At 37.2% G+C, this 57671-nt stretch carries 48 protein-coding genes (1 of these 48 running past the window's edge); 39 read left to right on the top strand and 9 right to left on the bottom strand.

Annotated elements, in window-relative coordinates; all coding sequences use genetic code 11:
- Positions 1 to 407: 407 nt before the first annotated feature.
- The 3 genes from HF876_RS03745 (at position 408) to HF876_RS03755 (ending at position 3262) form a co-directional block, all read left to right on the top strand.
- Complete coding sequence (locus HF876_RS03745) at positions 408 to 1358, top strand: dipeptidase (protein ID WP_169358722.1); 951 nt, start codon at positions 408 to 410, stop codon at positions 1356 to 1358.
- A 72-nt stretch (positions 1359 to 1430) separates the two neighbouring features.
- Positions 1431 to 2156 carry a gamma-glutamyl-gamma-aminobutyrate hydrolase family protein gene (locus tag HF876_RS03750; RefSeq protein WP_169358723.1) on the top strand — a complete coding sequence of 242 codons (726 nt, stop codon included), beginning with the start codon at positions 1431 to 1433 and terminating at the stop codon, positions 2154 to 2156.
- Positions 2157 to 2254: 98 nt separating this feature from the next.
- Entirely contained in the window at positions 2255 to 3262 is a 1008-nt protein-coding gene (locus HF876_RS03755) for a M23 family metallopeptidase (RefSeq protein WP_169358724.1), read from the top strand.
- 13 nt (positions 3263 to 3275) lie between these two features.
- On the opposite strand, the gene HF876_RS03760 is transcribed toward HF876_RS03755, so the two are convergent.
- Positions 3276 to 3614: a DUF5658 family protein gene (locus HF876_RS03760; protein WP_169358725.1), complete on the bottom strand. Its 339-nt coding sequence runs from the start codon at positions 3612 to 3614 to the stop codon at positions 3276 to 3278.
- A gap of 366 nt (positions 3615 to 3980) precedes the next feature.
- Here HF876_RS03760 and HF876_RS03765 point away from each other — a divergent pair, with 366 nt between their 5' ends.
- Both HF876_RS03765 and HF876_RS03770 read left to right on the top strand, forming a co-directional pair.
- The gene (locus tag HF876_RS03765; protein ID WP_169358726.1) at positions 3981 to 6080 is read left to right on the top strand and encodes a hypothetical protein; all 2100 of its coding nucleotides are present in this window, start codon (positions 3981 to 3983) and stop codon (positions 6078 to 6080) included.
- A gap of 216 nt (positions 6081 to 6296) precedes the next feature.
- Positions 6297 to 6764 carry a divergent PAP2 family protein gene (locus HF876_RS03770; protein ID WP_169358727.1) on the top strand — a complete coding sequence of 156 codons (468 nt, stop codon included), beginning with the start codon at positions 6297 to 6299 and terminating at the stop codon, positions 6762 to 6764.
- A gap of 144 nt (positions 6765 to 6908) precedes the next feature.
- Here the strand turns inward: HF876_RS03770 and HF876_RS03775 are convergent, their stop codons facing one another.
- Positions 6909 to 7391 carry a YusW family protein gene (locus HF876_RS03775; protein ID WP_169358728.1) on the bottom strand — a complete coding sequence of 161 codons (483 nt, stop codon included), beginning with the start codon at positions 7389 to 7391 and terminating at the stop codon, positions 6909 to 6911.
- Between the two features lie 245 nt (positions 7392 to 7636).
- On the opposite strand from HF876_RS03775, the gene ytxJ reads away from it, so the two are divergent.
- From ytxJ to HF876_RS03890, 23 genes are all read left to right on the top strand, one after another.
- Positions 7637 to 7969, top strand: a complete 333-nt coding sequence (gene ytxJ / locus HF876_RS03780) for a bacillithiol system redox-active protein YtxJ (RefSeq protein WP_169358729.1) — start codon at positions 7637 to 7639, stop codon at positions 7967 to 7969.
- A gap of 15 nt (positions 7970 to 7984) precedes the next feature.
- Positions 7985 to 8815 carry an STAS domain-containing protein gene (locus tag HF876_RS03785; protein WP_169358730.1) on the top strand — a complete coding sequence of 277 codons (831 nt, stop codon included), beginning with the start codon at positions 7985 to 7987 and terminating at the stop codon, positions 8813 to 8815.
- Between the two features lie 368 nt (positions 8816 to 9183).
- Positions 9184 to 10965 carry a mechanosensitive ion channel gene (locus tag HF876_RS03790; protein ID WP_169358731.1) on the top strand — a complete coding sequence of 594 codons (1782 nt, stop codon included), beginning with the start codon at positions 9184 to 9186 and terminating at the stop codon, positions 10963 to 10965.
- A gap of 210 nt (positions 10966 to 11175) precedes the next feature.
- On the top strand, positions 11176 to 12330 hold the full coding sequence (locus tag HF876_RS03795; RefSeq protein ID WP_169358732.1) for an acyl-CoA dehydrogenase family protein: 1155 nt from the start codon (positions 11176 to 11178) through the stop codon (positions 12328 to 12330).
- Positions 12331 to 12351: 21 nt separating this feature from the next.
- Positions 12352 to 12936 carry a TetR/AcrR family transcriptional regulator gene (locus HF876_RS03800; protein ID WP_240949610.1) on the top strand — a complete coding sequence of 195 codons (585 nt, stop codon included), beginning with the start codon at positions 12352 to 12354 and terminating at the stop codon, positions 12934 to 12936.
- 31 nt (positions 12937 to 12967) lie between these two features.
- A complete protein-coding gene (locus HF876_RS03805) occupies positions 12968 to 14464 on the top strand; it encodes a class I adenylate-forming enzyme family protein (RefSeq protein ID WP_169358734.1) in 1497 nt (498 codons plus the stop codon).
- A 12-nt stretch (positions 14465 to 14476) separates the two neighbouring features.
- Entirely contained in the window at positions 14477 to 15661 is a 1185-nt protein-coding gene (locus tag HF876_RS03810) for an acetyl-CoA C-acetyltransferase (protein WP_169358735.1), read from the top strand.
- 322 nt (positions 15662 to 15983) lie between these two features.
- Positions 15984 to 16823: a 3-hydroxybutyryl-CoA dehydrogenase gene (locus HF876_RS03815; protein ID WP_205964004.1), complete on the top strand. Its 840-nt coding sequence runs from the start codon at positions 15984 to 15986 to the stop codon at positions 16821 to 16823.
- 802 nt (positions 16824 to 17625) lie between these two features.
- On the top strand, positions 17626 to 17919 hold the full coding sequence (locus tag HF876_RS03820; protein ID WP_169358737.1) for a WXG100 family type VII secretion target: 294 nt from the start codon (positions 17626 to 17628) through the stop codon (positions 17917 to 17919).
- Between the two features lie 116 nt (positions 17920 to 18035).
- The gene (gene yukD / locus HF876_RS03825; protein WP_169358738.1) at positions 18036 to 18275 is read left to right on the top strand and encodes an ESX secretion system protein YukD; all 240 of its coding nucleotides are present in this window, start codon (positions 18036 to 18038) and stop codon (positions 18273 to 18275) included.
- Between the two features lie 13 nt (positions 18276 to 18288).
- Positions 18289 to 19704: a type VII secretion protein EssB gene (gene essB, locus HF876_RS03830; RefSeq protein WP_169358739.1), complete on the top strand. Its 1416-nt coding sequence runs from the start codon at positions 18289 to 18291 to the stop codon at positions 19702 to 19704.
- Positions 19705 to 19774: 70 nt separating this feature from the next.
- The gene (gene essC / locus HF876_RS03835) at positions 19775 to 24253 is read left to right on the top strand and encodes a type VII secretion protein EssC (protein WP_169358740.1); all 4479 of its coding nucleotides are present in this window, start codon (positions 19775 to 19777) and stop codon (positions 24251 to 24253) included.
- A complete protein-coding gene (gene esaA / locus HF876_RS03840) occupies positions 24250 to 27096 on the top strand; it encodes a type VII secretion protein EsaA (RefSeq protein WP_169358741.1) in 2847 nt (948 codons plus the stop codon). Before essC ends, esaA begins: the two co-directional genes overlap by 4 nt.
- Positions 27086 to 27628 (top strand): type VII secretion EssA family protein, encoded by a 543-nt coding sequence (locus HF876_RS03845; protein WP_169358742.1) that lies wholly within the window; start codon positions 27086 to 27088, stop codon positions 27626 to 27628. Before esaA ends, HF876_RS03845 begins: the two co-directional genes overlap by 11 nt.
- Before the next feature lie 2 nt (positions 27629 to 27630).
- Positions 27631 to 27975, top strand: a complete 345-nt coding sequence (locus tag HF876_RS03850) for a YwqH-like family protein (RefSeq protein ID WP_240949620.1) — start codon at positions 27631 to 27633, stop codon at positions 27973 to 27975.
- An 18-nt stretch (positions 27976 to 27993) separates the two neighbouring features.
- Positions 27994 to 28293, top strand: a complete 300-nt coding sequence (locus HF876_RS03855; RefSeq protein WP_169358744.1) for a YwqI/YxiC family protein — start codon at positions 27994 to 27996, stop codon at positions 28291 to 28293.
- A gap of 234 nt (positions 28294 to 28527) precedes the next feature.
- The gene (locus HF876_RS03860; RefSeq protein ID WP_205963999.1) at positions 28528 to 28986 is read left to right on the top strand and encodes a DUF5085 family protein; all 459 of its coding nucleotides are present in this window, start codon (positions 28528 to 28530) and stop codon (positions 28984 to 28986) included.
- Positions 28983 to 29432 (top strand): DUF5085 family protein, encoded by a 450-nt coding sequence (locus HF876_RS03865; protein ID WP_169358745.1) that lies wholly within the window; start codon positions 28983 to 28985, stop codon positions 29430 to 29432. Before HF876_RS03860 ends, HF876_RS03865 begins: the two co-directional genes overlap by 4 nt.
- A gap of 125 nt (positions 29433 to 29557) precedes the next feature.
- Positions 29558 to 31123 carry a ribonuclease YeeF family protein gene (locus HF876_RS03870; protein WP_169358746.1) on the top strand — a complete coding sequence of 522 codons (1566 nt, stop codon included), beginning with the start codon at positions 29558 to 29560 and terminating at the stop codon, positions 31121 to 31123.
- Between the two features lie 153 nt (positions 31124 to 31276).
- Positions 31277 to 31936 carry a hypothetical protein gene (locus HF876_RS03875; RefSeq protein WP_240949612.1) on the top strand — a complete coding sequence of 220 codons (660 nt, stop codon included), beginning with the start codon at positions 31277 to 31279 and terminating at the stop codon, positions 31934 to 31936.
- A 29-nt stretch (positions 31937 to 31965) separates the two neighbouring features.
- Complete coding sequence (locus HF876_RS03880) at positions 31966 to 32763, top strand: hypothetical protein (protein WP_169358748.1); 798 nt, start codon at positions 31966 to 31968, stop codon at positions 32761 to 32763.
- Between the two features lie 27 nt (positions 32764 to 32790).
- Positions 32791 to 33612, top strand: coding sequence for an ABC transporter ATPase (locus HF876_RS03885; RefSeq protein ID WP_169358749.1), 822 nt, complete (start codon positions 32791 to 32793; stop codon positions 33610 to 33612).
- 7 nt (positions 33613 to 33619) lie between these two features.
- The gene (locus HF876_RS03890) at positions 33620 to 34429 is read left to right on the top strand and encodes a hypothetical protein (RefSeq protein ID WP_169358750.1); all 810 of its coding nucleotides are present in this window, start codon (positions 33620 to 33622) and stop codon (positions 34427 to 34429) included.
- Between the two features lie 165 nt (positions 34430 to 34594).
- On the opposite strand, the gene HF876_RS03895 is transcribed toward HF876_RS03890, so the two are convergent.
- A complete protein-coding gene (locus tag HF876_RS03895; RefSeq protein WP_169358751.1) occupies positions 34595 to 34795 on the bottom strand; it encodes a hypothetical protein in 201 nt (66 codons plus the stop codon).
- 187 nt (positions 34796 to 34982) lie between these two features.
- Between HF876_RS03895 and HF876_RS03900 the strand changes: the two genes are divergently transcribed.
- The gene (locus HF876_RS03900) at positions 34983 to 35408 is read left to right on the top strand and encodes a HEAT repeat domain-containing protein (RefSeq protein WP_169358752.1); all 426 of its coding nucleotides are present in this window, start codon (positions 34983 to 34985) and stop codon (positions 35406 to 35408) included.
- Positions 35409 to 35543: 135 nt separating this feature from the next.
- Positions 35544 to 37145 carry a M20/M25/M40 family metallo-hydrolase gene (locus tag HF876_RS03905; protein WP_169358753.1) on the top strand — a complete coding sequence of 534 codons (1602 nt, stop codon included), beginning with the start codon at positions 35544 to 35546 and terminating at the stop codon, positions 37143 to 37145.
- A gap of 114 nt (positions 37146 to 37259) precedes the next feature.
- On the opposite strand, the gene HF876_RS03910 is transcribed toward HF876_RS03905, so the two are convergent.
- A complete protein-coding gene (locus tag HF876_RS03910) occupies positions 37260 to 38972 on the bottom strand; it encodes a methyl-accepting chemotaxis protein (RefSeq protein WP_342567009.1) in 1713 nt (570 codons plus the stop codon).
- Positions 38973 to 39280: 308 nt separating this feature from the next.
- Here HF876_RS03910 and HF876_RS03915 point away from each other — a divergent pair, with 308 nt between their 5' ends.
- A complete protein-coding gene (locus HF876_RS03915) occupies positions 39281 to 39766 on the top strand; it encodes a C40 family peptidase (protein ID WP_240949614.1) in 486 nt (161 codons plus the stop codon).
- Between the two features lie 439 nt (positions 39767 to 40205).
- On the opposite strand, the gene HF876_RS03920 is transcribed toward HF876_RS03915, so the two are convergent.
- Entirely contained in the window at positions 40206 to 41309 is a 1104-nt protein-coding gene (locus HF876_RS03920) for a CdaR family transcriptional regulator (protein WP_169358754.1), read from the bottom strand.
- 126 nt (positions 41310 to 41435) lie between these two features.
- Between HF876_RS03920 and HF876_RS03925 the strand changes: the two genes are divergently transcribed.
- On the top strand, positions 41436 to 42572 hold the full coding sequence (locus HF876_RS03925) for a glycerate kinase (RefSeq protein ID WP_169358755.1): 1137 nt from the start codon (positions 41436 to 41438) through the stop codon (positions 42570 to 42572).
- A gap of 4 nt (positions 42573 to 42576) precedes the next feature.
- Positions 42577 to 43920 (top strand): GntP family permease, encoded by a 1344-nt coding sequence (locus tag HF876_RS03930; RefSeq protein ID WP_169358756.1) that lies wholly within the window; start codon positions 42577 to 42579, stop codon positions 43918 to 43920.
- Between the two features lie 126 nt (positions 43921 to 44046).
- Here HF876_RS03930 and HF876_RS03935 read toward each other — a convergent pair whose 3' ends face one another.
- The gene (locus HF876_RS03935) at positions 44047 to 45501 is read right to left on the bottom strand and encodes an S-layer homology domain-containing protein (protein WP_169358757.1); all 1455 of its coding nucleotides are present in this window, start codon (positions 45499 to 45501) and stop codon (positions 44047 to 44049) included.
- Between the two features lie 62 nt (positions 45502 to 45563).
- Positions 45564 to 47201 (bottom strand): hypothetical protein, encoded by a 1638-nt coding sequence (locus HF876_RS03940; protein WP_169358758.1) that lies wholly within the window; start codon positions 47199 to 47201, stop codon positions 45564 to 45566.
- A 248-nt stretch (positions 47202 to 47449) separates the two neighbouring features.
- Here HF876_RS03940 and HF876_RS03945 point away from each other — a divergent pair, with 248 nt between their 5' ends.
- Entirely contained in the window at positions 47450 to 48523 is a 1074-nt protein-coding gene (locus HF876_RS03945) for a branched-chain amino acid aminotransferase (protein WP_169358759.1), read from the top strand.
- A 185-nt stretch (positions 48524 to 48708) separates the two neighbouring features.
- On the opposite strand, the gene HF876_RS03950 is transcribed toward HF876_RS03945, so the two are convergent.
- Positions 48709 to 49308 carry a transposase gene (locus tag HF876_RS03950; RefSeq protein ID WP_169358760.1) on the bottom strand — a complete coding sequence of 200 codons (600 nt, stop codon included), beginning with the start codon at positions 49306 to 49308 and terminating at the stop codon, positions 48709 to 48711.
- Positions 49309 to 49578: 270 nt separating this feature from the next.
- Here HF876_RS03950 and HF876_RS03955 point away from each other — a divergent pair, with 270 nt between their 5' ends.
- From HF876_RS03955 to HF876_RS03970, 4 genes are all read left to right on the top strand, one after another.
- Positions 49579 to 50292 carry a response regulator transcription factor gene (locus HF876_RS03955; RefSeq protein ID WP_169358761.1) on the top strand — a complete coding sequence of 238 codons (714 nt, stop codon included), beginning with the start codon at positions 49579 to 49581 and terminating at the stop codon, positions 50290 to 50292.
- Positions 50282 to 51643 carry a sensor histidine kinase gene (locus HF876_RS03960; RefSeq protein WP_169358762.1) on the top strand — a complete coding sequence of 454 codons (1362 nt, stop codon included), beginning with the start codon at positions 50282 to 50284 and terminating at the stop codon, positions 51641 to 51643. The genes HF876_RS03955 and HF876_RS03960 overlap by 11 nt, the downstream gene beginning before the upstream one ends.
- A gap of 41 nt (positions 51644 to 51684) precedes the next feature.
- Positions 51685 to 52881 (top strand): PepSY domain-containing protein, encoded by a 1197-nt coding sequence (locus HF876_RS03965; RefSeq protein WP_169358763.1) that lies wholly within the window; start codon positions 51685 to 51687, stop codon positions 52879 to 52881.
- A gap of 373 nt (positions 52882 to 53254) precedes the next feature.
- Positions 53255 to 54223, top strand: coding sequence for a carbohydrate kinase family protein (locus HF876_RS03970; RefSeq protein WP_169358764.1), 969 nt, complete (start codon positions 53255 to 53257; stop codon positions 54221 to 54223).
- 438 nt (positions 54224 to 54661) lie between these two features.
- On the opposite strand, the gene HF876_RS03975 is transcribed toward HF876_RS03970, so the two are convergent.
- Entirely contained in the window at positions 54662 to 55633 is a 972-nt protein-coding gene (locus tag HF876_RS03975) for a proline dehydrogenase family protein (RefSeq protein WP_169358765.1), read from the bottom strand.
- 226 nt (positions 55634 to 55859) lie between these two features.
- Here HF876_RS03975 and HF876_RS03980 point away from each other — a divergent pair, with 226 nt between their 5' ends.
- A protein-coding gene (locus HF876_RS03980) for a 5'-nucleotidase C-terminal domain-containing protein (RefSeq protein WP_169358766.1) crosses the window boundary here: on the top strand, positions 55860 to 57671 show its 5' portion. 504 nt of this gene lie beyond the right edge of the window; only the first 1812 of its 2316 coding nucleotides appear in the window; its start codon is at positions 55860 to 55862; the stop codon falls past the right edge of the window.

Raw genomic sequence — 57671 nt, forward strand, 5'->3', positions numbered from 1 at the left:
GGTAACCGACCGATTATGTGGCAAAACCGACCGATAATTCAGGGCGACCGACCGATTATGTGGAAGAACCGACCGATAATTCGGGGTGACCGACCGATTATATGAAAGAACCGACCGATAATTCGGGGTGACCGACCGATTATATGGAAGAACCGACCGATTATTCGGGGTGACCGACCGATTATATGGCAAAACCGACCGATTATTCGGGGTAACCGACCGATTATGTGGCAAAACCGACCGATAATTCAGGGCGACCGACCGATTATGTGGAAGAACCGACCGATTATGGCACAAAACCGACCGATTAGCTAAATGAACCGACAATTGGGCCAAACACTAGCAAGGTTTATCTTCCCAATTAGAAACAGACCAACGTGATGACGATAAGAAGGAGTGAAAATTAATTGAAAATAGTAGATACGCATTGTGATGCGCTTTTGAAGCTACAGCTAGCTAAGCAAGGAAGAATATACAAGGTAAATCCTTTAAGCTTTGCTGATGCACCGGAGTTGGAAACGAATATGGTGCGGTTGATAGAGGGCGATGTTCTTGTGCAGTTTTTTGCAGTTTTTATATTTCCGAATGTGCCGGATGACCAGAAATGGTTATATGCCTTGGAGCAAATAGACTTGTTTTATACAGAGGTGTTGGGAAAAAATCCGAGAATGAAGCATATAAAGAAATGGGAGGATTTAAAAAGTTTAAAGGATGGAGAAATTGGAGCGATTTTAGCATTGGAGGGTGCTGATGCATTTGGAAATGATTTGATGAAGCTTCGTCAGCTTTACAGGTTAGGTGTGCTATCTATAGGGCTAACATGGAATAATGCTAATTTATGTGCAGACGGAGCAGGTGAGCCGAGAGGTGGAGGGCTTACGCTTTTTGGTAAGGAGGTAGTGCTTTTAAATAATGAGTATGGTGTTTTGACAGATGTCTCTCATTTAAGTGAGAAAGGATTTTGGGATGTGATGAATCTTGCTGAGTATCCTTTTGCTTCGCATTCCAATTCTGCTGCCATATGTGAGCACCCAAGAAATTTGAATGATGACCAAGTTAAAGCGATGTTTGCACGTGGTGGGCATATCCATGTAGTTTTTTATCCTCCTTTTATTAACGGGAACCAGACTGCTGAAATTCCAGAGCTTATTAAGCATATAGATCATCTGTGTTCTTTAGGCGGCGTAAAGCAAATTGGGCTTGGGTCTGATTTTGATGGAATGGACTTTTACACAAATGGCCTTCATAATTCCTCCGATTTTCCAGTCTTGATCAATGAGCTATTAAAAAGCTTTTCAGAGGATGAGGTGAAAGGGTTCGCTTACCAAAACTTCTTAAATATGCGAGCAATCCAATAAAATTAAAATTTCATATTATTTACTAAATTCAAAATTAATTGTATAATACAGGAAAATATTAAGGAGGTTTCTATGAAACCAATTATCGGTGTTTCATCTAATTTAACGGAGCTTGTACTTTCCGTCCCTACAGATAACATTCACGCGGTAACAAGATTTGGAGGTGTTCCAATCGTATTGCCGAATATGGAGACTGAATTGATAGATTCTATTGCAAACTTAATAGATGGTTTACTTTTAACAGGTGGAGGAGATATTGACCCGACACTTTTCGGCGAAGAACCACATAGAAGTCTCGGAAGTATTGTCCCAGAACGAGATGAATTTGAAATTGAGCTTATTAAAAAAATGCTGGAGCAAAATAAACCAATTTTAGGTCTATGCCGAGGTGCTCAGATTATGAGTATTGCAGCTGGTGGAGATATGTATCAGGATATTTATGGTCAAATCGAAACAACCTTACTTCAGCATGATCAAAAAGCTCCACGTACTCATGCTTCTCATTTTGTGCAACTCGGAGAAGGAACTGTGTTAAAGCATATTATTGGAAAGGACCGCATTAAAGTAAATAGCTTTCATCATCAGGCGGTGCGTAAAATTCCACAGGGCTATCAAATTTCGGGTATTGCAAGCGACGGAGTTATTGAAGCATTTGAAAGTCAACATCATTCCTTTGTTATTGGTATTCAATGGCATCCAGAATGCTTAGTCACAACTGGAGATGATTCATCCGAGGCGATATTTAAAGGATTTATTGAAGCATGTAAAAATTCAAGTAAACGACTGTCTTTTCAATAGGCGGTCGTTTTTATTTTGCTCAAAAGCTTAAATCTCATTCATGATTTTGATTCGTTTGGGAAAACTAATGAAAGAATTAAAAAGGAGGTAAAACATTCATGCGCTTGCTTATTAAAATAATGTCTGTCGGCTTTCTATGTCTATTTTTTGCCTCCGAGGCTTCGGCTGCCGAAGAGCTTACGCGCGAGCAAATTCTAGATAAGCGGATGGAATACTATATAAAGTACTCCACGGATACGTTACCATGGTATTATTTGGCTGCAGTGGACCAATATGAGCGGAATATACAGGAGGTAAGGAAAGATCTGCCTGAGCGAGATGGTGTTGTTGCCGTACAATTTACGGATGATTTTTGGGTAGGGCCGCTTAATCCGCTTGGAGACGACACTAATCTGACAACCATTTCTTATTTTGAGGGTCAAGGAAGAGATGGCGATAATGATGGAATTGCGGATCGCCAAAATGATGAGGATGTCATGTTCACGCTTGTCCAATATTTAAGCCCCCAAGTTCATTCAGAGAAGGATTTTGAAAAGGCTTTAAAGCGATATTATGACAAAGATCTAACGGTGAAACAAATATTGACAAATGCAAAGATTTATAAGACCTATGAGGTATTAAATCTGGATAAGCGGGCGTTTGTGCTTGCCATCAGCCACAATTATAGTTATCGCAGTACTTGGGGAGATAAGCGCGGCTGGGGTGGACGACGAATGCATGAGGGCACTGATCTTTTTGCCTATAGCGGTGTTCCAGTAAAATCGGCAACATACGGTATAGTGGAAACCAAGGGCTGGAATGACTACGGTGGCTGGCGAATTGGTATTAGAGACGTGAACAATACTTATCATTATTATGCTCATCTTTCAGGATTTGCTAAAGGAATCGAGGAAGGGAAAATTGTTGAACCTGGGACAGTCATTGGTTATGTAGGCAGCTCTGGATATGGAAAAAAAGGGACTGCTGGTAAGTTTGCTCCACATCTTCATTATGGAATGTATAAATACAATGGTCGCACAGAATGGGCATATGATCCTTTTCCTTTGTTACAAAAATGGGAAAGGGAAGAGAAAACTCGCTATAAGTTAAATCCAGCAGCTAGGTAGTTGCTGGATTTTTTTAAGCAATGAAGAGTACATATATCCAATAAATATGCTTGAACAAGACGAAGGCATATAGGAATAGTGCTCCCGCTATAAGTAACTGTAAAAAGGCATTTGGCTTTAATTTTGTAATTATCAATATGAATAAAATCGGTAAGATAATTTTAATCGAAAAAAAACCAAGGATGCTCGTTTCATACATATAACGCATCAGTGGATTGGCTTCTTCTATATATCCGTTGCTTAAACCAAAGTGGGTGATAAAGCTATCACAAATAGCTAACAATAAAAGAAGTATGGCTGTGTAATGCCATCTATTTTGTTCTGTAGCTTTACTTTTAATTTTTGTGTCCATAAGACCAGCTTCCTTTCTTTAGTTAACTGATATCAGTATGAGGACGTTCGAATCTTATTAACCCTTTTTATGGAATAAAATTTAAGAAATACAAATAATGTTAACTATTTTTAAAATTAAAAAATTAAAAATATGACTTATAAAATAATAATTTGTTATTTCTTGTAGAATTAGCAAATAAAATAGAAGGACTATAGAATCATAAACTGATATTCAATAAACTAAATTTTCTTGAAATTAAATAGACTGATAGATAGAATTGAAAATAATATGTATATCTTTGGAAAATATTGCGGCTGAATGAAATGGTTTAGCAGCAAAATATTTTAAAAAGATTTATATAAAAATAGGGGGAATCGGAAGCTTATGAAAAAATTAGTTGTGGCAATCGTGTTAGTAATATCACTTCTTTCGAATTCGTTTGTGGGGGCAGCTTATGCATCTCCACTTGAAACGGTTGAAAAGGCTCAGATCCAAATAGAAAATGCGAAAAAGACTTCTATTAAATCTCCTTTTTTAAGTTCAATCATTGATCAAACTGTTGCAAAATTATTTATGGCGATGCTTTATGTAGTGCCGCCCGCTTCAAAGGTGGAGGAAAGTGATGAAAAAGTGATCAAGGTGGTTCGTGCCACTTATGAAAAGCTAACAGCAAAACAGAAGAAGCTAGTAGATATAACTAGATTAGTGGATGCAGAGAATGCTTTAATGGCATTAAAAGCAGCTAAGGAAGATAAGAAAATCGCTGCAAAAGTTGTAGAGCTAATCGATCAAATTAATAAAGAGTCTAGTGCAAAACAGTATAAGCAAGCAGTTACCGTTGCACTAACTGAATATAATAAACTAACGGACAAGCAGAAGGCATTGGTTACTAATTCTGCTAAGCTGACGATAGAAGCAGCTGATTTAAAAGCTGCTGAACAAGAGGCTGCAAAAATTACACCGTCAGCAATTGGAGAACTAGTCGAAGGAGATATTTTAGTTAATAAAATTTCTGCTTTAATTGGCGAGGATTATACGGTGACTTTATTGTCTACACCTGAAGGAATGGTTGTAGATGGGAAAATTGTACAGCCTGAAATTGGGCAATCGGATAAGTCAGGGACAGTGGTAATGCTACTTACAAGAACAGACGGAACAAAGGTAGAGCATTCTATAGAGCTTACGGTTAAAGCTAAAGTCAATTTGGACAAAGGACTTTCACAAATTAGCTTATTCAAGGACAGTACCTCATCTAAGATTGACTTTACGACCATTTCGAATTTTGCTTTAAAAAATAAAGAAACGAACAAAATTTATAACGTAGGAACTACACCGAACAACCAAAAGAATGTGTATCAGATGAAGGATCTTCCGACAGGAACTTATACGATCGAGTTTAACGCACCAGACGTGTTCCAAGTCCATAGCATTCAACTTGGGGATTCATATAAGGAAACGATTTATGATCCTGCTAGTAATCCTCTAGTCATTACGAAGGATAAAACAACCTATGTGAAAATCATTTTAAAGTCGGAAATCACTTTACAGGAAATTAAACCGTTGGAAAATCTAACAGTACCTTACGATATTTCTTATGATGATTTTGTAGCTGCACTACCAAAGCAAGGTAAAATTGTAGATTCAAGAGGACAGGAGCACACCGTTCCATTGAAATGGGATGTGCGCCCATTCCAGTTTGAAAATTACACGAAGCCAGGAACTAGAACTTTATCTAGTGAATTCTTTAATTTACCTTTAGAGGTATCTAATAGTACGCCAGCACAACGTCTGGAAATGACTATTCAAGTCATATTTCCAGAGCCAGAAAAAAGCAACTCGCATATTAGCTTATACAAAGATAGTACATCCTCTATGAATAAAATTGATTTTACAAACATTAGTAATTTTAGCTTGAAAAACAAAAAGACAAATAAAGTGTATCAAGTAGGCACTACACCGAGTAATCAAAAACATGTGTATCAAATGAAGGATATTCCTGAAGGTTCTTATACTATTCATTTTGATACATCGGATTCGATGAGTGTAAGTCATATTGAGCTTGGGGAAGCCTATAAAGAAACAATTTACAACGCAGATACTAATCCATTGGTGATTACGAAAGGGAAAACTGCATATGTGAAAATTGTTGTATCGTCTGAGGTAACTCTCGAAACCATTAGTCCATTAGAGACTTTAACCGTTCCTGCAGATATTACGTATGATGATTTCCTAGCTCAATTGCCGAAGCAAACAACTATTATTGATTCGGATGGGGAAGTGCATACAGTAGCGATTACATGGGATGTGCGTCCATTCCAGTTCACTAGCTACAAAAAGCCTGGAACCGTTTCGTTAACTAGCCAGTTCTTTAAGCTGCCAATTGAAGTGTCTAACAGCACTCCAGCCCAACGCTTAGAGGTAGGCTTGCAAGTGGTTTTCGCGGCACCGGATGCACCTGACGCAGTAGAGGAAGAGGAACTATAATATAATTTGAATGAAAGAATCTCTTTAGGGCCACGTGGTCTTAAAGAGATTTTTTATTATTTGGAGGTAAAGGCACGATTTTATTAGAATAGGGAAGCTTCGTTAATGTAAGAAGTGTTGGTTACTTAAAGAAAGTAAGGTTATTATGCTAGTTATTGGGTATTTTAATAAGGTATATTTAATTGGACAAAATACATAGAACAATGGAGGTAGAAGATGGCGAAGATGAATAAAGGGATTATAACGGCGTTATCAGCAATTGGATTGGCTCAAGGATTAAAGGTGTTTACCCATAAAAAAATAACTGGCGAATGGGATTTAAAACAAGCATTTACAACTGGTGGAATGCCAAGCTCTCATTCAGCAGGTGTAGCAGCTCTAGCTTCATATGTAGCAGCAAACAGAGGCACACGCCACACGGAAACAGCATTAGCAGTTGTGTTTGGAGCAATTGTTATGTACGATGCACAAGGTATTAGACGCCATACTGGAGAAATCGCTCAGCTAGTGAACGATTTAGAAGAAAACGTTGTAGCTCTATCTGGTAATTTCCCTAGCTTTGAGGTTGTAAAAAGAGAAGAGGAACTAAAGGAATTACTAGGCCACCAACCAGTAGAAGTACTAGCTGGAGCAGCACTAGGTACAGTGTTTGGAATACTTTGCGCCAGACTTGAAGACCGATAACGTGGGACAAGTGTGGATGAGATGTTACTAATGTCTAAAATGTTAGTGGTGTCTGAAATGTTACAGGTGCCTGGCACCTGTAACATTTCAGAGGAAATAAAAAAGGCCATAGCGATTAGTTAAATCGCTTTGGCCTTTAGTGTTTTAGTTGACTGCGTAATTTTTTGTTTCACCATCATCATATTGGATGTCTAGGTTAAACGCAGTGAAGTCTTCTACTTCAAATGCTTTGGAAACCTCTTCTACTACATCCTCCGTATTCATTTCTTTCGTTAAATTTAGGTCTTTAAAGATAGGATCAAGTGTTTCAGCTGCTCCTTCACCTTCTGCGTTTACAGCAGTATGCATATTTTTATAAACTGCTGAAGATGAGTCCAATTTATACTCTACAATGACAGCATCTTCGTTGTCTGGAGTATCGATAATTAAAGTGAATTCCTGGAAGCCATAGTCTGTTTCAGGATTAGTAACAACTTGTGCAGAATCATCAACTGGGTTTGGCTCAACTACGTCGGATTTCAATACATTTTCATCATTCTCATCGTTGTTATCATTGCAAGCTCCTAATAAGAATGTAGTTGAAAGAATGGATGTAATTATTAACGCTCTTTTTTTATTTATCATCATGTTGCTCCTTCCTTGATGTTCTTGTACTTACTCTTTTAATATCCAAATATAATATACGTTAAACAAATATTTTCCTAAAAGTGGGATAATACTACTTTTAGTAGCTAGGATGGAACCAATAGATCATCATCATTATTACAGGTGCCAGGCACCTGTAATATGATAATAATGATGTTGATGTGTAATATTGGTTTAATGGGTAGCGTATAGGGTATGGAGAATGATGAAAGGGTAGGGTGATTTTTGTGAAGGGTTATAAGGAAATTACGAGTGTTGATGAATGGAAAGATGTATTAAAGCTTTCTGATGCCCAGAAGATTTTAGTTTTAAAACACAGTACTACTTGCCCAATTAGTGCGAGGGCTTTTCGAGAATTTGAATCATTTGACACGCCATTAGAGAAGTATTTAGTTAAGGTGAGGGAGAGCAGATCGGTTTCAAATGAAATGGAGAGTGACTTGGGCGTTAAGCATGAGTCACCACAGGTCTTTTTAGTCGGAGACGGGAAAGCTGTTTGGAATGCATCTCATCATCAGATCAATCGAACAGAGCTAGCAATCGCCACGAAATCTTCTTAAAAGGTGTGTAAATAAATGAATGAAATTTTAACTGTGAGTGAGTACCTTGTAAAAAATGCAGAAACAATTGGAGAAGAGCTAACCAAACGTGTTGTTGCGGAAGCACAAAGCATGGATGAAAATATAAATATTGAATCATATATAACAACGAAAAAAAGAAATCAAGAACTTATATCTATTTTAGGAGCAGCGCTTAATAAACCTAAAAATATCGCTGAAGAGGAATTAGCTCATTGGATCAATGAAGTACGAAGTGATGAAATCGCTAATTTTTCAAGCTTTTCTACCCATATCGCGACTACTGTTAAAAGTAGAACTATTTTTTTAGAATATCTGAATGAAATTTGTTTGTCGTTACATGTAACCTCAGAAAGCATTGTAAGCATCAACAGTCAAATTAGTTACTTGTTTGATGTATGGATGGTTAATAAAATGCATGTCTATGAGGACCATAGGGAGCAAATGATTATAGAGCATCAAAGAGCAATCAACGATTTGAGCGCTCCGATCGTACCAATTCAACATGGAGTAGCAGTTCTTCCTCTTGTTGGGTCTATAGATTATATTAGAGTACAGCATTTGTTGACCTATGTATTGCCTACCATTCCTGACATGGACATTGATTTTTTAATCATTGATTTTTCAGGTATTCTAACAATTGACGAGGAAATTGCTCAGCATATTTTCACCATTCATAATGTATTAGAGCTGCTTGGCATTCATGTGTTGTTCACCGGTATCCGACCTAATCTTTCCATGGTTATCGTCCAGGCAGGAATCGATTTTAGTTCCTTCCAAACCTTTGGTAGTGTAAAGCAAGCGATAGAAAGTATAAATAATAAGTAAGTCGCAATATAACTTTAGCTTCTTTCATAGAGCTGTGGTGGCATAGAGCTACTACAGTTTTTATTTATGCCAAAAATAGGATTGTAGAAAAAAGTACAAAGGAATTTCTCAAATAAAATAGCGCATAGCGAGCGAAATTGAATCTTCGCGAGCTTAATGATGATTAGAATAGCTATTTTTTCTTTTATTAGTAAAAGTGCAAGTGAAATTTCGTAAATCAAAGGGCCTAAAAATAGGAAGTATATAGGATATTTGATTTGCATGTGTCAGGCTGAATATTCCCCTTTTGATAAATTCTTTAGTTTAGAAGAATCGTAGGAGGGGTAGATGGAGGTTGGGAACATTTATAAAACAAAGGAGGACATGGAATGTTTGATGAATTATATTGGAGGAACACCCTTCACTTTTTACCAGAGCTTTTATTAGCATTATTGGTCTTATTAATAGGTTTTTTTGTAGCTAAGCTACTAGAAAATGCTACCTTTAAGCTTTTAAGGAAGTACCGTGTCAATGAAAGACTTGGCAATATTAAGGGTGAGTGGTCAGTAGAGAAAATTCTTAGTAAGGTAGTTTTCTTTATTGTATTGATCTTTGCATTTATCCTGTTCTTTTCTATTTTAAATATGGGTAATTTAGTATCTCCATTTGTCTCTATGTATTCAGGGATTACAGGTGGTGTGCTAAACATTTTGAAAGCTGGTCTCATCTTATTGTTTGCATGGGTTCTAGCTACGCTTGTTAAAAAAGTTATTAAGATGACTGGAAATAGATTTAGTCTAAATAAATACATTATGAAAACCGGGGGAGACCCTTCCAAGGTAGACCAAGTTAAATGGACAGATACTGCTGCAAATGTGGCATATTATTTAATCTTTCTTTTGTTCATTCCGGCAGTACTAAACGCGCTTGGAATTGATGGATTAAGTGGACCTTTGGAAGGTATGCTTGCTAGCTTCTTTAATTTCATACCTAAGCTAGTATCAGCTGCAATCGTGTTTGCAATTGGTTGGTTTGTAGCTAAGCTTGTGCGTACATTAGTAGAGAAGTTTCTACAGGCTGCAGGAGCAGATAAGCTTGCAGATAAAATGAAGCTTTCTAGTTTTATCGAAGGTACGAGTCTTTCTAAGATTGTAGGAATCGTTGTATTTGTATTAATCATTATTCCGGTTTCCATTACTGCATTGGAAATTTTAGATTTACAAGGCATTTCACAACCAGCAATTGCAATGTTAAATAATATTCTAGCAATGCTGCCTAAGATTTTCGTAGCAATAGTATTAGTGCTTGTAGGTATTGTTGTTGCTAAGTGGGTTAAAGATGTGGTTGTTACTTTACTACAGAACCTTGGCATCAACTCGATATTTGGTAAAATGGGCTTCGCTTCCACTGGAGGATCCGCGCCTTCCTTTGCAGCAATAATTGGTACTATCGTTCAAGTGTTTATTATTTTATTGTTTGTAGTGGAAGCTCTACAAGTGTTAGAACTAGAGTTTATGGTTACTCTTGGAACAGCGATATTTGCTTATTTACCACATGTCCTTGCGGCAGTTGTTATATTGGCAGTAGGATTCTGGTTAGCAAGTTTAGTAGAGAAATTAGTAGGAAGCGTTATGAAGCATTCATCAGGTACTCCGCATTTCCTACGTTACGTTGCTAAGTACGCTATCTTAGCCTTTGCATTTTTCATGGCATTAAGTCAGTTAGGTATTGCAGCAGCCATCATTAACTCTGCATTTATCCTAATCTTAGGTGGAGTTGCTTTAGCGTTCGGTCTAGCGTTTGGTTTAGGTGGACGTGAGCACGCAGCTCGTTATTTAAGTAAAATGGAAAAAAGCATTGAGGACGCAGACGTTTCAAAGGAAAGATATAAAGCGGAAGCTAAGGGAATGAAAGAATCATTTAAAGAAAATTTTCGTGATTCTTCAGAAGCAGAAAAAAGTTTAAGAAGAGGAAAAGGGCCACATATCGATGAGGTTAAACCAGTCGGAGACTTCGAACCACAAAATGGGGTAGATACTCCTACAGAAAACCCTATGGATGCAGCTCATGAAGAGGATTCACCGAGCACTGGATATAACATCCCGTCAACAGATGATTTACATCCATATGATGATCTTCCTTCAAATGACGACGATAACAGAAATAAATAATACACAGACACCCTAGCTTGCAAGTTGCTAGGGTGTTTTTACGTCACTAAGGTAAGAGAATTGATTACAGAAAGATTGCAGGTGCCAGGCACCTGCAATCTTTCTGTAATTTTAAAAAATTTAAACGGCGTTCAATTTTTAGTTTTATTTTGTTTGTTTGGATTGTATAATTGTTAATAGTAACAATTTTCTGAATTAAGTAAGGAGGGGATGTTGGTGAAGGCTGCGTTTTTGACAGAGGAGCATGAGCTATTTCGGAAGTCTTTAAGGAGAATGCTTGATAAGGAGGCATATCCTTTTTATGAGGAGTGGGAGACGAAGCGAGAAATTCCTCGTTCGTTTTGGCTGAAGATGGGGGAGAATGGCTTTTTGTGTCCATGGGTTGATGAGGCTTATGGTGGTTTAGGGTTAGATTTCTCGTATTCCATGGTTTTAACGGAGGAGCTAGAGCGTGTTGGTCAAGGGTTGGCAAGTGGTATGTGTCTTCACTCGGATATTGTAAGCCCTTACATTGCGGAGCTTGGAACAGAGGAACAAAAGCAAAGGTGGCTGCCACGTTGCGTTACTGGGGAGCTTATCAATGCTATAGGTATGACGGAACCGGGTGCAGGATCTGATTTGGCGGGTATTAAAACAACAGCTCGTCGCGATGGAGATTATTATATTTTAAATGGAGAAAAGACGTTTATAACGAATGGGACGATTGCTGACTTTGCAATTATCGTTTGTAAGACGGACCCTACCGCACAGCCCGCGCATCGAGGCATCAGCTTGCTTGTCGTGGAAAAAGGCATGGAAGGGTTCAAGCATGGGAAGAAGCTCGATAAAATTGGTATTCATAGTGGTGATACTGGTGAGTTGATATTTGAGGACGTTCGAGTCCCAGTAGATAATTTATTAGGGGAGGAAGGCAAAGGTTTTTATTATTTAATGCAAAACCTTCAGCAGGAACGGCTGATTGTAGCTATTCAATGTCAGGTAGAAGCGGAGGAAATGCTTCGAATCACACTAGATTACATAAAGAATAGAAAAGCATTTGGTCAGTCCATCAGTAAGTTTCAAAATACCCAGTTTAAAATAGCTGAAATGGCAACGGAAATTGATATCGGGAGAACTTATATTAACTCATTAACTGCTCGTCACATCGCTGGAGAGGATTTAGTGAAGGAAGTGGCGATGGCCAAATGGTGGATTAGTGAAATGGCAAAGCGAGTGGCTGCGGAATGCTTACATTTGCATGGGGGCTACGGGTATATGGAAGAGTACGAGATTGCTAGAAGATATCGGGACATTCCCGTAGCAAGTATTTACGCAGGTACCACTGAGATTATGAAGACGATTATTGCTAAAAAGCTAGAGTTGTAAATGCGCAAGGAGGTAATCCTTTTGGCAATCTCACCAAATAAAATTACGAAAAAGAAAGAGGAAATTATACTTTCTGCAGTGAAGATCATGAATGAAAAGGGACATCAGCGAGCGACGATGGAAGAAATCGCAGCAGAGCTTCAAATGACGAAGGGGTCACTCTACTATTATTTTAGGAATAAGGAGGATTTGATCTTCCGATGTCATGAGCTTGTACTTGAGCAGGCAATTGACGAGCTTCGCGAGGCTTTTCATTCCAACGTTTCCAATGAAGTAAGACTTCGCCAAATGATTGCTATTCATGTGAAATATGCAGTAAAGGAAAAGGAATCCTTTAACATGATCATTAAGCCGGATGAAACATTTTCAACGGATCACCTTCATCCCATCTTAAAGAAAAGAAATGAGTATGAGGGCTGGTTCGACCGAGTAATTCTTGCTGGTATAGAATGTGGAGATTTCAATATTAATGAACCTAAAATTGTGCGAATGATGCTATTGGGTGCTCTAAATTGGATTCAGCAATGGTATAAGAAGGCTGGAGATAAATCTCTAGCAGAATTGCAACAAATTTATAGTGATTATTTATTGAAGGTAATGAAGTGAGCTTAATCAATTAAAAAGGAGATTGGTTATTATGTTAATTACTGAACAATTGGCATCACATGTAAAAGAGCGACCTAATCACATTATTACGCAATTCAATGGAAGAGAGATTACTTATTCCGCATTTTATGAAAAAGCAAAACGGCTTGCTGGCTTTTTTCAAGCAAAGGGCTATCAACAAGAGGATGTTATAGCCCTATATTTAAATAACTCGGATTACTTTTTAATCTGTTATTATGCATGTCAGCTCGGTGGTTTTACTGTTATGCCGGTTAATACAAAGCTTGCTGCACCTGAAATTGAATATATATTCAAGCATTCGGAGGCGAAGACACTCGTTTATGATGTTCGATTGGAACCTGTATTGTATGAAATACCGGAGACATTTGAAGGGTTTTTACACACCATACAGGTTGGTGGGGATAACACACTAGAGGCTATATTTGCAGATTCAAGCTTAGTAATGAATGAAGTCGCTATAAATGAACAACAGACAAGCGTCATTTTTTATACGTCTGGCACAACTGGGAAGCCAAAAGGGGTCATGCTTTCTGCTCAAAATGTATATGCGACCGCACAAATATGGGGAGAAGCAATGGATTTGAATGAAAGGGATCGAATGCAGATTGTTGCACCGCTATTTCATTGCGCAGCGAGTCATGTGTTTAGTATTCCAGTAATTTATGCGGGAGGGACAATTGTCATAGAGGAGGCATTTTCTCCGGAGCAGGCGTTGACTACAATGGAGCAAGAGAAAATTACTATATTTTTTGGAGTACCTGCGATGTACAGTATTTTATTGAACACGTCAAAGATTAAACAAATAGAGCTTCCAAGTTTGAGGCTATTGACTTATGGTGCAGCTCCAATGCCTTATGAGCTCGTTCGAAAGGTGAAATCTTTATTCCCAAATGTAAAGGTTCAAAATCTCTATGGTCAAACAGAGAATTCTCCGGCAGCAACAACCTTAAAGGACCATTTTGCACTAGATAAGGTCGGGTCTGTAGGAGAACCACTACCGAAGACAGAAGTTCAAGTGGTTGATGAGTTTGGAGATCAGTTACCACATGGCCAGGTAGGAGAAATTGTCGTGAAGGGTCCTCAGGTGATGAAAGGTTATTTAAAGAACGAGGAGGAAACGAATCGGGCAATCCAAAATGGTTGGTTATATAGCGGAGATTTAGGTAGGTTTGATGAAGATGGCCTCCTTTATATTGTCGATCGAAAGAAGGATATGATTATCCGAGGCGGAGAGAACGTTTATCCCGTGGAGGTGGAAGAAGTTCTCTATCAAATTCCCGAGCTGCTAGAGGCGGCAGTTGTTGGAGTCCCTCACACAGTGTATGGGGAAGTGCCTAAGGCGTTTGTTGTTTTAAAAGATGGAAATGAGATAACGGAGGAAGAAATATTGGCATTTTGTTCTAAACGTTTGGCAAAATTTAAAATGCCAGTAGAGGTCGACTTTATGGAAAGCCTTCCTAGAAATGCGAGTGGAAAGGTTTTAAAGAATTCTCTTCGAAACAGTTAGGAGGAATAGTGGATGAAAACAGTATATTTAATAGACGGAGCAAGGACGGCATTTACGAGCTTTGGAGGATCCTTTGCCCAAGTTAAAGCAGATGACTTAGGTGCAGCAACAGCAAGAGAGGCAATGGAACGATCTGGAGTCGGGCCGGATCAAATCGATCATGTCATATATGGAAACGTCATTCATTCTAGCACGAACGCAGCTTTCCTTTCACGTCATATCGGATTGAAGGCAGGTATACCAGTAGAGGTTCCAGCGATGAATGTTAATCGCTTATGTGGCTCAGGCTGTCAATCAATTGTATCTGGTGCTCAAATGATCTTGTTAGGCGAAGCGAATATTGTTCTCGCAGGTGGAGCTGAAAATATGTCGATGTCTCCCTATGCAAATTTTACTGCTAGATTTGGTGGTAGTAAGATGGGGACAATGAAGTATGAGGATATGGTGCTTAGCACGTTAACGGATGAGTATATAGGAAGTGGCATGGGGATGACTGCTGAGAAGCTAGCAGAGCAATATAGCTCACCTCGAGAAGAGCAGGACGAGTTTGCCTTACTTAGCCAAAAACGAGCAGCTCATGCACAGGAATCGGGAAGATTTGCAGAGGAAATAGTAGCTGTAGAGGTTCCTTCTAGGAAGAGAACTATAATGGTGAATCAGGATGAGCATATTAAGGGTGAAGTTACTCAGGAAAAACTGGCATCCCTTAAGCCTTCCTTTATGCAAAATGGAACCGTGACGGCGGGTAATGCTAGTGGTATTAATGATGGAGCGGCTTCGGTTATTATAGCAAGCGGTGAGGCCGTGGAGAAGCATGAGCTTAAGCCTTTAGCTAAGATTATCTCGTGGGGGATAGCGGGCGTTGATCCATCCATTATGGGGATTGGTCCCGTACCCGCAATTAAACAAGCACTTGCTCGTGCAGAAATGACGTTAGAGGAAATAGATTTAATAGAAGTAAATGAAGCCTTTGCCTCTCAGTATTTAGCGGTAGAAAAGGAGTTAGGATTAGATAGAGACAAAACAAATGTCAATGGAGGAGCAATTGCACTAGGTCATCCAGTTGGGGCAAGTGGTACTCGTGTCTTCCTTTCTTTAGCATATGAGCTTAAGAGAAGAGGGTTAAAATATGGAGTCGCAAGTCTTTGTATTGGTGGTGGCCAGGGAATTGCCGTCATTATAGAGAATGTAAATTAATTTAGTATAGGACTTTTACTTTTTTTAAAAGTAGAAGTCTTTTTTAGAGCTATTTAATTGGATTATTAGTGGTAGACGTTTTACATAATTTTTATTGATGGATAGTGTTCGTCTATTATTTAAGTAGTTATTTATACTCTGGAGCAATCAATTTTACTTTTAAACCATAATTTACATGTTTCTCTAGATAACTAATGGAATAGGAAGTATAATGTTATTATTAGATAATATTCTGATAATTGAAGCTAGATATGTGTCAAAAAGAATAATGAGGGAATAAGGATTACAAAGAACATCTAAGAGTTTTTAGGAGGTTATCATGATGAAAATTGGTGTATTAGGTGCAGGTACCATGGGAAATGGCATTGCACAAGTAATGGCTTCAGCGGGACATGAGGTCACGCTTTGTGATATTGATAACGAAATACTAAGAACAGCGGCATCTACAATCGATGCTAATTTATGGAGGCTTTATAAAAAGGAAAATAAAGAGTTTAGTGAGATTGGGCGGGTACTAAGCAGAATTACGTTCACTACTGATAAAACCAAACTAGCAGGACTTGATATAGTAATAGAGGCTATATTAGAAAATCGGGATATTAAGAAAAGAGTCTTTGCTGAACTGGATGCAATTTGTGACCCAAAAACCATTTTAGCTTCCAATACCTCTGGTTTAAGTATTACGGAAATAGGATCCGCAACTGGGAGACCTGATCGTGTCATTGGGATGCATTTCTTTAATCCTGTGCCAGTCATGAAATTAGTAGAAATCATAAAAGGCTCTGAAACTAGTGATGAAACATATGATATCGTAAAAAAACTAGTAGAAGACAGCGGTAAAGAAAGCATTACTATATTAGATGCTCCGTTATTCGTCGTAAATCGTATATTAGTTCCAATGATCAATGAAGCAATCTTTGTTCTAGGAGAAGGTATAGCTTCTGCCGAAGATATAGATAAAGGGATGGTGCTAGGAACAAACCAACCAATTGGACCACTAGCTCTAGCTGATCTTATCGGGTTAGACACACTTTTATCAGTAGCAGAGACATTATTTGAAGAAACGGGAGACACCAAATATCGAGTTGCACCACTCTTAAGAAAATATGTTAGAGCCGGCAAGCTAGGCAGAAAAACAGGCAGAGGCTTCTATACGTATTAAAATACAAAACCACATCCACCATGGATTGTGGTTTTTTTATGTGCAAGTATGTTACAGGTGCCTGGCACCTGTAACATACTTGGCACCTGTGAGATACGAGACACCTGTAACATATTAAGCTTATCGAACTTAGCATTGAACAAATAAAAATGGTATTTATAATGATGTTTTTAATATTTTCTGTAATGTTTTTGTAATGGAATCGATAGTTGGAAGAAAATTTTGAGGAAAGTTATTATGAGTTCAAGTATCTTCGAACTAAGATATTTGGCAGATGCAATATTACAAAAGATGGGTCAAAATAATCGGTTTATGTTAAGAATGATAAATTATTGATATTTTAGTTTGGATAATAAATTATCTAGAGTAAAAATATATTATTAAATTTAAAATATTAAATTAACGGGACAAAAGTCTATGAGCGTTTAGTTCTAAGGTTATTTTTTGATTTTTTTGGATGCTTTGACTACTTAGTTTGAGAATGTTATTTATTATATTAGGCAATGGACTTAAACTCCTTTTAATCTCTAAAAAAAATATAAGGTAATAGGTTTAGAGATTACCAAATAGGGGGATATGGCTATAGTAAATGGTTTTTTTAGTAAAATAAATAGTTAGAAGTATATTAAAAGTAAAAAATATCCATTAACAAATATTTTCTGTAAAATATTTGTAATGTATTTGGTAAAAGAAGTAAAGTGTTGGAAGTATCTGTGAAGGAACGGCAAGTTCATCTTGTAGTTAGCTCTCACAGTTATTTTATAAATTCATCAAAATACTAAACAAAAGGGAGATGTATGAAATGTCAGGAATTATTCGCGTAACACCAGCTGAGTTGGATGCAATGGCATCACGTTACAGTCATGAGTCAAGTGAGGTTGCTTCTCAAATCGGTCGTTTGGACGGTATGATCGGTGAATTGCAATCTATGTGGGAAGGTGCTTCTAGTGCAGCCTTTGCTGAACAATATGAAAGACTTAAGCCACATTTCAATGATATGCGTGAGCTATTAAGTGAAGTTAGCGTACAGTTAAGCCGCACTGGTCAAGCTCTACAAGATGCAGATCAACAAATTGCAAGCCAAATCAGAGGGTAACTTGGAGTATTGTTCAGGATGTAATATATAGAGCGTCATTCCATATTGGAAGGCGCTTTTCCTTCATTTTCAACTATTTTAAGCAAGCTTACACTCTTTAGGAGAGGTGTTACATTTTGTATATAGAAATTACAGTTGACCTTTCAAAGTATAACGGGAAAGTTATTGACCTCCGACTATCTGATTACTACACGATGAAAAAGATGATTGATATTGCGTGGCAGGCCGCTTCCATTTCCAACCCAAAGCGTGAGGGTCATTGGATACGCGTGGTAAACAAGGATAAATTATTCCCTGGGCATTTAACAATGTCTGAATGCGGCATTACGACCGGCGACCGAATTGAAATCATTTGAAGGAGAAATGGACATGGCCCCTAAACAGAAAGATATGAGCAAAACAAAAACCAAACTTAAAGATAGACCATATACATATTTGAAAAATCGTACGGGTGCGGAAATTAATGAGGAAGCCAATAAAACCACCTTTGTATTTCAAAAGGAAAGAGTTGCTTTTAAGCGTACCGAGGAAATAATCTTCCTAAAAGAAGTTAACCCAAAGATCTCTAAGGAGATTGTTATTACTGACGACGAATTAATCGTTCAAGCCGAGATTCCAAAAGACCATATGCGTTTTAGAGACATTCATCGAGAAGAAGAAAAATCTAGGTGGATGCTAGGTTATCAGCTAGTAGAAAAGGTTTACTCTCACCCTTATCCCCGACTAAACCTAATAGTATGCCCGGAAAATATAATCTTTAGCAAGGCTTTGGATCCAATGTTTCTTTACTATGGTGTATTAGGAAGTTTACCTCCGTATGAAACAGATGAAGATAGGCTCTGGCTTGAAACAAAAGCAGTGGTAGCAGCAGCCATAGACAATTCATTCACCTTTGAAGAGTACTTAAAGTACTCCGAAATATTAGAGCTCAAGGAAGTTGGAGCTACCATCATGGGTATGAAGGATAGCCAAGCTCTATTGGACTATATTACAGAAAAAATGGAACAGCTTGAAATCGTAGAAATGGGCAATATCAAGCTACCAAGAAAGAAATGGAAGTGGACTAAATACTTAGCAATCGGACTTGGCATTCTAATTCTTCCTGCAATCATTTTTACTATCATTTATTTTGTACATGAAAAGCCAAAGAACGAAGCCTATACACTTAGCCATGAATACTTTCTAGGACAAAATTATAGTCAGGTAGTGACCTTATTAGAACCTTATTCGGTAAAAGGGATGCCCTACATTGTTCTTTATGAGTTAGCGTACGCATCGGTTACTAATGAAAGATTAGACGAAGAACAAAAGAAAAATGTGTTATCTAATATAACCCTTCAAACAGATGCAGAGTACTTGAAATATTGGATTCACCTAGGTCGAGGTGAGGCAGAAGATGCTGTTGACATTGCAAGAGCGATGGAGGACGGAGAGCTAATTACCTTTGGGTTACTAAAAAGACGCGAGGAAGTTAAAGCAGACAAAGACCTTACTGGTGAAGAAATGCAAATTCTTCTGAATGAAATTGACCAAGAGGTAGAGGAATTTGAAAAGCTAATGCTTGAAGCTGAGGAAGCTGAAAAAGAGGCTGAGGAAGAAGCACAGAAAATAGAAGCAGAAAAAAAAGCAAAAACTGAAACAGCGAAACCGGAGGCCGCACCACCAGTATCAGAAACCGCACCAGCAGAAACACCAGCACCTGCGACTCCGGAAACACCAGCTGCAACCGAAGCACCACCAGCTGCACCAGAAACGCCAGCAGCTGAAGAAAACGCAGCTAATTGATGTTAGAAACTACTCACTTATTATTTGGCTATTTTAATAAACTATCAGGGTACGAAAGAGGGTGTTCAGGTTGTTACAGCTATGGGTATTTTATGGAGAAGATTATCAACGATTAGAGATAAAACAAAGAGAGTTTACAACACTAACCATTGGCCCTGCTATAGAGCATGATGTGACCGTCCAAAGTTTCCCTTTTCTTTTTGGAGAAATAAGGATTGAAAATAAGGAAAATCAATTAGTCCTTCACGACGGGGCACAGGAATTGGGAGTGTTGACAGAAGAAAGTGGTCTTGCAATTGAGCAGAGAGATAAGATCTTAAAAGTGTTCGTATCTTCTTTACCGGTTCAGACAAAAACTTATTTTATTGATTATACAAACGAAGTGTCATTCGACAGTCATGAGGAACAAGCAACCTTTCATCGTACGAATATTATGTTCCCTGAAGTGGAGACTGGTCACTTCTCTTTCAATAAAATCAATGATGGCTGGATTATCAAAAAGGATTTTGCATGTCCTTTATATCTAAACGGAAAACGTTGCGGTACTAACCAAATTATTCAGCTCGGCGATGTACTACAATGGGCATTTATGGAGATTAAACTGGTTCAAAGAGATTTAATCGAAATAGTGACAAGTAAGGAATATATAAGCCCGCTACCTGAAATAGAATTACCGAAAACGGAAAGATATGCTATGTACCCAGAATATAGAAGAACACCTCGAATGATTTATGACTTACCAGAGGATAAAGTATCTATCTCCTTTCCTGCTCAGGAAAGTGATGCAGCAGGTCGAGGATTATTGATGACGATTGCACTACCGCTTGTCATGCTAATCGCTATTGGAACGATTACCATTTTTGTTCCACGAGGGGTATTTGTCATCATATCGATCACGATGTTCATGGCTGTCCTTGTTACATCTACAATTAATTTCTTTAAGGAACGTAAAAAGAGAAAAGAAAACGAAGCGAAGCGAAGAAGAGTTTATGCGGCCTATATGGCAAATTTACGAGAAGAGCTGGATGGCTTATCGGAAAAGCAAAAGTTTGTGCTCGAGTATCATTATCCATCCTTTGAAAAAATGAAGATAATGACAGAGGAGTTATCGGGACGGATTTGGGAGAAAAGTTTAGAAAGCCATGACTTTCTGCAATTTAGATTAGGCATTGGGGATGTCCCATCAAGCTATGAAATAAAGCTTAGCTCTGGGGATTTAGCAAACAGAGAAGTGGACGACCTACTAGAAGAGGCGCAAAGAATGGAAAAGGTATATCAAACCATCCAATCTGCACCAATAACAACCGATTTACATCAAGGTATTTTAGGATTGATCGGTAAGGAAAATGTGGTCAAACGGGAGCTTCAACAAATAATTGGACAGCTAGCCTTTGCTCATAGCTATCATGATATTCGTGTGATTAATATTTTTAATCACAAAGAATACAAGGACTATGAATGGATGAAGTGGCTCCCTCATTCCACACTTCCAAACATGCATGCGAAAGGCTTAATCCATAATGAGGAAACTCGTGATCAGTTGTTGTCCTCACTTTACGAAATAATTCGGGAAAGAGATGTGGATGAGATGAAAGGGAAAGTAAGATTTACCCCTCATCTAGTATTTATCATTTCGGATACATCTTTAATAGCAGAACATGTCATCATGGAATACTTAGAGAAAAAGAATACAAAAGAATTAGGTTTCTCGGTAATTTTTGCTGAATCGGCTGAGGAACGGATGACCGAGAATGTTCATACACTCGTTCGATATGTAAATGATCGTGAAGGAGATATTTTAATAGAGGAAGGTAAGGCTGTAAACAGACCCTTCTATTTGGATGACTACGACGCTACAACTAATGAGCGATTCTCTCGTATGCTGCGAACATTGAATCACCAAATAGGTATGAAAAATTCGATTCCCAATTCAGTTAGCTTTTTAGAAATGTTTGAGGTAAAGGACGTAGAAGACGTTCCTGTTCAACAATATTGGAAGACAAATGAATCAGCTAAATCTCTTGCAGTTCCGATAGGGCTCAAAGGGAAAAAAGAGCTTGTTCACTTAAATCTACATGAAAAAGCACATGGCCCTCATGGATTGCTGGCTGGTACAACTGGATCAGGGAAAAGTGAATTTCTTCAAACATATATTTTATCACTTGCGGTTCATTTTCATCCGCATGAGGTTGCGTTTTTACTTATCGATTATAAAGGAGGGGGAATGGCACAGCCGTTCAAGAAAATCCCTCATCTGTTAGGAACAATAACGAATATTGAAGGTAGTAAAAACTTTAGTATGCGTGCCTTAACATCTATCAATAGTGAGCTTAAACGTAGACAGCGCTTATTTGATCGGTATGAGGTTGCTCATATCGATGACTATACAACGCTGTATAAAAACGGTCTTTCTCTTGAACCACTTCCACATCTTTTTCTTATCTCTGATGAGTTCGCAGAGTTAAAGAGTGAGGAGCCAGAATTTATACGGGAGCTAGTAAGTACTGCTCGTATTGGACGTAGCTTAGGAGTACATCTAATCCTTGCTACTCAAAAACCCGGCGGAATTATTGATGAGCAAATTTGGAGTAATGCCCGTTTCCGAGTAGCCCTGAAGGTTCAGGATGCGAACGATAGTAAGGAAATTCTCAAAAATAGTGATGCAGCTTCCATTACCGTGACAGGTAGAGGATATTTGCAGGTAGGAAATAATGAGGTCTACGAGCTGTTCCAATCTGCTTGGAGTGGTGCGCCGTATATGGAAGAAACGTTAGAAGGAGAAGAGGACATTGCAATTGTCACTGATTTAGGGCTAATTCCACTAACGGGCATTGAAACGAAGGTAAGTAAGAAAAAGAGTAAAATGACAGAAATTGAGGCAGTGACTGCTAAAATTGCTCAAACCCAAGAAGAAATGGCTATCCAAAAGCTCCAAAGTCCATGGCTGCCACCTTTGGCTTTAAGGATTACTCAGTCCAAGCATATAGAAGAAATGGAGGATGCCTTCCTACTTGGAATGATAGATGAACCAGAAAAACAGGCGCAAAATCCAATTTATTACGAATGGAAGAAGGACGGGAATGTAGGAATCTTTGGTTCCTCAGGTTATGGGAAATCTTATACATTATTAAGACTCTTACTAGGTATAGCAGACAATCTAAGCCCTGCCGAGGCTCACCTTTACATTTTAGATTATGGAAATGGATCTCTTCTTCCTATGAGGCAACTGCCACATACAGCTGATTACTTTACGATGGATGAGGAGTTAAAACGAGATAAGCTTATAAATATAATAAAGGATGAGATATCTAACAGAAAGATAGCTTTCCAATTGGCTGAAGTGAGTAATATCCATATGTACAATAAAGTATCAGAATCTCCATTACCTCTTATTTACATAGTAGTGGATAACTATGATATTGTGCGTGAGGAAATGGAAGAGCTAGAGGCACAGCTCATCCAGTTTGGTCGAGATGGACAATCATTAGGTATTCATCTGCTTGTATCTGCAACAAGAGTACAGTCCATTAGACAATCACTCATGAACAATTTAAGAACTAAAATAGTCCATTATTTAATGGATAGCACAGAGTCGTATGGTGTCATTGGAAGAGTTCCATTTGACTTAGAGCCTTTCCCAGGTAGAGCGATTATTAAAAAAGAAGAAGCGAAGTTTGCACAATTATTCCTCCCAGCACATGGAGTAGACGATTTCGAGATTTTAGAATCTATTAAGTCAAAAGTGCAAGCATTGAAGAGTGCTTATGCAGATATGCCTGCACCAAAGCCAATTCCAATGCTGCCGCTTGAGTTAAACAGCGACAACTTCCAAGACTATTTAGAGGATGACATAATGCCTGGAATAGTACAGCTTGGCTTAGATGAAGAAACAGTTAGAACGATTCCAATTAACTTTAATAAAAATCGTCATCTAATGCTGATTGGTCCGGTTCAAAGAGGTAAAACGAATACGATTAAGTGGTTATTACATCAATTTTTAGAAACGGAGAATGGCTTTATTGCTATCTTTGATTCATTTGATCGAGGTTTAGCAGCATTCTCAGACGAACCAAAAGTAGACTACTTAGAAACGAAAGATCGATTGATAGATTGGATTACCAACGTGGAGCAACATTATGTAGAAGTGGAAAGTAGCTATCTAGAAAGCTTGCAAAACGGACAATCACCAACAATCGTCCCTGCCTATTTCATCATTGATGGCTATACAAGATTTTTACAGCTCGCAGATGTAGGCATTCAGGATCGTCTATCTAAGCTAATGAAAAAATATACTCATCTAGGCTTTAATGTGATTATATCGGCTAACAACTCAGAAATTACAAAAGGCTTCGATGCATTTACGAATGAATTGAAGCTCGTAAGACAAGGATTAGTATTTATGAAAAAATCAGAGCAAACGCTGTATACAGTACCTTATGAAAGAAAAGAGGCAGAACTGCCTTTAGGTTATGCGCATTACGTATTCAATGGAAACGCCACAAAGGTGTTAATTCCGTTATGTAAGATGGAGAGGAAGATCACCCAATGAAAAATTTAAAGGGAACGGGATTATGGAAAATAGTTGCTGGGATTGTTCTAATATTAGCTCTCCCTATTTTGTTCTTTCAGCTGATGGGGGTCAGCATATTAGATTTAGACAATCCAAATAAAAGAGTTATTGCCATTGTCAATGAGGATCAGGGGATCATAAAAGGTCAGGAAAGTATTGACATGGGGGTAGAGGTAGTGACGATACTAGCTACCGATTCACCATATGAATGGAAGGTAGTCGGCCGAGGGGCAGCTGAAAATGGGTTGAAGTCTAATCAGTATGAGGCCATCGTTTATATCCCTTCTAATTTTTCTTCCAATGTAATGTCTTATGATCAGCAAAATCCGGAAAGAGCAGAATTCTCTTATAAGGTGCATTCACAAAAGGCTGGGCTACGAAAAGAGAGAGTGCTGCATGAGATCGAGTCAGCTACCAATCGTGTAAATGAAAAGGTGTCTACTCTTTATTGGACATACGTAGCACAGGAAATGGATCATATTAAAAAGGAATTTGCGAATATATTAGGTAAGGAAACTGAGTTTCTATCGACGATGTCAGCTTACTATAAGCCGGAATCTGAAACACTTGCTGAAGAAATGAAACGACAAAAGGAACAGATGGCTGGATTACTTTCAACAATGAGTTCAGCTAATAATTCTCACGCTGCAAGGATTGAAAATGCGGAAACTTTCGGAAACCAAATGACTGGATTTATCAGCTACGTCCAGCAATATAAAACGTTCCAGGATAGTCAAAAAGAAATTTTAAGACAAGTCCAAGATGACAGTCTTGCAAAGATAAAGGTTGCTGCCGCTTCTCAAGCAGAGCATTTCAATAAAACTGTTCAGCAGCTAGAAGATAGCAACGAAAAGTTAAATGATGAAATTTACAAAGTGAACAATATTATAGATGCCAACCAGGAGAAGTTCAATGCATTGTCTGAGCTCCGAAAAAGTGAGGTAGATCGCCAGCTTAATGACTTACTTGTCGTTCAAAAAACTGCAATCGATCGCTATAACTACTCGGTGCTTGCAAGCTTAGAAAAAGGAATTGAGGCAAGAAAGAACGGTACTGCTGTACTAGGGATAATGGATGTTGGAACTGATCCACAGCAACTAGTTCCAATCGGTACAGAAATGGAACAAAAGGCTGCAGCAAAAACAGGGACACTTCTTCCTACTTTAGAGGAGGAGCGTACAAAGGTTAATGAAATCCTTACAGCTCTACAGTCTTTAAAAACAAAAATAGCTGAAACAGATCCAGAGTCTACATTGTTAACTGATTTGGATCAGCTACAAGGTGAATTGACAAATGTCACCGCGCTTATTTCTCAAAAAGAAAACGTGTGGAGCAGTTCCAATCAAGAAGGAACAAATGATTATGCTACTGCTGCTAAGGAATATACAAGTCTTTTAACAGATTATCAGGCCGTATACAGGGAATATCAATCCGTGCAGCAAATTATAGACACCTACCCGGCTGATACGGTAAGGATAGGGTTGGAGATTAGTCAAAAAGAAGAAGCATTATTGACTCATGCTAATCTAACAGCCGAACAGAAAACTAGATTACAAGAGTTATTTAGTAAAAGAGTTACCAATACAGAGCTAAGCTCTTTATTGTCCTATTATGCAACTTTAGAGCAGTTTGAATATACGTTGAATGAAGGAGGGGAAAGCACCAACAAGGATGCCCTGCTAGAAGACGAAATTTTAACAGCCTTACTTAAAAATGTGGTAGATGTTAATGAAATAGAATTAGAAGGCTGGACTGCAGTAGAAGAAAGTATACCGGAAACTCAATTAGGAATGACCGATTTAAGCACAACCTTTGCTGCTATTATGTCCGGTCAAAGAGAAACAGTGGAAGGGCAGCATTTATCGTTACTAAATGATTTAGATACGATTGATAAGCAGGCGAATGTATTGCTGCAGCAAATTCAAAACCCAGCTACTATGTTAGGTGCAGAACCTCAGCAAACAGTAGGTGAGGGAGAAGTTGCATCCAGTCAACAAAATGTAAGTAATCAGCTAGTTTCTCTTAGTCAAATGATGAATACGTTATCGGACCGTCAGAATAACTTGGTAAATTACGCAAATGAATTGCACGCAAAAGCAGATAACATTAAAACTACATCTGATGAGTTTAGTAACAAATGGGAGATAAACGTGGATGCTATGTCTGATTTTGATGGGGACATACAAAGCTTCCTAGCAAACACTTATGTAGATGGACAGGAAAATGGTTATGCATTTAACCATTTTGTGAATCCGCTAGGAGTAAAAGGAGCTGCTGCTGTCTCAGAGGAAGGACAAAAGGTTCCACCAGTTATCTTATTTATCGTTCTACTGATTAGTAGTCTACTAATAGGTTACTTTACGTATCAATTAAAGGATGGGGCAGTTGGACTTCGTATAGCAATGACAATCATCTTATCTCTTTTAGTTGGGATTATTATTAGCCTATACAGTATTAATATGTACATCTTAAATGACGATCGTGCCATTCAATGGACGATATTTACGGTGCTATTACTATTAGCAAGTGCATCCATTGTTCGAGCGGCATTAGAGTTTGGTCAGGCAGCCGGGTGGCTAGCTGGAATAGTACTTATGTGTATTTACATTATTCCACTGCTGATTTTAGCAGTGCCAGATGTGAACGTACCTGATATTTTATCCAACGTGTATCTTTCAATAAAATATGAGGCTGAAACAAACTTTACGATAGGAGTAATCATTACAGGTGTTATAGCAATCATAATGCTAGTAGTATCCTATTTTGTAAGCAAGAACAATGGCCAAAACGCTACGACAGTAGATGAAGCGTATGAAGGCTAAAAAGGTCATTTTAGTGGTCCTCTGTACAGCGCTACTCTGTTTTCCTAAAAGTGGAGTAGTGCTAGCAGATGAAAATAAAACAATCGATGAATTAGAGCCTTTGTTATATGAAAAGCTAGAATTTAAGAAAAATACCGATTATCTACATGATGTGAAGAAAACAGAAATGAAAAACACGATTCCTATTAAGCAGTTTGATATATATTTTGATGGTAGGAAGAAGCTGCCTAATCGTACTGACTCATCTTTCCTTTTCCTAAGTGATGAAAGAGGTGAGAATAGTACGGTGGCAGCACGCTCCTTAGAATTAAAGCTTTTCACTTCTGGGGAGAAAGAGACAAGAACAAAAGGGAACTTCTCACAGCAACAGCAAGAAGGAAGTTCAAATGGCAACCTGCTCACACTTGTTTTCCTATTGATTATAGCCAGTGGGATTATTATTCTCTTTGTAGTATTTTTGCCAAAGCTCGCACAAACGTCAAACCGTACTCCAAAAAAGAAGAAGGGTATAAGGGAGGGTGAATTAATTTGATTATGTATTGGTATATGAAGCTAGCAGAAGTTAAAGCGAAGATAGCTAGGTTAAATGCGTGTCAAGCTTCTCTCACAGGGAAGCAGGGAGAATTTCAGTCCAATGAACCTAAATGTAAGGAACCGGAGCTTACTCCTACTACTTGGCATGGGACGCTTGCGACAGCCTTTGATGATATTCGTGAATCGGGAATACGTCAACCGTATTTAGAGATTATAGGAACTCAATTTAGTGCTGTATTTGATGCAATTGCCGCAAAAATTGCTGAACTTCAAGCAGAGATAGTTAGTATCCAAGCGACTATTGATCGGCTTTTAGCTGAGGAAGCGGCTAACAATATGAAATAATAGCGGGGGTGTATGTATATGTCAGAGGAAATAAAAATTGTTTATGCGGATGTAGAGAACCAATTAGAGCAAATGACAGCCTCAAATGAAGCGTTAAATCCTACAAAAGAGGCGCCAATTGAAGGAAATGTGCTAGATGTGGCTACTAAGTTAAATGAGCTCTCCGTAAATCTAGAAACTTTGTTAATTAAATATCAACAGTTATTAGGAGAAAATATCCTTACAACTACTAGTTCGGTTGAGTTTATGAAAGAGACCGATGAGACAATTTCTACTGGTATAAATGGGTCAGGTGGACATAAGATGCTAGCGAATTAACATTGACAATAGGAGAGGCTCTTCTATAAGCAGAAGAGTGTCTCTTTTTTAGAAAAAGAGCGGTTAGAAATTTTAAATATGCTAAGTCTATTTTTCATTTCTTTTGATACATTTACATATTTTAGTTAATTTCATTATTACGGTACCTCCAGAAAAAATATGAGATTTAGTATCTTAATATACGTTTGAAATTCGAGAAACCTTTAAAATAATCAGACGAAAGAGTGATCATCCATGGGAATTGAATTATGTTCTTTGCTATTTGACAATGTGCTTTCCTTTCAAGTAAAAGATAAAAAAGAAAATTGGCAAGAAGGAATATTCGAGTTGGAAAACTTTACGCTAAATAATGAAGTGTACAAAAATGGGCCTATCTTTTTTTCCTATAAAGAGTACGATAACGATGCAGAAACTGGTTTATTTAATTACTATTTACCAATAAGTACAGCAGTCGTATTAAATGAAGATGCTCATTTTTCATTTATCGAGCACTTAGAGGTTGAAAAGGCCCTGCTATTAAGACAAGCAGAGCAGGAAGTAGATTTCACGGCAGCCTATGACAAAGTAAAATCCTATGCAATAGAAAATGACATAGAGCTAGAAGATAACTATTATTGTGTCCTGTTAGATGTTTACGGTGAATTTATTATTGATTTATATGTACCTGTAATAGGGCAGGGGGCTGAAAAATGATAGTAGCGAACCATCAAATTGCCTATCGGAATGTAGCTTCTAAGCTTTATAATTTTCTCCCTGAAGAAATTGACTTAGCTATTGCCGATTTTATCCAAATTTTAGAGAAGTATAATTACACGCCTACAGGAACTATGTTCTTCTCAATCATTAGTGACCCTACCGCAGAGGTAATGACTGCACAAATCTTCCTGCCTATTGAAGAAAAATACTTCTCTGTGCCTGAGGAAGAGGCGGTCTTGTTTAGCAGCTATTTTCTTGTAGACAATCTGCTAATGACTAGAATTATGCATGACTTCGACATAAAATCACAGGAAAAATACTGGGAGCTATTTGGCTATGCAGAGCAGAAGCAGCTAACACAAAAAACACCCATTTTTGTCCAAATGAAACAAATGCATAACTCCGAAAAAAGCTTCGTAGAAATGAGTCTAGGTGTACTATAATCATTATTTTTTTAGTTGGTATGTTACAGGTGCCAGGCACCTGTAACATACCAACTAAAATCTAAGCGTAATGACTATCGATGTTTTGGATAGAAAATATAACACTGATTAGTGGAGGTATCCTTATGAAAGTCCTTGATGTTCGTCCTTTTCAAGACGGTATACAGCGAAACACAGATATGCTCACACGGGTAGAACAGGAAATGCAGCAAATTCAAAAGACAATCAGCGGTCTCGTCGCAATGGAGGATCATTTAAAGGGTCAGGGTGGAAATACCATTCGTGCATTTTACAACGATTGTCACATCCCTTTCCTTCAGTTTTTTACGATATTTCAAACAGGATTTAAGGAAAGGCTTTCTCAGATGAAGCTAGCTTTAGAGGGGTTAGAGCCAGATCCAAATGGTTATATTAAGCAAACATTTTTAGAGGGAGAAGTGGAAGAGGGACTAACCGCCATTTCTAAAATTACAGAATCACTTACAGACGAGTCTAATTCTATTATGGATCAGGTATCTGATATTGTTGCGCTCCCACATTTAAACGATAGTGAAGTACAGCAAGGCGTTAATGATTCTCGAAAAAAGAGAGATCTAACGGTTTCGGATTTATGTGAATTTGATATGACTCAAACGAATAATCTCCTTTTTGTTGAAAAGGATTTATTAAGTATGGAACAATGGTTATTAGACATTGAGGGCATGATGAATGATGGACTATCAGACATAGATTTCCAGGCGGATGTATGGAAGGACTATACGGCGGAACACCCCCTTAAAACCGAACTAGATACCCAAGACCCATCCTTAGAACATGTAGAGGATAAGGATCAGTCCAGTGACCCAAATGACGTGGCTAATACCAAAAGTGATGTGGATAAGATTAAAGAGGAAGTAGGGCTCCTAAAACGTATTAATACTGCTACTACTGGTCTAGTATCAAGTTATGGTATGTATCAAGCCGGTAAAAAAGGAGTGTTAAGAACTTCACGTGTATATGACTCGAAAACAGGAAAGTATACACATAAGATTCAGGCAAACGGTGAAGCATTGAAGCATTTAAAAGTAGTTCCTGATGCTGAAGCACTTAGAGACTTTAACAAAGGTCTTCCTAAGGGAGATAAAAAATGGAGTAAAAAACATCACGAAAAAGCAATAAATAATACTACGGATTTAAAGTATGCCACACAAAAACCAAATTCTAGTGGGTGGTCAACTACCGGGGATGAGGTATTAAAAAAACATCCTAATCTTGCATATTGGAATGACAAGGCTACTAGCGTTGAAAAAGCTAAAACTGTTGGTACCGCTACAGCAAAAGGAATAGGAAAGTCTTTTAAGGATATTGTAGACATTAAAGGAATGGCTCAACCTGGACTTAAAGGCGTAACCAAAGCATTAGGACCAATAGGAGCAGCAGCCAATTATTTTAGTAATTATAATACAGCTAAAAGTGAAGGGCTTAGTGGTGGGAAAGCAGCCGCCAGAGCAACAGTTGACACAGCTGTAGAGACTGCGGTTGGTGGAGCAGTCCAGACTGCATTTACCGTAGGTTTCACAGTTGCGATTCCTATTCCAGGTGTTGGAACTGCTATTGGTGTAGGTTTAGGGATACTTGCTAATATAGCATTGACTAGTAAGAAAGAGGGCGGAAAATCTGCTATGGATCATATTAAAGGATGGTTCCGCTAAAGAAAGTGTGGGTTTAAGATGAGATTAGTAGAAGAAGATTTTTCAGTATTGAGGGGACCGTTGGAATCGGGCAGACAGAGTCCAAGCAATATTAGTTTTGTTTTAATAATAAGTATATTTTTACAATCACTACTGTATGGAGTCCTCTCATATTTGACAAAGGGAGAGACTTTATTCCCTAATCATGAGAAAATTTTAAGTGTTCATTTATGGTTGACTATAATTCTAAGTGTATTTTCTATTATTTACTCCATACCTGCAGTATATAGAAAAAGTAGTAGAATCCAATATTTACTGAGTATCCTTGTTACGCATAATATGTCTACATTCCCTTTTTTACTATTGTCCCTGTTTTTATTAGGGTCTACATACGGGGGGGCAATAACTAGTACAAAATCTTTGTTAATGGTTACGTATGTTATTTTATCCCTAGGTTTATTTATTCTAATCTCCACATTTATACGTTTTTATATTTTGCTTAAAAAAGGCCAATATCGTAAGGGCTCTAAAAAGGATGAACAAAGAAGTAAATTAGAATCTATGTCATTTCTTCCAGGTGCTATTGCAGGTGGAGTTGGAGTAGTATTTGTTATACAGTATCTTGCTAAAAATTCAGCTTTCGATGATTCTAATTTTGCTATTCTCATTGTAGGGGGCATCCTCACCTTTTTTGTGATGATGTTCATTTTACCAGAACAACTAGTCATCTTATATTGTAAGTATAGATATAAGAGTTTTAATTTTAATGAGCGAGGCTATTTGTATTCCAGTGAGGATCAAAAGGTTAAAAGAAAACGAGGGATAGAAGCTTAATAAATGAATGGAGTTGACTCATTAAACTAATGGGTAGATTAAGGGAGGAAGATTTTGCAGTTTTAAGAGGACCGTTAGAATCTGGCAGACAGAGTCCAGGAAGTCTTGGATTTGCATTAATACTAGGTATTTTTATACAAGCATTAATGTTTGCTTTACTCTATTTTATGGTGAAGGACGTTACCACATTTCCAAATAAGGAAGAGATAATGAATTTTTATTTTTGGCTTACTGCCGTCTTAATTGGATTATGTGTGCTTTATTCCCTTCCCTATGTTTATAACAGAAGCGGAAGAATACAATATCTAATTTCAATTATTGTTACACAAAATATGTCATCCATTCCTTTTTTACTTGTATCCTTGTTTTTAATAGGGATGGAAAATGGGGGCATAAACACGAATAAAGACTCTTTATTGCAAATCACCTATATTATTTTGGCTATAGGAATTTTAATATTTATAGTTACGTTTATCCGTTTTTATATTTTGCTAAAGAAAGGTCATTATCGAAAAGGCTCTAAAAAAGATGAACAAAGAAGTAAATTAGAATCTATGTCCTTTCTTCCAGGCGCAATAGTAGGTGGAATTGGACTAGTATTTGTAATTCAGTACATCTCCAAAAACTCCAATTACGATGACAGTAACACTATTGCTATCATTATTGGGGGAATCCTTGCATTTTTCGTAATGATGTTCATATTACCCGAGCAGCTAGTCATCTTATATTGTAAGTATAAATATAAGAGCTTTAATTTTAATGAACGAGGCTATTTGTATTCTAGTGAGGATCAAAAGGTTAAAAGAAAACGAGGGATAGAGGCTTAAAAATGAATGGGGAGTTTAGAAAGACTAATGGGTAGATTAAGGGAGGAAGATTTTGAAGTATTAAGGGGACCGTTAGAATCTGGTAGACAAAGTCCAGGAAGTTTAGGGGCAATATTATTTATAACAGTTTTTCTACAAGCCTTAGTATTTTTATTAGAATATTTCATGGTTGGTCCAAATACAGTGTTTCCTTATAAAGAGAAAATTATAGAGATTCATTTATATTTTACAGTTGCTTTAATTATACTGTCGCTTGTTTTTGCTATACCAATAGTTTATAGAAAGTTTGATAGAATTCAGTATTTAGTCTCTATATTAGTTTCGCAAAATTTATTATCCTTCTCTTTGTTTATCTGTGCCCTATTTTTAATTGGAGAGGATACAGGGGGAGAAGTGGTAAGTGCAGAAAAATTGCTCAAGGTTACATATCTTATCCTTAGCTGTGGTTTCTTGGTCTTCTTCGCTACATGTATAAGATTTTATATTTTATTGAAAAAAGGACATTATAGAAAGGGAAGCAAGAAGGATCAGATTAGAGGTCAACTAGAAAAAAATACTACTCTTCTAATTTTTCCTGCTGTTGTCTTTGGTTTAATTATAGTGCTCATTATGCAATATGTTGTAAGAGTAATGCCTGAGTTTAATATAGACTCTGTTTTAATCATTACGATTGGTATCGGTCTCTTTTTTGTCATGCTGTTTGTCCTACCTGAGCAGTTAGTCATCTTATATTGTAAGTATAAATACAAAAGCTTCAATTTTAATGAGCGAGGCTACTTGTATTCTGTAGGAGATCAAATGCTTAAGAGAAAACGAGGGAAGAAGCTTAGCAAAGAGATTAGGAGTTGACTAGTAAATGAGGGGCCAATTAAGGGAGGAAGATTTTGAAGTATTAAGGGAACCGTTAGAATCTGGTCGCCAAAGTAGAGAAAGTATTAGTGTTGTATTAATACTAGGTATTTTTTTACAAGCGTTAATGTTTGCCTTAAATTATTATTTAGCAGCACCTTACTCTCTTTTTCCGTTTAAAGAGGAGATAATTAACATACATTTTTGGCTTACTGTTGGTTTAATAGGGTTGAGTATTGTGTATTCTATCCCGTTTGTTTATAAAAGAAGTGAAAGGATACAGTACGCACTTTCCATTTTGGTTTCCCATAATGTCGGTACTATTCCATTCCTGATTATTTCCCTATTTACTATAGGTTTGGAGGACGAGGGAATGACAAACAATGCGGATACATTAATGCAAATTGCCTGCGTTATTTTAGCAGTAGCACTCTTATTCTTTATTATTATAATGGCACGTTATTATGTATTGCTTAAAAAAGGTCACTATCGAAAAGGCTCCAAAAAAGAAGAGCAAAGAAACGAACTAGCAAACATGTCGTTTGTTCCTAAAGTAGTATTAATAGGGGGAGCTGTATTTATACTTATAACGAAGTGGATCTCTCATAACTCTAATTACTACGACAGCAGTACTCCGGGTATCCTTGTTTTGGGCATGATTGTATTTTACGCAATGATAGCAGTCTTACCGGAGCAGCTAATCATTTTATATTGTAAGTGTAAGTATAAGAGTTTTAACTTTAGTGAGCGAGGTTACCTTTACTCCATAGGAGAACAAAAAACTGAGCGAAGAAGAAAACCAAGGATAGAGGCATAACACTATGTTACAGGTGCCTGGCACCTGTAACATATCATAAAAAAGCATATAAAAAACGCATCCGTTTTTAAATAGGGGTGCGTTTTGCTTTTAAGGGAAATGTATTTTATTTTGAGGGTTGATTTTAAAAACTCATAATTATTAGGACAGAGGAACGGTGCTTCATTATCGTTGTTTTTTGACTTGAATTCTTGCTACTTGGTTTAAATTGATAGTGTATTTATTTTCAGTTTCCACGAACATTCCACCATTTATGTATTCGCGCTCTGCTGTTCTAATGTCTGTGTTTGTTTCAAATAATAGTTGATGGCCATCGTGAAAGGACAATAAAAATTTATATTTTTTTATTTCATCGACGTTTTTCAACCAATCACCTCCTTTTTGAAATTGTATCATTTATATGTATTAATTACGATATAATTGGGAATTATACAGTATTATTTAATTGCTTTTTTAAGGTAAATATAAAAAATAGGTTTTAATGAGCACATAGTATATAATTAATGGACAAACATAATGTGTTTAAGATGAAATTTAAAGGAGTATGAATTGATTGAGTAAAAAGTCTATAAAAAATGAGTTACCAGAAAACTATGAGGATCTTAAAAAAGCAGCTAACCGTACTGGAAGCTGGAGAACTCGTTTAAGTGCTGTTGAAGAGTTGGGAAATTATAATACAAGCCAAGTGATTGATATACTAAAAGTAAGATTAGACCATGACCCAGTTTTTCAAATTCAAGAAGAAGCATATCGCTCATTGCTTGAGTTAGGGGAAGATGTCGTATTACCAAAGCGTAAAAAATTCGAATTGGTAAAAGGAGCAAATAAAGTATTTGTTCGTGTGAAAAAGAGCTTACCAAAAGATCATACGATTGACGACTACTTAACTAAGCTAAAAAGAATGCGTATCGATGTATATGATGCGTATGAAGGTGAAAAAGGCTTAGAATGGCTAGAAGAAGAATGGAAAAAATTATAAGGAATTCTGGAAAAGGTCAATTTGCATTGACCTTTTTTTGTATATTTATGGATGAAATATTACAGGTGCCAGGCACTTGAAATAATGTAAAATAAACTATATAAATATAAAAAATATTTTGTTAGGAGGATTAGTATGAATAAGCTTTTATGGGATACGCCAGATCGACTGCGTGAATTATTGTGTGAGCTTGTGAGCTGGAATAGTATTACGTTAACGGATGGAGAAAGGGAGTTTGCGCCTAAGTTAATAGAGAAGATTCGAGAGCTTGAATATTTTCAAACTCATCCGAGTCAGCTCCAGCTTCATGATGCAGGCTTGGGAAGACAGGTAGTGACGGCTTTATATAAGCATCCTTCTGCAACAGAAACGGTTGTTCTTATTAGTCATTTCGATACTGTGCAGACAGAAGAATATGGTACTTTGGAGCCTTTAGCTTATTTTCCGGAGGAGTTAACTAGAAAGTTAATGGAGAATCCTAGTGAGCTACCAGAAGATGCTCAGGAAGATTTGGCGACCGGCAAGTATTTGTTTGGCCGTGGAACGATGGATATGAAGATGGGATTAGCCTTACATATGCAGTTGATTGAAAAAGCTACTGTGGAAGAATGGCCAATTAATTTAATTCTTACAAGTGTACCGGATGAAGAGGTAAACTCTGCTGGTATGCGTGCGGCTGTTACTCAGCTAGTACGAATTCGTGAAGAGTTTAATTTATCATATAAGCTGTTTTTAAATAGTGAACCTTCGTTTTCACAGGTGCCAAAGGATATTGACGAGTATATCTATTCTGGTACGATCGGTAAAATTATGCCCGCTGCGCTGTTTTACGGAAAGGAAACTCATGTAGGAGAGCCGATGAAAGGGATGACGGCTAACTATATTGCTTCTTTCTTAACACAGCGAATGGAATATAACCCTATATTTACAGAGCATGACCTTGGAGAAAGTACTCCGTTGCCAGTTTCTTTACAGCAAAAGGATTTGAAAATGTCTTATTCAACGCAGACACCGTACCGAGCAGTTGCTTTGTACAACGTGTTTTTATTAAGAAGAACTGCTTCTGACATTATGGATCTGTTTGAACAGGTTGCGAATGAGGCAATGGACGCTTTAAATAAAACCTATCAAAAAATTTGTGAAAGGGAGCAGGTCCAAGGAATTGGACAGGTCAGAGTTTTGAAATATGACGAGCTGCTTGCGTATGCCAATAAAAAATTAGGGATAGAGGAAGTTCAAAGACTTAAGCAAGAAGTACTTGAGGAAGAGGAATGGGACGATCGTGAAAAATCACTTCGAATAGTAGATAACCTCATGATTCAATGCCAGGAGCTTTCACCAGCTACCGTGTTGCTCTTTGCTCCACCATATTATCCAGCGGTTAACACATCCAAGGATCCACTGATTATAGAAGCGGTGGAGCTAATGAAGCAATCTGCACAAACCTTTAATAACACAATTAAGCAAATCCATTATTTTAATGGAATATGTGATTTGAGTTATGTAAATTATGAGGACGATGGTAACGGCTGGACAGCATTTGAAAGCAATACACCAGTGTGGGGAGATACCTATGATATCCCATTCGAAGATATGGCAAAATTAAAAGGACCAGTGCTTAACGTGGGCCCATTTGGCAAGGACCCTCACCAAAAAACAGAAAGACTACATATAGACAGTGCTTTTGTTGAAATGCCAGTAATGCTAGAAACCCTTATTAAAAGCTTATACAAATAAAAAAATAGACGCTCCTCTAACGGGGCGTCTATTTTTGTGTCTTCTGAAAATATATTACAGGTGCCATATATATTACAGGTGCCAGGCACTTGTAATAATATAAGTAAGTAATCGTTAGAGTTTAAATTTGTTTATGAGGTTGTGAAGTTGTTGTGCTACTTCGGATGTTTCAGCGGAATGCTGTGAAATCTCGTCTATAGAGGCAGAGGTTTCTTCTGTTACGGCTGAAATGGTTGTAGTCACTTGTTCAATTTCTCTTATAGATTCAGTTAGATTTTCGATAAGATCTACTACTTGCTTCGAGTTAGCAGCTTCCTCAGTTGTCATCTTAGATATCCTTGAGATTTCCTCTACTGTCTTCCCGACAGCTGTAGAGATATTCTGTAAAGATTGAGAAGTTTGCTGAACGGTTGCATTTCCAGTTTCGATTAGTTTGGTGCTGGTGTCCGTAGAGGTTACTACGTGTGAGATGTTTTCCGTTATCTCTTTTACGATTTCTTCTACTTGTTTAACCTCTAAGTTAGACTGTTCTGCTAGCTTGCGAACTTCTTCTGCTACAACTGCAAATCCTTTTCCATGCTCACCAGCACGAGCTGCTTCTATAGAGGCATTAAGTGCCAGTAGATTTGTTTGAGCTGCTATGCCGGCGATGGACCCAGTAATTTGCTGTATTTTATTAGTTGCTTCGTCGAGCTTCACAATCATTGCGCTAGTTTCAATGGAAGCATTTCTTATTTTATTCATGTCTCGACTAGTTTCTTCGGCTTTCTTGAGGCCTTCTTGAGCAATCTGCATAGTGGTCATCGATTGTACCGAGCACTGGTCCGCAGTTTCCTTTGAATGCTGTAGGCCGGTAGCTAAATTATTTAAGATAACGGTTGAGCTTTCAGCAGATGCAGTACCCGTTGATATAGATGCAACATTTTCGCTCATATTATTGGCGATCTGATGCGCTGCTTCCTTCATTTCAATCAAAGAGGCTGTAGTTTCTTCTGCATTTTTCATTAATTGGGAGGAAGTGTTTTGAATCGTTCCAATCATCGTACGTAAGTTACCAGCAAGTGTATCAAGCGTCCTACTTAAGTTTCCAACCTCATCCTTGCTTGAAAAATTTGTGTCTTTAACGGATAAGTTTCCTTTAGCAATCTCTTCAGCATGAGCAATCAAAACAGATAAAGGCTTTGTTTTTCTTCTAATTAAAAGAAGAGTAACTATAGATGCTAACAATAAAGGAATAATACTTAATAGTAATCCTTTACTAACTACATCCCATGTTCTTTCAGAGACGATGTCCGCATTAAAATCTATTACACTAATAGCAACAATTTTTTTCGAGGGGTCATGATCCTCGAAAATTGGAGCATAGCCAGACAAACGATTCATCCCAGCGTACTCATAGCTTTCTGAGTAGGTAGGGTGTCCCATCTTGACAAGCATATCAATCGCTTCTTGATCTATGTAAAATTGATCTCCTGCATTAAAACCAGTTTCTTTTAAGTTATCATCAGTAGCTAATAGGTTTCCTTCTAAGTCAATTATATATTGTGTCTCAAAAATATCTTTATGAGCAGTAGTCCAGTTTAGCTGCTCACCTACGCTTTTAACGGCAGCAGTGTCTCCAGCAAGTATTTTATTAATATCTTCAGGTGTAATTAAACCAGTAGTAATATTAGCACAACCATATGCTTCAATCCCAGCTGCTTTGTAAAGTTCGCCATAGGCAGTTTTATAAGTAGCTACAGAAGTAATCGTAAGCATAACAATCATTACCCCGACGATAATTGTCCCGAGATGTAGAGTAAGTGTATTTTTCCATTTCAGTTTCACAATAGTAATCTCCTATTCTTTTTTGGCAAATAATAGTTAACCCTCTATTTATAACACATATATCCTATGGATAGATAGAGGAAAATAATAAGAATATTATAATTCATGCTAATAAATTAGGCATATTGTACTTATTTATTCAAATTTAAAACGGGAGGAGAGTCTTAGTATATTTTTCGGCTTGTAATCTTATTGTTACACAACTGTAAAATCACTAATGTTTAAACCGTGTTAGTATGGGTATAGAGAAATTTTTAACGAGAAAAAATAGAGAAATTTTTCAATACTTCTTTGGGGGAACATCAAAATTGACTTCTTTGTTTAAAAAACTAATCACGATCTTAACACTAACTCTAGTTTTAGCCATGGGAACATTTGCGGGAAATACAGAAGCAGCTAGCTCTGTAAAATCCAACGAAATAGTATCAAGTGCGAAAAGTCTAATTGGAACTAAATATCGTTATGGTGGCACAACGAAGGCAGGATTTGATTGCTCTGGATTTATTGGGTACGTGTACAAAGGTAAAGGTGTCTCTCTTCCGAGAACTGCTGCTGGAATGTACAGTAAAGGAACGCCAGTAAAAAAAGCTAAACTAGCAGTTGGGGATTTAGTATTCTTCAATACGACTGGAAAAGGTGTTTCACATGTTGGAATGTTTATCGGGAATGGCCAATTCATTCATGCTTCATCATCAAAAGGTGTAAGAATCGATAAAATTAATGATCCTTATTACTGGGGTAAAAAATACGTAGGCGCTAAAAAAGTTGCTAACGTTCAAGTAGCTAAAAAATAATAAAATATAAATAATGTAACCGTTTCGGCTAATGAGCTGAAACGGTTTTTTCGTTGAAATGTAAATTTCTAGTTTTTGAAAGCTTTGTTAATGTTATTGGTTGATTTTGACAAACAATTCTTTTTTATAGTGACTGTTAACATAAACAAAGGAACTTTCAAATGGCTATTAAGAATATTAAAAAGATGATGAAATAGGTGTTGGTGATAGTTTTTCAGCTTTGTTTATGCTTGTAAATTTATTAGCGCTTTATCGATGCTATAGCTGCTCCATTTATTGATTGGAGCACCAGACGGCGACTCCTACGGGATGAGTGAGACAGATAAGACCTCACAACCACGCGCGTAAGCGATGGGTGGGGGCTTATCGCTCACCCCGAGGAAAGCGTCCGGCTGGTGCGAACAATCAATTCTACTCTCTGATCTAAGATTTCTTTGTATCATAAATCAACCCTACTCTTTAACATAGTCTTTTTTAATAACAAAGCTAACTGAAGTGCTAGGGCATCCTGAAAGTTAGTAGGATTATAACCTGTTACTTGTGCTATTTTGTTTAAACGGTAGGTGAGGGTGTGGCGATGAATCCCAAGTTCCTCAGCACAAGTAGAGAGCTGAAGACTGCAATCAAAATATTTCTGCAAGGTAGTTTGTAGTTTAATATCCAGTGGCTCTAGCATTTTTTTTGTATAGGTTTGAACCTCAAAGGAATCTTTGTTTTTAAACAGAGAGTAAATTTCTACCTCCTCGAAGGAAATGACTGGCTTGTTAGGATTCCCGTATTGAAGCGCGAGCTTGGCTGTTCGGTAGGCATAATGGACTTGCTCTAATAATTGCACTTCTCTCCCTAGCCCAATGGAAAGAGAATAATATTTCTTTAGTTTTTCTGCTAATAAGGTAACTTTGCGAGTGAATGTTGTTTTATCCAAGCCAGAAATTAAAATAAAATGCTCGCTCGCTTGGTAATGACCGACTAATATAGAATCTGTTTCTAGATAGTATTCTATTTCCTGAATAATATTTTGATAAGAGGAAGACTCTGGATCTACCTCAAGCATCATTGCATAAAATGGGGCTTTGTTTTGAAAGCCTATTTTGTTGAGCCTTTCCTGTAAATATTTCTGGATTGGCTGTCCACTCATTAATTCTTCGAAGACGAGCTCTTGTATTTTCCGCTTCCATTCTCTCTCGGAGACTATCAATGCTTGATGGACCATCATTTCAGTTGTTAACTGGAGAAGTGTTGCTATCTCCTCCAAGTCGGCTGGTTCTCCCGTTACTCCAATGATTCCGACTATTTCATTTTGATAGAATATAGGTAAATTAATGCCACACTTTGTTCGGGGAAAAAGATGATTATTATCCTTTGTAATCCTTAGTGGGGACTTAGTTTTAGCTACTTCAATAGCACCTTCATGTATATGATTTACTCTTAGCTCGTCGCCAGAGGCAAGTATGACTCCGTTTGTCTGCATAACGTTAATATTTCTATGAAGACGAAGCATAGTTTGCTGTACTATTTGTTCGGCTAATTGCTTGGTTATCAATTGAATCACCTCAATGTATAAAAAACTAGCTGTTATAATACAGTTAAATTATACAATAAGTATAATGTAATCATTTTTTCTTTGCAATATAATCTTTGTAAGCGCTTTAATCGGAGGAGAGAATATATGAAAATTGTTATTAGTCCTGACTCTTACAAGGGTTCATTGTCAGCAACTGAGGTTGCTAGGGCTGTTTCCAACGCGATTCATGAGGTTGATCCATCTATTGAAACTGTATTACTACCTGTAGCAGATGGTGGGGAAGGAACGCTTGAACCCCTTGTCATTGCAACTGGTGGAACATTTGTAACTGCAACCGTTCAAGACCCGTTAGGAAAACAAATAGAGGCGGTTTATGGGGTGTTAGGAGACAAAGAGACTTGTGTCATTGAAATGGCGAGAGCTTCTGGTTTGACTCTATTGTCGCAAGCTGAAAGAAATCCGCTAAAGACATCAACGTTTGGTACAGGTGAACTGATTCGTCACGCGCTCGATCAAGGATTCCGGAAGTTTATTGTTGGAATAGGGGGGAGTGCAACGAATGATGGCGGGGCAGGGATGCTACGTGCATTAGGGGTTGAATTTAGGAATAAAGTAAAAGAAGAAATACAAGCTGGGGGAGGCTCTCTTGTAAATCTGGAAGAGATAGATATCAGTCGAATGGATAAGCGAATTCAAAGTTCACAGTTCATACTAGCTTGTGATGTGGATAATCCTTTATTAGGCAAAAATGGAGCTACGGCTGTGTTTGGTCCACAAAAAGGGGTAACTCCACAAATGGAGGACCAGCTAGAGAATGGTTTAAAGAACCTTGCAAATAAAATAGCTGAAGTGAAAGGTATTAGGGTGCATCAGATGCCAGGTGCGGGTGCAGCTGGAGGACTTGGAGGTGCTTTTCTTGCTTTATTTCCTGTCCAATTAAAGCCAGGTATAGAAGTTGTCATGGAGTCCATTCAATTTGAAAAGCACTTAGAGGATGCAGACCTCGTCATTACAGGAGAAGGTAAAACGGACAGACAAACTCTCTCTGGTAAGGCTCCGATGGGAGTTGCTGTTGCTGCAAATAAAAGAGGAATTCCCGTTATATTGCTCTCGGGCTTTATAGAGAAAGAAAGTAAAGTAGACTTGTCTACCTATTTTTCTAAGCTTGTTAGTATAGTAGACCATTCAGTAAGTGTGGAAGAATCCTTAAAAGACCCGATTCATTATTTAACTGTAAGAACTAAGGAAATAATGCAAGCCATTCTAAAGGAAGAGGTGTAAGGTCATGTTGTTTTTAGTTATTTTGTTAGGAGTTGTTTTTGTTGTAGTGGCAACTGCAGTGTTCAAGCTACATCCCTTTTTGGCTCTATTAATCAGTGCCTTCTTTGTAGGTATTGCTTCTGGTATGCCGCTGCTAACTGTTGTAGAGAATGTTAACTCTGGCTTTGGCGGTTTGATGACGAGTATCGGGATTGTAATTGTTGCTGGAACAATCATAGGGGTTATTCTTGAAAAGTCTGGTGGAGCTTACCGAATGGCAGAGGTTGTCCTTCGTATTCTAGGTGAAAAAAGACCGCAGCTTGCCATGTCCATCATAGGGTTTATCGTATCAATACCTGTATTTTGTGATTCTGGATTTATTATTTTATCAAGTTTACAAAAGTCATTAGCAAAACGTGCGAAGGTCAAGGTAGCATCTATGGCAGTAGCTTTGTCTACAGGACTTTATGCAACGCACACATTAGTGCCTCCAACTCCTGGACCAATCGCAGCAGCAGGGAATATTGGAGCAACAGATTATCTTGGAACTATAATTTTGGTCGGTTTGTTTGTAGCAATTCCTGCCACTATCGTAGGTTATTTATGGGCCGTGAAGGTTGGGACGAAAATAGACGTGCCAGCGGATCAGGAAGATGCACTGGATTATGAAGAGGTTATTAAATCCTTTGGGAAAATGCCATCTACCTTTAAAGCTTTTTTACCAATCGTACTACCAATTTTATTAATCGGCACGGGCTCAGTTGCAGCGTTAGTTGGCGATGAATCAGGATTAACGAATTTCTTGAGATTCCTTGGTTCTCCAACTGTGGCACTATTGTTCGGTGTATTAGCTTCCTTCTTATTGCTACCTGAAATTAGTGAAAAAACGCTGTCTGGTTGGATTGGTGAAAGCCTTAAGGAAGCAGCACCAATTTTATTAATCACCGGTGCAGGAGGAGCGTTTGGTACAGTTATTAAAAACTCTGGAGTAGCAGAGCTTCTACAGGAAATGGACTTAGGGGTATTGGCTAACGGAGCATTATTCTTACTAGTACCATTCCTTATTGCGGCAGCTCTTAAAACAGCACAAGGCTCCTCAACAGCTGCTCTAGTTATTACTTCATCACTAGTAGCGCCAATGTTACCAACTCTAGGTATAGAGGGTGCATTACCGTTAGCGCTAGTTGTTATGGCGGTAGGAGCAGGAGCGATGACAGTGAGCCATGTAAATGACAGCTATTTCTGGGTAGTGACCCAATTTAGCGGCATGAAGGTTACTGATGCGTACAAAGCACAAACAATGGCAACTCTACTCCAAGGTATTACAACAATCATCGTTACAGCAATCCTTTGGTTTATATTTGTGTAATATGTTACAGGTATGTCTAGGTCACCTATGTTACAGGTGCCAGGCACCTGTAACATTATTTTCAATCAAGTGAAAAACCCCATCTAGAACCGGTGCATTCGCCGGTGTTTAGATGGGGTTTTGAGTTTAGTTGAAATTAATCATGTCATCGCGATAGTTTTGTTTTAGGTCAGATTCAAGGAAGTTCATATATCTAACAAGTAGCTGTGATGCTTTTCCTCTTGTAAGGACTTCGTTAGGGTTGATGCGATTTTTTCTATCTGGATCAATTAGACCTAGTTCACTTGCGACATAGATACTATCCTTTGCTAATTTTGGTATTTTGTTGTCGTCAATAAACTTCGTTGTGTAACCAGGGGTTGGTGCACGTCCCTCTAATCCAAGAGAGCGAATAATAATAGTTACTGCCTCTGCTCTAGTGATAGATTTATTTGCTCCAAATATGTCAGCATTCACTGGAGTTACAATTTCTTTATTTAGTGCGCTTTCAATATATACATAGTTCGGATCATTAATATCTAAATCTGAAAATAATGCTTTTCGTATATTCTTCTTGTTTTTTGGTTTTTCTTCTAGTACACGCAAGTCTACAGCTTTAGCCACAGCTACAGTGAAAAGGTCTTTTTTCATTGCTGCATCAGGAGAGAAGAAGTTACTTGTTTCATCAAAAATACCTAAAGAATATAGTTTTTCAATATTTGGCTTGGACCAATGCTTTTCAATATCACGAAACTTAGGGACAATAAGTCTTTCGATAGTTGGTGTTTTATCTTTATTGATGTATGCAGTCCCTGTTGTGTTGTATGGATTAAACGGAATCTGATAATCATACTCTGCTACCATGTTTGACTTGCTTACAACTGAGTGACCACCTACAAAGCTAGATAGGGAGGGGATATGCTTCTCGTATTCTAATACTCTAGATTTACTGTCCGAAACCTTGCTAGTTACAAATGAAGTCCCTTGTGGGGAATCTATTTCGTAGTCAATCAACTGAGTGTCAGTGGAGCCCCAGAAATTTTTGTAGCCAACATTATTTCCTTCCATATAAACAGTAATTAAATCATTAATTGTTTCTCTGTCGATTTTTTGACTACGCTTATAAATCTTTCTTGCAATTATATTCCCCGAATAATAATCAGTTGCTGGGCGGTTATCGATAACCGAACCTTGAGAAAATTGATAATCATCTAAGGTAAATGTCGATTTATCAGCTAAAGTTACTTTTTCGGAGTAGCTTTTAACTGTAGTTTGAGCCGTAGTTTGATTTTTTTTAACATGAGTAGTTAAATTAGTAACGTAGACGACGCTTCTTGTTAACTTATCTCCATATTGATTACTTAAATTAAATTTATAAGTAGAAGTTAATTGGTTTTTACTTTCTTTTTCAGAGACGGTTGCTTTCCCTGTAAATGTAATTGGAGAGCCGTTTAGAAAAAATACCTCTTCATAAGAATACTCGTCTAAAATGCCACCATTAAAATCTGGAACCTTCGCGCTAGCTTCATTTGTCCCTAAGTTTAGTATAAGGAATAAAGCCATCAGGGTAACAATCGTCTTTTTTATAAGTTGATTTTTCATATGTATCCTATTTACCTCTTTCTCTATGTAATGGAGGGTATGCATGTACATACCCTGAGCAGTTAATCTACTAAAATTATTTTTGCTTGATAGTAACCATTATGAATCATGTAGAGTCGATCGTTCTTCTTCAAATCGCTGGATTTAATTATTCTTCCTTCTTTGATGAGCATTGTATTCGATAAATCTATATAGTTACGCTGATAAGCTGCTAGCCAGTCGCTATTATAGTGCTCACTAACGTCTTTTATACTTAATGTATTAGGATTCCAATGGATTGGATTATATCGACCGATGGAAACAGAATAGTCCGGTGTGGAATAGCCGACTATTTTAGATGCAATTATGTGGTTATCTTTTACATAGAAGTAACCATATTTTCCATTACTATAAGTGAAATCCTTTGTTAAGTTATTATAATCCTCTGTAACTACCGTATCATTGCTAAAGCTGAAGCTAGCATTCCCAGTGGAGTACCAATAGTTATTAGACAAAACCTGAGGATTGGATAGTGAAAGCTGATACTGATTCGTGTAATTTATTTGACCAAAGTATAATTGATAATCTGCTAAGTTAGCGCTTTGAAATCCATCGTTAGTAATATGGATGACATTTGCATATTGGTTAGACGAAGCACCGTTTGCAATAACAAATGCTTTACCGCTCTGCTGAAGTGCTGTCGGATCTACTAATCGTCCGTTTCTAATAATAATAGTTCCGCTATGATATGGAATGGTTCCGTAATTAGTTAATTTGATATTTTTATTCTTTGTATCTAGACCGTATAGGCTTTCATGTAGCGTCCGTTCATTTGTCTTTTTTATAATCATTTTCTGAATGATTTCTTTCCCAGACTGCTTTACCGTTACGTAGTAAATCTCGTTGTTTCGATAATTACGAAGCTGACTTTTATCAATCTTTTTAGTGCCGAGGAAAATAGGTGTCTTATCTGTAAAGCTCTTGGAATTCATGGCAGTATTAGTTGAGTTTCTCCAGTTCCAATTAATAAATGCCTTTTCATTTTTAATAACTAACTTATTTTGTTTTGAATCAATTTGCTGAATAACACCTTTGTATATATTTTCTACTTTGATACCGTCTGTAGTTATTTCGATGGAGGACAAAGTATTCGTGTCATGCTCTGATGTTTTCAGTTTTATGCGGTCTCCCACATATAAAACGCTTAAGTCTACGATTTTATTATCTTTATATATTTCTGTGTCCTCGTCTAAATAAAATCTCGTTGATTTTTTATCTTTGAGATTGATAGCGATATACTTAGCACCTTTATCAATTTCATTGACAGTTCCTGTAAGGCTTTGTCCGATTGCTTCAGATTTGTTGTTCTCAAGAGATCCTTGCTCGATGTATGTGAATCCGTTAAGCTCTTGAACTGATTGGCCATCCACAATCGCTTCCACCCACAAGCCTTCCTTAAATGCACCAATTGTAGTAGGCGTCGAGTTGATGTACAAAGGGGTATATTTATCAATGGTTAGCCTTACTTCTTTTCCTTGTTCATTGATTAATATTACTTGTGAGAGTCTTTTCTCGGTTGTCTTGTCCTCAAGGGTTACTTCTTCATATATGGTTTTTAAGAAAAGTCCGTTAACCGTGGAAGAAGCATTCGCAGGAACAGAAGAAAAAATGGTGCTTATGATTAGTAATAAGCTTGATATGTATAGAGCGTTTCTAAACACATATAAACCTCCTATCTTTTGGTATTTTACTATACTTATTTATCGGTTTATTTAAAGGGATATTAAGATATAATTCCTTTAAATTTACAAAAATGAAAAGTAGAGTTAAAAATACACAAAATTTTTAGAAAATTTTCTAAAAAAGGTGTTTTCAATTTTGAGAAAAGGAGTATAATTGCATATAATATATTGCACAGTTATAAAAGTTGCAATTTACTAAATAATTAAATTGATAGGGGTAATACAACATGAACAGTGTAAAAATCAAGTTTACAGAAAATGAAATAAAAAATGAGAAAACACCTGCCGGCCAACTTGCCTTTGGTACTAAATTTACAGATCATATGTTTATTGCAGACTATACAACAGGCATTGGATGGCATGATCATCGGATTGTCCCTTATCAACCGATTACGTTAGACCCTTCTGCAACTATATTACATTATGGGCAAACGGTATTTGAAGGCATGAAAGCGTATTTGTCTAAGGATGGTGTAGTTCGTTTATTTCGACCAGAACAAAACATGAAACGTATGAATATTTCCTGCGATCGACTTAGTATGCCTCAAATAGATGAAGAGTTTGCTATGGAAGCATTGAAAGAGCTGCTAGAGATTGATAAGGAATGGATTCCAAATGAACCAGGAACATCTTTATATATCCGACCATTTATGATTGGGACTGAAGCACATTTAGGTGTTTCTCCATCTAAGACTTACAGCTTTATGATTATTATGTCGCCCGTTGGCTCTTATTATAAAGAAGGTATCCATCCTGTGAAAATATTAGTAGAAAGTGAATACGTTCGTGCAGTGGCGGGTGGTACAGGAATGGCTAAAACAGCTGGTAATTATGCTTCTAGCTTAAAGGCACAGGAAGTGGCTGATAGAGAGGGTTACTCGCAAGTATTATGGCTAGATGGAATTGAACGAAAGTATATTGAAGAAGTAGGAAGCATGAATGTTTTCTTTAAAATAGATGGAGAGGTTGTTACTCCAGCCTTAAACGGTTCTATTCTAGATGGCATTACTAGAAAATCCATTATCGAGCTATTAAAATATTGGGGTGTGCCAGTAGCGGAACGCAAGGTGTCAATGGAGGAAGTTAGAGAAGCTTATTTAAACGGTAAGCTAGAAGAAGCGTTCGGAACAGGGACTGCTGCAGTTATTTCTCCAATTGGCGAGCTTCGCTGGAAAGGCGAGCTATTCTATGTAAATAACGGAGAAACTGGTGAGTTATCTAAGAAATTATATGATACATTGACTGGCATCCAAAGTGGCACAGTGGAAGATCCTTTTGGCTGGGTTACAGAACTAAAATAAAAGTGTGAATCGCTCCTAGGTTAAGAATAGGAGCGATTCTTTTCTTTAAAATAAACTGATGTTATAAACTTGTTGCAATTTACAGCTCGTTTAATGAAGGACATGAGATGGTTCTGGTAGGAAAGCATGTCTTTGCAGGTTGGTACCACTGTCTCCATTATTCACACGTTGTACATCCAATTAATTTAATTAGTAGGAATCTCGTAGTCAAAATGTAAATCTTGCTTAATCCGAAAATTTTCACAATAAGCTACGTAGGTTCTATCTTTAATATCAGGGTAGTTTTTTATTAAATTGGGAAGCAACTCGGTGTTTACAAAAGGATAGTCACACTTTTTATCGAAAAAGTAATATTGAAACGAACTATAAGGATAGTATTCCATCTTATTGGCCATAGCCTTGGAAGTCGTTAAAGGGTTTTGATGAATGTAACTACTGACATTTAATAAGCCTATAGGGTCGGAAACCATACTGGAAAAAAATCTGGTTTCATAGAGTTGTCCAAAATAATTATATTTACGTTTGAAGTATTCTGAGTAAGTCTTGTTGATGGATAACATCACTTCCGAAAGTGGTGTCTCAGGGGAGCGGATCAAAAGGTGGTAATGATTATTCATAATACAGTAAGCAATAATTATGAAATTCGATTTTTTATATGTACGTTGTAAAGCACGGAAAAAGAGAGAAACATCTCCCTCGTTCAAGAAAATATTCTGTCGATTATTGCCTCTCATTGTCACGTGATAATAAATCTCTGGCTGCCAAATCCTCCGCATTCTCCCCATTTTTCTAACCTCCATCTATTCTTTTAACAAACATACTATAAACCTATAAAATGTACAATAATGGAAATTATGCAATATTCACAATAATTTGATTTTTATAGATAATATTTGATTAAATTCTTGTTTTATCGCTTAAAATCGAGTTCAAAATAAAATTATAGCGATTTGTTATCGGTACATTACAGGTGCCAGGCACCTGTAATGATTCTGTAATGTGTATAATTTGGTCGGTATATTGTGTTAAAATAGCCATAAAGAGGGGGATTCCGTATGAAAGAGCAGATATTAATTATAGAGGATGAGGAAAATATTGCTCGTGTTCTACAATTAGAGCTGGAATTCGAGGGGTATTCTGTCGAGATCGCTTATACAGGTACAGATGGCCTTATTAAATATAGAGAAAAGCCCTGGGATCTTGTGCTGTTAGATTTGATGCTGCCAGGATTAAATGGGTTAGATGTATTAAGGAGAATTAGAGCAACAGAGGCTAAAACTCCAGTTATTTTATTGACTGCAAAGAGCGGGCTGGAGGACAAGGTGAAGGGATTGGATTTAGGGGCAAACGATTATGTGACGAAGCCGTTTGAAATTGAAGAGCTTCTTGCTCGTGTGCGGTCAGCCATTCGTTTCAATAAATCCTCTGCTTCTGCACCAGATCAAGTAGACAATATTCATGTTCATGTTTTCCATTCTATTACTTTAAATGAGCAAACGAGAGAGATTACTAATGATGGGGAACAAGTCAATTTGACGCCACGAGAGTATGATTTACTACTTTACTTAATAAAGCATCCTAACCAAGTGTTATCAAGGGAACAACTTTTAGACGCTGTGTGGGGCTTTGATTATTATGGAGATACAAATATTGTGGACGTTTACATAAGATATGTACGAAAAAAATTAGAGGAGAAAAATTGTTCTTCTTTCATTCAAACCGTAAGAGGCGTGGGATATGTTTTGAAGGAGCTGAAAAATGAAGCTTAAAGCAAAAATTCATCTTTTCTCTACATTTTTAACGCTAGTAATTTTAGGGTTAATGAATATAGGTATCTATTTTATATTTGAGTCAATGGCTTTCGATACCGAGTATAATCAGTTGAATAATGAAGTGGATGAGCTGGTTGGCGCTCTCAGTAAAATGGGAGCGGATGACGATCCAGCTACTATTTTACGTGCTTTTATCCCTCCTAATGGAGGAATTAGAGTGATCAACGCCAAGGGTGAGTCTATCGTCTTTGTAGAGTCAATCGAAGAGATGAAAGATTATAAACCGGAGTTAGAGAATGGAGAGCGATATACCTCAGGTTATTTTCGAGGTGTCCCCGTCCTAACTATAACAAAGCCAGTCATATGGCAAAATGGCGAAGTTGTTGAGATCCATACGCTTAAACAGCTTGTGGAGGTAGATAAAAATTTAAAATTCCTTCGTTGGACCTTAATAGGGGTAACTATAATAGGGATGCTCCTTATGACAATTTCAAGTGTCACTTTAGGTAATATCATTACTAAACCTATAAATAAATTAATTAAAACCATGTCCCAAAGCAGGATGTCAGGAAAATATCAAAAAATAGAGTTAAGTAAAAATCGTAAAGACGAAATGACTCAGATGGGAATAGCGTTTAATGAAATGATGGAGCAGCTAGAGGAAAACTACAATAAGCAGGAGCAGTTTGTTTCTGATGCTTCACATGAATTAAAAACGCCACTCACTGTCATCGAAAGCTATGCAAAGCTATTGTCTCGTCATGGCTTCAAAGATAAAGCAATTGCAGAGGAATCGGTAAATGCAATCATTCATGAGACGGCAAGAATGAAAGAGATGATTTCTCAAATGTTGTTACTAGCTAAAGGGAATGGACAGCATACTCAAAAGTCGGAAACAATTGATTTATATGAGCTGGTGGAAAATACCTTGCAATCTATGCGCACTGCTTATAATCGTAAATTTATATTAAAAGGTGATGGCCCTGTCTACGTGAACACGGATATGGAGCAGCTAACACAGCTTCTTTTTATTATTCTAGATAATGCGAGGAAATACAGCGAAAAAGAAATTAAGACAACGATTACCGAGGAAGAAAATCATACAGTGGTCGCAATTTTAGACTATGGGAACGGTATTCCTAAAAAAGATCTTGATTATATCTTTGACCGATTTTATCGTGTCGACGAGGATCGAAATAGGAAAACAGGTGGAACTGGTCTTGGATTGTCCATTGCAAAAGAGATTGCCAACCGTTTATCTCTCGAATTGGAAATAGATAGCACAATTGGGTTTGGCACTACTATTTATATTTTTATTCCAAAAACTCCAATTCTCATCAATTTTTAATGTTTGTCTTTTAAAATAGAATTGGGGGGAGGGAAGCATGAATGAAATTTACTAAAATCAAAAAATATACATTGATTTTTGTGTCAGTGATCGTCATTGTAGGCACTGGGTTTTTGTTTAATGTTACCCAAACGAACAGGCAATTTATGTCAGAGAATGATGTTCGTTCCCAGCTAGAGCAATTGTATGATGCAGAGGTAACTGATATAACGTTAAAAGAAAATGTATATAAGGCTGTTATTACAAAAGGTGGCTCTGTTTATTTAGTAGAGGTTAACTCTACAAATGGAGATATTTACACAATGGAGCAGACGAATGAATATATGTTAACAGGTATTTCTCAGCCTGTTGAGCAATCGGAATTCGCCACATATAGTGATACTTTTGAAGTTAGGGAATATCCATTAACTAGTAATATACGTAAAAAAGAAACTAACAATAACATTGTAGTAGAAATGAGTCCCATTACGCAAATACAGGTAAAAGAGGACTCAATGAGCATGGTTAATAAAGTAGAAACCGCTCAAGCGACTGAAATGAAGTTGATTAAGTCTAGTATTTCAGCCACTTCTTCAATCCAAGAAAAGTTAAGTGATTCTAAAGTAGACAAGCCAATCACAGAAGTAATTAAAAATGCAATAAAGGATGTCCTGAAAACTGAGCCTGTGAAAACAGAGGAAGTTAAAAAGGAACCAGTCAAAGTGGAGGTTGCCAAGTCCGATGAGGGCAAGGCTGATGCTAAGGCAGAGGCTGCAGCTGACTCTATAGAAGGTATTAAAACAGACTCTTCTAAAACAGAACCAACCAAAACAGATATAAGCAAGACGGAAACTAAAAATGAAACCTCCAAAGTGGAGCCTGTAAAGGTAGAATCTACTAAGACAGAGACTAGCAAGACAGAAGAACCGAAAAAAGAGGAAGCTAAAAAGGAAGAGCCAGACGCTAGCTCTACTAGTAACAATAAAACACAAACTGAAACCAAAAAACCTGACGAAGCGAAGCAGGAAAGTACTGCTACCGTGTTAATTACTCCGGAGCAAGCAACTAAAATAGCACAGCAACAATACAAGGGAACCGTGGATAGCAATTCCTTTATAAAAACAAATGAAGGTGGCTACTATTTAATAGTGATGCAAACCGCAGATGGTAACTCGAAGGATAGTAAGGATAAAAAAACAAAAGCGACGATCCAGGTACATGCAATCTCTGGAAAAATATTATCAGTAACATGGGAATAAAAATTCTCATCAATTTCTAATAAAACTCTCTGTGTATTCTCATTTAGTTCAGATATGATGAATATATAGAAAAATTATCTTTAATGTTGTTGAACGAGTTTTGAAGGAGCTCTTTCTCCAACTTAGTATAATCGGGGATATCTAACACACGAGCGATAAAACGATGTGGAAGTACGAAGGCAAAAAACTTACGGCGTATTAAATATACCTTGAGCGATAACAAGGAAAAAACACCTCATTCTACCATCCCCGTAGAATGAGGTGTTTTTATTTACATTTTAACTTTTTTGGAAAATAGTATATCCTTTATTTAATCGATGAAACAGAGCTATATTTCATAGTTTACAATACTCTAATAGAGGTGATTACACATATGTATGACGTGGTAGCATTAGGTGAGATATTAATCGACTTTACACCCTATGGACAATCCGACAATAAAAATACATTATTTGAAAGAAATCCGGGTGGAGCTCCAGCGAACGTATTGGTTATGCTTAGTAAATTAGGGCTAAAAACATCCTTTATCGGTAAAGTAGGGGCAGATGATTTTGGGACGTTTCTTAAGGAAACTTTAGTATCTAATCATGTAGATACGACTGGTGTAGTGACAACTGGACAATTCAACACGACCTTGGCCTTTATTCATCTCCATCCGGATGGAGACCGTTCTTTTAGTTTTTACCGTAAACCAGGTGCTGATATTACTTTAGAGGAAAAAGAAGTGAACTATGAATTAATTGACAAAGCAAAGTTATTTCATTTTGGCTCCGTTTCCATGACTAGTGAACCTTCGAGACAAGCTACTATTAGTGCACTGAAATATGCTAAAGAAAAGGGCTTGCTTATTTCTTTCGACCCAAATTTGCGTGAAAGTCTATGGGACGATCTAAGTGAAGCGAAGAAAGTCATCTCTGATAGCATGTACTTTGCAGACATATTAAAGGTATCTGAAGAAGAGCTTCACTTTTTAACTGACACAATGGACTATGAAAATGGAACTAAACTATTAAGTAGAAACTATGGAATTCCATTGATTTTGGTGACTTTGGGCGAGAAAGGATGCTTTTTTAGATATAAGGATAAAACAGAAATGATTCCATCATATGTAGTAGAAGCAATTGATACAACCGGATCAGGAGATGCTTTCTGTGGGGCTTTACTATACAAAATTTTAGCAGAGTCTAATATGGAGAATTTGAATATAGACAAGCTAAAATCTAGTGTGCTCTTTGCTAATGCGGCAGGAGCATTAGCTGCTACAAAAAGAGGCGGAATACCTGCTCTTCCTACATTAAAGGGTATTTGTCAATTGCAGGAGGACAGCCGTAACGAAGTCTAAGTCTAATATTGGCTATGAATAAAAAACCGTGAAATCAAGTTACTGATTTCACGGTTTATTATTTAGGCTATGTTGAAGGGTAGGGTTGATTTATGATGCAAAGATCAGAGAGTAGAATTGATTTTCGCCCCAGCCAGACGCTTTCCTCGGGGTGAGCGATAAGCCATCACCCATCGCTTACGCGCGTGGTTGTGATGTCTGATCTGTCTCACTCATCCCGTAGGAGTCGCCGTCTGGTGCTCTAATCAATAAATGAAACTGCTTTAGCATCGATAAAGCATTAAAAACATTTACTCGCATAAACAAAGCTAAAAAATGACACCAACCCAATTTCGTCATCTATTTATGTTCTTAATAGCCATTCGAAAGTTCCTTTGTTTATGTTTATAGTCACTACAACAAAGCTTTTATTCATTGAATAGTATGCCTTATGCAGTATTATTTCTTTCTTTTTGTCAATCTTCCTAGGGCAAATGCACCTGCTGCAAGACCGATCATAGTGTTCGTTTTTTTGTTAAACACTTGTTTTACGACAAGATTCATGTTTGCAGGGCGTTCAGCAAGACGTCTCATGAAGTAACCGTACCAGTCTTTTCCGAATGGTACATATGTGCAGAAGTTAAAGCCTTCTTTTGCTAGCTGTAACTGCATATCCGTACGGAAACCATATAGCATTTGGAACTCAAATTTATCATGTGAAATATTATTATCAATTATAAATTGCTTGATATGATTGATGACATTATGATCATGTGTTGCGATAGAAGTAAATTTACCATTTAATAAGTGCCATTCAATTAGCTCTATATAATTTTGGTCAATTTCCTCTTTTGTTTGATAAGCTACGTCTGCAGGTTCTTTGTAAGCTCCTTTTACAATACGTAGACGGAAGTTTTTATACTTTTGAATATCTTCAGCTGCTCTAAAGAAGTATGCTTGGATAACTGTTCCAACTTGGTCGTATTCCTTAGATAGCTCGTCCAATATGTCAAAGGAAGGCTGTAAATGTTTGTTAGATTCCATATCAATATTAATGAATGTATTATATTTTTTTGCGACTGCAATAATATCTTTTAAATTTTGTAAAGCAAAATCATAATCTATATCCAATCCTAATTGGGATGGTTTTAATGAGATATGAGCATCAACTTGATGTTCCTCTATTGCTTCAATCACTGCGATAATTTGAGCTTTTGCTTCTAAAGCCTCTTCTTTTTCAAAGACAAATTCGCCTAAATTATCTACCGTACAAGAGATACCTTGAGCATTAAGCTTTTTAATACTTTCCATCGTTTCTTCGATATTAGTCCCAGCTACAACATGTTGGGCACCCATTTTTAAACCATACTTTTTAGCGGCCCCATTTAATACTTGGTTTTCTGATAATGTCATAAAAATATCTTTTAACATGATGATACTCCTATCTCTATTGTGATAATTAATTATAGCATATAACACCTTTTTTCGTGCAAGTAGGACAAATAACCTCATACTCCAAATGCAAATAATCACTATTTTTACCTTTTTTAAAATAATTAGAAAATGTCTTGCGTAAATAGTCGAATTGAGATAACTTTTAGTAGTATATGAATCTATTAGTAGGAGCATTTATACATATCATATTAGGAGGTAAGACATGAGAAACAAAAAAATTAAACAGACTGCTGTAGCAGCAATCGTGGCTACATCATTATTCTCAGCTTCAAACATTTCCTTCGCAAGTACATCTTTTCAACAGGTAGTAGATAATGCCAGAAAAGACATCAAACAAGCATCCTATTCTTATAGTACACCTGCTCAAGCTGGAAAACTGGCAACGAGCCAAGAACTATATCCTATTTTAAACAAAGCTAAAGCCAATTATCAAAAAGCAAGAAATGAAATTAATAAATCGAATGTAAAAAATAAATCTGCTCTTTTAAAAAGCTTAGATGAATTATATGCTGAACGAGTGACAAAAGGACTTATTCCTTATATCGATGCTTATAACTATGCAGACAAATATTTAACACCAATTATGAAAGAAATTGAAGCTGCTGAAGCGGGTAACGACTGGGAAAAAATTGAGAAAGGCTATCACAAGCTTTCTGCCCAATTAAAAACAAGAACTGCAATTCTTTATCGTTTTACTGGAAGAGATGCTCGTCATCTATTGCTAACTCAATACAAGGATCCAGCTAATGAAGTAAGAAACGAATTGATGGTTCCGGTGACCGTTTATATGAAGGTTAAGCAAGCGCAGGCATTACTGACTGCAGATAAAACAGAGGAAGCAAATAAAGTAATTGAAACAATCCAGCCACTTCTTGACAGACTACCAAGTGACAAGGACCTTCCTGCAGTTAAACAGCTTTTAGAGATGGTTCATGCATTAGCAGATCATGTAGATGCAGACTTCACTCTATCTGTTATGCATGTCAATGATACACATGGCCACGTAGAAAAAGGTCCAAAACGTGTTACGGCAGTGAAAGAATATAGAACGTTGCATCCAGATGCGCTACTTGTAGATGCAGGAGATGTATTGACTGGTACACTATACTTTAACGAATTCAAGGGACAAGCAGACGTAGAAATGATGAATCTGATGAACTATGATGTGATGACGTTTGGTAACCACGAATTTGATTTAGGATCTTCTCCTGAGGGACATAAAGCTTTAAAAGAGTTTATCGAGAAATCCAATTTCCCATTTGTTAGCTCCAACGTAGACTTCTCTCAAGATGATTTATTCAATGGGCTATTTAATGTAAAAGTATCATCGGACCCTAAAAATGGACAAATCTACAGCGGTATCGTAAAGGAAATTAACGGTCAAAAAGTTGGTATCTTTGGTTTAACGACTGCTGAAACAGAAGGAATTTCAAGTCCAGAAAAAGTGAAATTTACAGACTACATTAAAGCAGCTCAAACGATGGTAGATGAGTTTGAAAAACAAGGAATTAACAAAGTAATGGCAGTTACTCATATTGGTTACGATGACAACCCCGCAGTAGATAATGATTTGATGCTAGCAGCCGCTGTCACAGGAATCGATGTAATTGTTGGTGGACACAGTCATACACAGCTGGACAAGCCTGTGATTGTTAATAAAGACAGTAAGGGTGTTGAGAAAGATCCTACCGTGATTGTGCAAGCATATCAATATAGCGAATTCCTAGGCACTTTAGAGGTAGACTTCGATAAAGATGGTAAAGTAATAGCTCATGAAGGTGCTTTAATACCGATAAAAGATCAAAAAGATGATGAGGAAGCCCTTAAGCTTATCGAAAAGTACTCCACGATAGTTAAAGAAGTTGAATCAAAAGAAATTGGAGTAACTACAGATAAAGATTTAGAAAATCCTCGCCTAAGTGGTGATGATTCACAGTCAAGCGTACGTAAAAATGAAACGATCCTCGGCAATATAATTACAGATGGAATGTTAGCAAAAGCTAAAAAGTATGAT

This window comes from Psychrobacillus sp. BL-248-WT-3, from assembly GCF_012843435.1.
In the GTDB taxonomy this organism is placed as follows: domain Bacteria; phylum Bacillota; class Bacilli; order Bacillales_A; family Planococcaceae; genus Psychrobacillus.

Bases quoted from the DNA above. Each gene is read 5' to 3' on its own strand.
- HF876_RS03750 (WP_169358723.1), top strand. From the start codon at position 1,431: ATGAAACCAATTATCGGTGTTTCATCTAATTTAACGGAGCTTGTACTT.
- HF876_RS03755 (WP_169358724.1), top strand. From the start codon at position 2,255: ATGCGCTTGCTTATTAAAATAATGTCTGTCGGCTTTCTATGTCTATTT.
- HF876_RS03760 (WP_169358725.1), bottom strand. From the start codon at position 3,614: ATGGACACAAAAATTAAAAGTAAAGCTACAGAACAAAATAGATGGCAT.
- HF876_RS03765 (WP_169358726.1), top strand. From the start codon at position 3,981: ATGAAAAAATTAGTTGTGGCAATCGTGTTAGTAATATCACTTCTTTCG.
- HF876_RS03770 (WP_169358727.1), top strand. From the start codon at position 6,297: ATGGCGAAGATGAATAAAGGGATTATAACGGCGTTATCAGCAATTGGA.
- HF876_RS03775 (WP_169358728.1), bottom strand. From the start codon at position 7,391: ATGATGATAAATAAAAAAAGAGCGTTAATAATTACATCCATTCTTTCA.
- HF876_RS03785 (WP_169358730.1), top strand. From the start codon at position 7,985: ATGAATGAAATTTTAACTGTGAGTGAGTACCTTGTAAAAAATGCAGAA.
- HF876_RS03790 (WP_169358731.1), top strand. From the start codon at position 9,184: ATGTTTGATGAATTATATTGGAGGAACACCCTTCACTTTTTACCAGAG.
- HF876_RS03795 (WP_169358732.1), top strand. From the start codon at position 11,176: ATGTTGGTGAAGGCTGCGTTTTTGACAGAGGAGCATGAGCTATTTCGG.
- HF876_RS03805 (WP_169358734.1), top strand. From the start codon at position 12,968: ATGTTAATTACTGAACAATTGGCATCACATGTAAAAGAGCGACCTAAT.
- HF876_RS03810 (WP_169358735.1), top strand. From the start codon at position 14,477: ATGAAAACAGTATATTTAATAGACGGAGCAAGGACGGCATTTACGAGC.
- HF876_RS03815 (WP_205964004.1), top strand. From the start codon at position 15,984: ATGAAAATTGGTGTATTAGGTGCAGGTACCATGGGAAATGGCATTGCA.
- HF876_RS03820 (WP_169358737.1), top strand. From the start codon at position 17,626: ATGTCAGGAATTATTCGCGTAACACCAGCTGAGTTGGATGCAATGGCA.
- essB (WP_169358739.1), top strand. From the start codon at position 18,289: ATGGCCCCTAAACAGAAAGATATGAGCAAAACAAAAACCAAACTTAAA.
- esaA (WP_169358741.1), top strand. From the start codon at position 24,250: ATGAAAAATTTAAAGGGAACGGGATTATGGAAAATAGTTGCTGGGATT.
- HF876_RS03845 (WP_169358742.1), top strand. From the start codon at position 27,086: ATGAAGGCTAAAAAGGTCATTTTAGTGGTCCTCTGTACAGCGCTACTC.
- HF876_RS03850 (WP_240949620.1), top strand. From the start codon at position 27,631: ATGTATTGGTATATGAAGCTAGCAGAAGTTAAAGCGAAGATAGCTAGG.
- HF876_RS03855 (WP_169358744.1), top strand. From the start codon at position 27,994: ATGTCAGAGGAAATAAAAATTGTTTATGCGGATGTAGAGAACCAATTA.
- HF876_RS03860 (WP_205963999.1), top strand. From the start codon at position 28,528: ATGGGAATTGAATTATGTTCTTTGCTATTTGACAATGTGCTTTCCTTT.
- HF876_RS03865 (WP_169358745.1), top strand. From the start codon at position 28,983: ATGATAGTAGCGAACCATCAAATTGCCTATCGGAATGTAGCTTCTAAG.
- HF876_RS03870 (WP_169358746.1), top strand. From the start codon at position 29,558: ATGAAAGTCCTTGATGTTCGTCCTTTTCAAGACGGTATACAGCGAAAC.
- HF876_RS03880 (WP_169358748.1), top strand. From the start codon at position 31,966: ATGGGTAGATTAAGGGAGGAAGATTTTGCAGTTTTAAGAGGACCGTTA.
- HF876_RS03885 (WP_169358749.1), top strand. From the start codon at position 32,791: ATGGGTAGATTAAGGGAGGAAGATTTTGAAGTATTAAGGGGACCGTTA.
- HF876_RS03890 (WP_169358750.1), top strand. From the start codon at position 33,620: ATGAGGGGCCAATTAAGGGAGGAAGATTTTGAAGTATTAAGGGAACCG.
- HF876_RS03905 (WP_169358753.1), top strand. From the start codon at position 35,544: ATGAATAAGCTTTTATGGGATACGCCAGATCGACTGCGTGAATTATTG.
- HF876_RS03925 (WP_169358755.1), top strand. From the start codon at position 41,436: ATGAAAATTGTTATTAGTCCTGACTCTTACAAGGGTTCATTGTCAGCA.
- HF876_RS03930 (WP_169358756.1), top strand. From the start codon at position 42,577: ATGTTGTTTTTAGTTATTTTGTTAGGAGTTGTTTTTGTTGTAGTGGCA.
- HF876_RS03935 (WP_169358757.1), bottom strand. From the start codon at position 45,501: ATGAAAAATCAACTTATAAAAAAGACGATTGTTACCCTGATGGCTTTA.
- HF876_RS03945 (WP_169358759.1), top strand. From the start codon at position 47,450: ATGAACAGTGTAAAAATCAAGTTTACAGAAAATGAAATAAAAAATGAG.
- HF876_RS03950 (WP_169358760.1), bottom strand. From the start codon at position 49,308: ATGGGGAGAATGCGGAGGATTTGGCAGCCAGAGATTTATTATCACGTG.
- HF876_RS03955 (WP_169358761.1), top strand. From the start codon at position 49,579: ATGAAAGAGCAGATATTAATTATAGAGGATGAGGAAAATATTGCTCGT.
- HF876_RS03960 (WP_169358762.1), top strand. From the start codon at position 50,282: ATGAAGCTTAAAGCAAAAATTCATCTTTTCTCTACATTTTTAACGCTA.
- HF876_RS03965 (WP_169358763.1), top strand. From the start codon at position 51,685: ATGAAATTTACTAAAATCAAAAAATATACATTGATTTTTGTGTCAGTG.
- HF876_RS03970 (WP_169358764.1), top strand. From the start codon at position 53,255: ATGTATGACGTGGTAGCATTAGGTGAGATATTAATCGACTTTACACCC.
- HF876_RS03975 (WP_169358765.1), bottom strand. From the start codon at position 55,633: ATGTTAAAAGATATTTTTATGACATTATCAGAAAACCAAGTATTAAAT.